Origin of the sequence: Succinivibrio faecicola (assembly GCF_019448115.1) — a bacterium.
In the GTDB taxonomy this organism is placed as follows: Bacteria; Pseudomonadota; Gammaproteobacteria; order Enterobacterales; family Succinivibrionaceae; genus Succinivibrio; species Succinivibrio faecicola.
In genome coordinates, this window is the sequence record NZ_JAGFNY010000010.1 from 1 (window position 1) to 57,671 (window position 57,671).

Annotated in this window: 51 protein-coding genes, 2 tRNA genes and 1 other RNA gene (1 of these 54 running past the window's edge); 38 read left to right on the forward strand and 16 right to left on the reverse strand. The window is 37.4% G+C overall.

All coding sequences use genetic code 11. From position 1 onward, the window contains the following. Nucleotides 1–116 precede the first annotated feature (116 nt). A tRNA-Thr gene (locus J5V48_RS04180) sits at nt 117–192 on the forward strand. Nucleotides 193–319: 127 nt separating this feature from the next. Here J5V48_RS04180 and J5V48_RS04185 read toward each other — a convergent pair. Then, a complete protein-coding gene (locus J5V48_RS04185) occupies nt 320–961 on the reverse strand; it encodes an HAD family hydrolase (protein WP_219937309.1) in 642 nt (213 codons plus the stop codon). 146 nt (nt 962–1,107) lie between these two features. Here J5V48_RS04185 and J5V48_RS04190 point away from each other — a divergent pair, with 146 nt between their 5' ends. Beyond that, nucleotides 1,108–2,103: an HNH endonuclease gene (locus J5V48_RS04190; protein ID WP_219937310.1), complete on the forward strand. Its 996-nt coding sequence runs from the start codon at nt 1,108–1,110 to the stop codon at nt 2,101–2,103. A 25-nt stretch (nt 2,104–2,128) separates the two neighbouring features. On the opposite strand, the gene J5V48_RS04195 is transcribed toward J5V48_RS04190, so the two are convergent. Together J5V48_RS04195 and J5V48_RS04200 are read right to left on the reverse strand one after the other, a co-directional pair. After that, on the reverse strand, nt 2,129–2,914 hold the full coding sequence (locus tag J5V48_RS04195) for a ZIP family metal transporter (RefSeq protein WP_219937311.1): 786 nt from the start codon (nt 2,912–2,914) through the stop codon (nt 2,129–2,131). Nucleotides 2,915–3,025: 111 nt separating this feature from the next. Then, on the reverse strand, nt 3,026–4,636 hold the full coding sequence (locus J5V48_RS04200; protein WP_219937312.1) for a methyl-accepting chemotaxis protein: 1,611 nt from the start codon (nt 4,634–4,636) through the stop codon (nt 3,026–3,028). A 449-nt stretch (nt 4,637–5,085) separates the two neighbouring features. Here J5V48_RS04200 and bioB point away from each other — a divergent pair, with 449 nt between their 5' ends. Further along, nucleotides 5,086–6,072, forward strand: a complete 987-nt coding sequence (gene bioB, locus J5V48_RS04205; RefSeq protein ID WP_219937313.1) for a biotin synthase BioB — start codon at nt 5,086–5,088, stop codon at nt 6,070–6,072. 3 nt (nt 6,073–6,075) lie between these two features. Here bioB and J5V48_RS04210 read toward each other — a convergent pair whose 3' ends face one another. From J5V48_RS04210 to J5V48_RS04230, 5 genes are all read right to left on the reverse strand, one after another. Further along, a complete protein-coding gene (locus J5V48_RS04210; RefSeq protein ID WP_219937314.1) occupies nt 6,076–7,167 on the reverse strand; it encodes a S1C family serine protease in 1,092 nt (363 codons plus the stop codon). A gap of 54 nt (nt 7,168–7,221) precedes the next feature. Further along, the gene (locus J5V48_RS04215; RefSeq protein WP_219937315.1) at nt 7,222–7,896 is read right to left on the reverse strand and encodes a single-stranded DNA-binding protein; all 675 of its coding nucleotides are present in this window, start codon (nt 7,894–7,896) and stop codon (nt 7,222–7,224) included. A gap of 207 nt (nt 7,897–8,103) precedes the next feature. After that, nucleotides 8,104–11,820, reverse strand: coding sequence for a DNA polymerase III subunit alpha (gene dnaE, locus J5V48_RS04220; protein ID WP_219937316.1), 3,717 nt, complete (start codon nt 11,818–11,820; stop codon nt 8,104–8,106). Between the two features lie 149 nt (nt 11,821–11,969). Then, nucleotides 11,970–13,346, reverse strand: coding sequence for a DegQ family serine endoprotease (locus J5V48_RS04225; protein WP_219937359.1), 1,377 nt, complete (start codon nt 13,344–13,346; stop codon nt 11,970–11,972). A gap of 33 nt (nt 13,347–13,379) precedes the next feature. Beyond that, the gene (locus tag J5V48_RS04230; RefSeq protein ID WP_219937317.1) at nt 13,380–13,892 is read right to left on the reverse strand and encodes a LapA family protein; all 513 of its coding nucleotides are present in this window, start codon (nt 13,890–13,892) and stop codon (nt 13,380–13,382) included. 225 nt (nt 13,893–14,117) lie between these two features. Between J5V48_RS04230 and nagA (J5V48_RS04235) the strand changes: the two genes are divergently transcribed. The 3 genes from nagA (J5V48_RS04235) to rpsI all read left to right on the forward strand — a co-directional run bounded on the left by nagA (J5V48_RS04235) (nt 14,118) and on the right by rpsI (nt 16,354). Beyond that, a complete protein-coding gene (nagA, locus tag J5V48_RS04235) occupies nt 14,118–15,236 on the forward strand; it encodes an N-acetylglucosamine-6-phosphate deacetylase (protein ID WP_219937318.1) in 1,119 nt (372 codons plus the stop codon). Nucleotides 15,237–15,519: 283 nt separating this feature from the next. After that, nucleotides 15,520–15,948: a 50S ribosomal protein L13 gene (gene rplM, locus J5V48_RS04240; protein WP_219937319.1), complete on the forward strand. Its 429-nt coding sequence runs from the start codon at nt 15,520–15,522 to the stop codon at nt 15,946–15,948. A 13-nt stretch (nt 15,949–15,961) separates the two neighbouring features. Continuing rightward, the gene (rpsI, locus tag J5V48_RS04245) at nt 15,962–16,354 is read left to right on the forward strand and encodes a 30S ribosomal protein S9 (RefSeq protein WP_219937320.1); all 393 of its coding nucleotides are present in this window, start codon (nt 15,962–15,964) and stop codon (nt 16,352–16,354) included. A 104-nt stretch (nt 16,355–16,458) separates the two neighbouring features. Here rpsI and J5V48_RS04250 read toward each other — a convergent pair whose 3' ends face one another. Further along, nucleotides 16,459–17,013 carry a helix-turn-helix domain-containing protein gene (locus J5V48_RS04250; protein ID WP_219937321.1) on the reverse strand — a complete coding sequence of 185 codons (555 nt, stop codon included), beginning with the start codon at nt 17,011–17,013 and terminating at the stop codon, nt 16,459–16,461. A gap of 101 nt (nt 17,014–17,114) precedes the next feature. On the opposite strand from J5V48_RS04250, the gene J5V48_RS04255 reads away from it, so the two are divergent. From J5V48_RS04255 to J5V48_RS04265, 3 genes are all read left to right on the forward strand, one after another. Further along, entirely contained in the window at nt 17,115–17,822 is a 708-nt protein-coding gene (locus J5V48_RS04255) for an AzlC family ABC transporter permease (protein ID WP_219937322.1), read from the forward strand. Next, entirely contained in the window at nt 17,815–18,153 is a 339-nt protein-coding gene (locus tag J5V48_RS04260; RefSeq protein WP_219937323.1) for a branched-chain amino acid transporter permease, read from the forward strand. Before J5V48_RS04255 ends, J5V48_RS04260 begins: the two co-directional genes overlap by 8 nt. A 74-nt stretch (nt 18,154–18,227) precedes the next feature. Continuing rightward, nucleotides 18,228–18,731 (forward strand): stringent starvation protein B, encoded by a 504-nt coding sequence (locus tag J5V48_RS04265; RefSeq protein WP_219937324.1) that lies wholly within the window; start codon nt 18,228–18,230, stop codon nt 18,729–18,731. Between the two features lie 67 nt (nt 18,732–18,798). Here the strand turns inward: J5V48_RS04265 and J5V48_RS04270 are convergent, their stop codons facing one another. Both J5V48_RS04270 and rnpB read right to left on the reverse strand, forming a co-directional pair. After that, nucleotides 18,799–20,562 (reverse strand): penicillin-binding protein activator, encoded by a 1,764-nt coding sequence (locus J5V48_RS04270; RefSeq protein ID WP_219937325.1) that lies wholly within the window; start codon nt 20,560–20,562, stop codon nt 18,799–18,801. 109 nt (nt 20,563–20,671) lie between these two features. Next, an RNA gene (rnpB, locus tag J5V48_RS04275) (RNase P RNA component class A) lies at nt 20,672–21,045 on the reverse strand. A gap of 150 nt (nt 21,046–21,195) precedes the next feature. Here rnpB and J5V48_RS04280 point away from each other — a divergent pair. Beyond that, nucleotides 21,196–21,666 carry a nucleoside deaminase gene (locus J5V48_RS04280; protein ID WP_219937326.1) on the forward strand — a complete coding sequence of 157 codons (471 nt, stop codon included), beginning with the start codon at nt 21,196–21,198 and terminating at the stop codon, nt 21,664–21,666. A 60-nt stretch (nt 21,667–21,726) separates the two neighbouring features. Here J5V48_RS04280 and rsmI read toward each other — a convergent pair whose 3' ends face one another. Beyond that, on the reverse strand, nt 21,727–22,563 hold the full coding sequence (gene rsmI / locus J5V48_RS04285) for a 16S rRNA (cytidine(1402)-2'-O)-methyltransferase (RefSeq protein ID WP_219937327.1): 837 nt from the start codon (nt 22,561–22,563) through the stop codon (nt 21,727–21,729). A gap of 405 nt (nt 22,564–22,968) precedes the next feature. Here rsmI and mraZ point away from each other — a divergent pair, with 405 nt between their 5' ends. The 21 genes from mraZ (at nt 22,969) to mdh (ending at nt 48,034) form a co-directional block, all read left to right on the forward strand. After that, entirely contained in the window at nt 22,969–23,451 is a 483-nt protein-coding gene (mraZ, locus tag J5V48_RS04290; protein ID WP_219937328.1) for a division/cell wall cluster transcriptional repressor MraZ, read from the forward strand. Nucleotides 23,452–23,453: 2 nt separating this feature from the next. Further along, nucleotides 23,454–24,404 carry a 16S rRNA (cytosine(1402)-N(4))-methyltransferase RsmH gene (rsmH, locus tag J5V48_RS04295; protein WP_219937329.1) on the forward strand — a complete coding sequence of 317 codons (951 nt, stop codon included), beginning with the start codon at nt 23,454–23,456 and terminating at the stop codon, nt 24,402–24,404. A gap of 2 nt (nt 24,405–24,406) precedes the next feature. Next, nucleotides 24,407–24,976, forward strand: coding sequence for a cell division protein FtsL (locus J5V48_RS04300; RefSeq protein WP_219937330.1), 570 nt, complete (start codon nt 24,407–24,409; stop codon nt 24,974–24,976). A 1-nt stretch (nt 24,977) separates the two neighbouring features. Continuing rightward, nucleotides 24,978–26,681: a peptidoglycan D,D-transpeptidase FtsI family protein gene (locus J5V48_RS04305; RefSeq protein ID WP_219937331.1), complete on the forward strand. Its 1,704-nt coding sequence runs from the start codon at nt 24,978–24,980 to the stop codon at nt 26,679–26,681. A gap of 6 nt (nt 26,682–26,687) precedes the next feature. Continuing rightward, nucleotides 26,688–28,196 (forward strand): UDP-N-acetylmuramoyl-L-alanyl-D-glutamate--2,6-diaminopimelate ligase, encoded by a 1,509-nt coding sequence (locus tag J5V48_RS04310; RefSeq protein ID WP_219937332.1) that lies wholly within the window; start codon nt 26,688–26,690, stop codon nt 28,194–28,196. Continuing rightward, nucleotides 28,189–29,568: a UDP-N-acetylmuramoyl-tripeptide--D-alanyl-D-alanine ligase gene (locus tag J5V48_RS04315; RefSeq protein ID WP_219937333.1), complete on the forward strand. Its 1,380-nt coding sequence runs from the start codon at nt 28,189–28,191 to the stop codon at nt 29,566–29,568. Before J5V48_RS04310 ends, J5V48_RS04315 begins: the two co-directional genes overlap by 8 nt. Beyond that, the gene (gene mraY / locus J5V48_RS04320; RefSeq protein ID WP_219937334.1) at nt 29,562–30,644 is read left to right on the forward strand and encodes a phospho-N-acetylmuramoyl-pentapeptide-transferase; all 1,083 of its coding nucleotides are present in this window, start codon (nt 29,562–29,564) and stop codon (nt 30,642–30,644) included. Before J5V48_RS04315 ends, mraY begins: the two co-directional genes overlap by 7 nt. A 15-nt stretch (nt 30,645–30,659) precedes the next feature. Next, nucleotides 30,660–31,991 carry a UDP-N-acetylmuramoyl-L-alanine--D-glutamate ligase gene (murD, locus tag J5V48_RS04325; RefSeq protein ID WP_219937335.1) on the forward strand — a complete coding sequence of 444 codons (1,332 nt, stop codon included), beginning with the start codon at nt 30,660–30,662 and terminating at the stop codon, nt 31,989–31,991. An 11-nt stretch (nt 31,992–32,002) separates the two neighbouring features. Further along, nucleotides 32,003–33,157 (forward strand): putative lipid II flippase FtsW, encoded by a 1,155-nt coding sequence (gene ftsW, locus J5V48_RS04330; protein WP_219937336.1) that lies wholly within the window; start codon nt 32,003–32,005, stop codon nt 33,155–33,157. Further along, nucleotides 33,147–34,211 carry an undecaprenyldiphospho-muramoylpentapeptide beta-N-acetylglucosaminyltransferase gene (gene murG, locus J5V48_RS04335; RefSeq protein ID WP_219937337.1) on the forward strand — a complete coding sequence of 355 codons (1,065 nt, stop codon included), beginning with the start codon at nt 33,147–33,149 and terminating at the stop codon, nt 34,209–34,211. Before ftsW ends, murG begins: the two co-directional genes overlap by 11 nt. A gap of 4 nt (nt 34,212–34,215) precedes the next feature. Next, entirely contained in the window at nt 34,216–35,643 is a 1,428-nt protein-coding gene (gene murC, locus J5V48_RS04340; RefSeq protein WP_255557712.1) for a UDP-N-acetylmuramate--L-alanine ligase, read from the forward strand. A 15-nt stretch (nt 35,644–35,658) separates the two neighbouring features. Continuing rightward, entirely contained in the window at nt 35,659–36,387 is a 729-nt protein-coding gene (locus J5V48_RS04345; RefSeq protein ID WP_219937339.1) for a cell division protein FtsQ/DivIB, read from the forward strand. Between the two features lie 20 nt (nt 36,388–36,407). After that, nucleotides 36,408–37,811, forward strand: coding sequence for a cell division protein FtsA (gene ftsA / locus J5V48_RS04350; protein WP_219937340.1), 1,404 nt, complete (start codon nt 36,408–36,410; stop codon nt 37,809–37,811). A 118-nt stretch (nt 37,812–37,929) separates the two neighbouring features. Further along, nucleotides 37,930–39,282 carry a cell division protein FtsZ gene (gene ftsZ, locus J5V48_RS04355; protein ID WP_219937341.1) on the forward strand — a complete coding sequence of 451 codons (1,353 nt, stop codon included), beginning with the start codon at nt 37,930–37,932 and terminating at the stop codon, nt 39,280–39,282. Nucleotides 39,283–39,449: 167 nt separating this feature from the next. Then, nucleotides 39,450–39,833, forward strand: coding sequence for a desulfoferrodoxin family protein (locus tag J5V48_RS04360; protein ID WP_219937342.1), 384 nt, complete (start codon nt 39,450–39,452; stop codon nt 39,831–39,833). A 1,006-nt stretch (nt 39,834–40,839) separates the two neighbouring features. After that, nucleotides 40,840–42,162, forward strand: coding sequence for a cell division protein FtsZ (ftsZ, locus tag J5V48_RS04365; RefSeq protein WP_219937343.1), 1,323 nt, complete (start codon nt 40,840–40,842; stop codon nt 42,160–42,162). Nucleotides 42,163–42,206: 44 nt separating this feature from the next. Then, a complete protein-coding gene (locus J5V48_RS04370; RefSeq protein WP_219937344.1) occupies nt 42,207–42,665 on the forward strand; it encodes a C-GCAxxG-C-C family protein in 459 nt (152 codons plus the stop codon). Nucleotides 42,666–42,838: 173 nt separating this feature from the next. Further along, nucleotides 42,839–43,774, forward strand: coding sequence for a UDP-3-O-acyl-N-acetylglucosamine deacetylase (gene lpxC, locus J5V48_RS04375; protein ID WP_219937345.1), 936 nt, complete (start codon nt 42,839–42,841; stop codon nt 43,772–43,774). A gap of 12 nt (nt 43,775–43,786) precedes the next feature. After that, nucleotides 43,787–44,326: a 1,6-anhydro-N-acetylmuramyl-L-alanine amidase AmpD gene (gene ampD / locus J5V48_RS04380; protein ID WP_219937346.1), complete on the forward strand. Its 540-nt coding sequence runs from the start codon at nt 43,787–43,789 to the stop codon at nt 44,324–44,326. 14 nt (nt 44,327–44,340) lie between these two features. Next, nucleotides 44,341–46,896, forward strand: a complete 2,556-nt coding sequence (gene acnB / locus J5V48_RS04385; protein WP_219937347.1) for a bifunctional aconitate hydratase 2/2-methylisocitrate dehydratase — start codon at nt 44,341–44,343, stop codon at nt 46,894–46,896. A gap of 181 nt (nt 46,897–47,077) precedes the next feature. Beyond that, a complete protein-coding gene (mdh, locus tag J5V48_RS04390; protein ID WP_219937348.1) occupies nt 47,078–48,034 on the forward strand; it encodes a malate dehydrogenase in 957 nt (318 codons plus the stop codon). A 355-nt stretch (nt 48,035–48,389) separates the two neighbouring features. On the opposite strand, the gene J5V48_RS04395 is transcribed toward mdh, so the two are convergent. From J5V48_RS04395 to J5V48_RS04405, 3 genes are all read right to left on the reverse strand, one after another. Continuing rightward, a tRNA-Met gene (locus J5V48_RS04395) sits at nt 48,390–48,466 on the reverse strand. 184 nt (nt 48,467–48,650) lie between these two features. Beyond that, nucleotides 48,651–48,974, reverse strand: a complete 324-nt coding sequence (locus J5V48_RS04400; protein WP_219937349.1) for an early set domain-containing protein — start codon at nt 48,972–48,974, stop codon at nt 48,651–48,653. Nucleotides 48,975–49,394: 420 nt separating this feature from the next. After that, on the reverse strand, nt 49,395–50,063 hold the full coding sequence (locus J5V48_RS04405; RefSeq protein WP_219937350.1) for a DNA mismatch repair protein MutH: 669 nt from the start codon (nt 50,061–50,063) through the stop codon (nt 49,395–49,397). 144 nt (nt 50,064–50,207) lie between these two features. Here J5V48_RS04405 and rppH point away from each other — a divergent pair, with 144 nt between their 5' ends. Genes rppH through J5V48_RS04440 form a run of 7 tightly spaced genes read left to right on the forward strand, consistent with a single transcriptional unit; the run spans nt 50,208 to nt 57,525 of the window. Next, a complete protein-coding gene (gene rppH, locus J5V48_RS04410) occupies nt 50,208–50,720 on the forward strand; it encodes an RNA pyrophosphohydrolase (RefSeq protein ID WP_219937351.1) in 513 nt (170 codons plus the stop codon). Nucleotides 50,721–50,723: 3 nt separating this feature from the next. Further along, nucleotides 50,724–52,994 carry a phosphoenolpyruvate--protein phosphotransferase gene (gene ptsP / locus J5V48_RS04415; protein WP_219937352.1) on the forward strand — a complete coding sequence of 757 codons (2,271 nt, stop codon included), beginning with the start codon at nt 50,724–50,726 and terminating at the stop codon, nt 52,992–52,994. A gap of 10 nt (nt 52,995–53,004) precedes the next feature. After that, nucleotides 53,005–53,799, forward strand: a complete 795-nt coding sequence (locus tag J5V48_RS04420; RefSeq protein ID WP_219937353.1) for a thymidylate synthase — start codon at nt 53,005–53,007, stop codon at nt 53,797–53,799. Nucleotides 53,800–53,801: 2 nt separating this feature from the next. Next, nucleotides 53,802–54,068 (forward strand): FAD assembly factor SdhE, encoded by a 267-nt coding sequence (locus J5V48_RS04425; protein WP_219937354.1) that lies wholly within the window; start codon nt 53,802–53,804, stop codon nt 54,066–54,068. Next, complete coding sequence (locus J5V48_RS04430) at nt 54,068–55,411, forward strand: DEAD/DEAH box helicase (RefSeq protein ID WP_219937355.1); 1,344 nt, start codon at nt 54,068–54,070, stop codon at nt 55,409–55,411. Before J5V48_RS04425 ends, J5V48_RS04430 begins: the two co-directional genes overlap by 1 nt. A gap of 18 nt (nt 55,412–55,429) precedes the next feature. Next, nucleotides 55,430–56,593, forward strand: coding sequence for an N-acetylglucosamine-6-phosphate deacetylase (gene nagA / locus J5V48_RS04435; RefSeq protein WP_219937356.1), 1,164 nt, complete (start codon nt 55,430–55,432; stop codon nt 56,591–56,593). After that, entirely contained in the window at nt 56,593–57,525 is a 933-nt protein-coding gene (locus J5V48_RS04440; RefSeq protein ID WP_219937357.1) for a MurR/RpiR family transcriptional regulator, read from the forward strand. Before nagA (J5V48_RS04435) ends, J5V48_RS04440 begins: the two co-directional genes overlap by 1 nt. Nucleotides 57,526–57,528: 3 nt before the next feature. Here the strand turns inward: J5V48_RS04440 and J5V48_RS04445 are convergent, their stop codons facing one another. Next, nucleotides 57,529–57,671 carry the final stretch of a DUF2786 domain-containing protein gene (locus tag J5V48_RS04445; protein ID WP_219937358.1) on the reverse strand. 781 nt of this gene lie beyond the right edge of the window, so only the last 143 of its 924 coding nucleotides appear in the window; its start codon lies beyond the right edge, outside the window; it ends in the stop codon at nt 57,529–57,531.

Here is a 57,671-nt window from a genome sequence, read left to right on the forward strand (position 1 = left end):
GAACACAGAAGTGAAATGCAGTTACGCCGATGGTAGTGCAACGTACGTTTGTGTGAGAGTAGGTCACTGCCAGGCATCCCTTTCTAGCGTTTATCGCAACAATCTATTTGCTCCGTGCTGATATGGCTCAGTTGGTAGAGCGCACCCTTGGTAAGGGTGAGGTCCCGAGTTCGATTCTCGGTATCAGCACCAGTCATAACCACCTTTTGGTGGTTTTTTTGTTTTTTTATTCTCTTTGTGAATATTATTCTGATATAAATAATAGAGCCACTACATTAAAACGGACAATCAGAATTTTCTCTCTCTTTGAATCCATGTTTTATAATATAGATGTGATTTGATCTGGTGTTGAAACTAATATGCTACATCCAGCCTTTTTTAGCTCATTTTCAGATCCGTATCCCCACAAACATCCTATACAGTTAATAGAATTTTCAATAGCACCTTTTACATCATGTTCTCTGTCGCCAATCATGATGCATTGATCCTTGTTATTTGTTGCATTTAGCATTTCAAGAGTTTTACGTATTACATCTTTTTTGGCTGATAACTTGCCATCTAAAGATGCTCCTGTAATTACTGAGAAGTATTTATCTATATCAAAGAATTTAAGGATTTTGATAACAAATACTTCAGGTTTTGATGATGCTACAGCAAGAATTAAGTCTCTTGCTTTAAGCTCAGAGAGCATATTCTTAATTCCATCGTACAGTCTGTTTTCGAATATACCTTTTTCTCTGTATCTTTCTCGGTAAAGTTCGATTGCTTTATTAGCCTGCTCCTCATTTAATCCGTATCTATTAGTAAATGAATCGAATAAAGGCGGGCCAATAAAAAGTCTTAATTTTTCGTCGTCAGTTTCATCTATGTTAAAGTTTTTTAGAGCATACTGAACGCTTCTTTTAATTCCAATTCCGGATTCAGTTAAGGTACCATCAAGATCAAAGAGAATATATTTCATATTTTTAACTGTAATAAAATGTACTGATTACTTGCTTTCATTTTACAGTAAAACATATATTATGTTTAAAGATTCTCTGTATGTTCAAGTTTTATTACCATTTGAGTGATAGAATGATTAGGTTGTTTTACTAAGAGACTGTAAATATGGCTGGCTGGGCACTTACGGAAGGTGAATATTCAAAGATATCTTTATCTGACAGTGATCTTTCCAGAATTTTTGCTTCGATATTTTCTCCATCTAGCAGAAATACTACCAGCTATAAATTCGGTTTTATAAAGTCATTACTTGATAATCTGTATAACGTAGATTCATCTCTTAGTCTTTCTTTTGATACTGTTTTTTCAACTTTTGCTGAGAGTTACTGGAATCTTATTCTTAAATACAACTTAAATCAGCAAAGTGGAAAAAATGCAAAGATTACTACAATTCTGAAAGGATTATTTGATTCATTTGGATACGGTGAAGTAATACCTTTTGAATCTCTGTCTAATGAACAGAAATTACAGATCATAAAAGCAGTAAAAGTTGAATGTTCAAAATATGTAGTAGGAGCACTATATGATGATTCTTCACGGAGCATGTACTCATTTTCTAAGAAGACAAAAGTTATTCAGTTTAATCCTACTGTATATAAATATCTGTGCACAAATAAAGTGATGCTTGAAAAGGTAAACTACTTTGAGTGGTCACGCTTTCTTGAAAAGGTAAATTCTGAAGAATATACAAAGTTAATTTCAACAAAACTTGATGTAAGTACTCAACGATCAGATCTTAGTATGTATCGTCAGATCCTTTATGAAGAGTTTGAATGTCATAACTGTTTTTACTGTGGAAAATCACTCAAAAGTAAGATTCACGTGGATCATTTTATTCCCTGGTCTTTTGTTAAAGAGGATCGGTTATATAACTTTGTTCTGGCTTGTCCACACTGTAATACTCAGAAGAACAATAAGCTTGCTCCACAGAAATTTATTCATGATATTGTTGAACGTAATAATGTTCTAATAAATGAGTCATTAAGAATAGAGGACATGTACAGGATAGATACAAACAGCTATACAGATTCCACCATTAATAATCTATATGAGTATGCATTGGTGAATGGATTTAGAAGATGGGACGTATCGGTTTTTATATAAGCCATTTTTATTTTTTTAATCAAAATTAGCCTAAAGCTACATCTAAAACCATCATAAGAATAAATCCTGAGAGCACAGAAATAGTTGCCTTATCAGAATGCTCAAATTCATGTGACTGAGGTATCAGCTCCTCGACAACAACATAGAGCATAGCTCCTGCTGCAAAAGAGAGGAAAAATGGCAGTAAATCAGCGACAAAAGATGAACAAAGAACAACGATGGCTGCTGCAATAGGTTCTACTATGCCTGATAAAGCTCCAAAAACAAAAGATCTAATTTTGCTTTTTCCTTCAATGTACAGTGGCATAGAAACAGCTGCACCTTCAGGAATATTCTGAAGCCCAAGACCGAAAGCAAGAACTACAATCATAGATATAGTTGACGGATCGATACTGAATGCAGCAATTGCAACACCAAGTGCCATACCTTCAGGAATATTATGAATCGTTAATGCTAGAAAAAGCAGAGTAGATTTATTGAAATTAGTCTTAGGTCCTTCTGGTGTGTCAGACAGTGCATGAAGATGTGGGAGAGACTTATCTATGATAATAAGAAGCGTTATACCAAGTATAAATCCAATGACAACAGGCAGCAGATTTGCTCCTCGTCCTTCAGATCCTTCTAGTGCAGGAAGAAGTAGTGAAAAGATTGATGCAGCAAGCATCACTCCTCCACTAAAACCAAGTGTAATCTGAGCAATTGATTCATTATTGTTTCTCTTTATGAGAAAAACAATGGCAGCGCCTGCCGTTGTGCACAAAGATATAAAAAGACCTGAAAAAAGAGTGTATGTCTGAATTTCTGTAAGCATAGTGGATCTTTCTTTTACTAATTCAATATTGTTAGTATAAACTAACAAATGTAAAAACTACAAAAAAACCTCTATACCGTAAAGTATAGAGGTAAGCATATGAATGCACAATTAAATAGTAAATTTACCTACAGTAGTATTCATTCTGCTAGAAATATCCTTGAAAGTAGATGCGATACTTTCTGAATGGTGAGCAGTATCTGCCATATCTCTAGTAATATCTTTGATAGACTGGAGATTTAATGACATTTCCTTAGATGTGCTTGACTGTTGTTCGGTTGCAGCAGCAATCTGAGTAATTTCCATATTAACTTCACCAATCTTATCTGTGATCTGCTTTAATGTTGACTGCAGACCTTCAGCGTTAGTAGCAATTTCACCCATTTTTTCTACAGTTTCAGTAATAGATTCGTTTGCATTCTTAACATCTGTAGAAACAGTTGTAATCATGGTCGAAATCTTCTTTGTTGCCTCTGCTGTACGAACTGCTAGTGCACGAACCTCATCTGCAACCACAGCGAAACCTTTTCCATGTTCACCTGCTCTTGCAGCCTCAATTGCAGCATTTAGAGCAAGCAGGTTTGTTTGAGATGCGATATCTTCAATGGTTGTGATAATGGTGTTGATTTCCTGAGTCTTGTGGTCAAGCTCAAGGATAAGCTGAGCGTCTTGGTGAGTCTTTTGAGAATGTATACGGATTTCGTTAACAGTATTGATAACAGAATCCATTCCCTCAAGAGCCATCTTCTGGGTAGCATCAGAAGAAGTCGCTGCAAGATTACAGTTTGAAGAAATCTCCTGAGATGTTGCAGCCATTTCTTCAGATGCAGAAGAAACTGTAATTAGTTTATCAAGTACGTTTGTTGCCTTTGAATCAATCTCATTTGCAACAGTAGTCAGATCCTGTGATGATGTGCTTAAAGTTGAAGCATCATTGTTCATATCTGAAACGATAGCATGCAGATTCTCTGTCAGGTTATTAAGGTTTTGTCTTAATGTACCAAGTTCATCATGACCTATGTGAGGAACTGCGTTTGTTAAATCACCAGAAGCGATGTTATCTGATGAGCTAGCTAAAACTCTTACTCTTGATGTAATAGACTTTGCAAGCTGTTTTAAGGCTAAGGCATTAACAATGATGACAATTACAAGTACAACGATTGTAATTGTTGGATTTACGTCAGCTTCAAGCTCATTTGATGATGCAACAGATTCTTGTTCTAACTCATTTGCAAGAAAATCTGTTTCTTTGTCAAATTCCTTTCCAAGGGGTACTAACTGTTCACTGATAACATTAGTTGCCTCAAAAACTCTTCCTTTGTCACACAATGGTGAAAGTATGTTTTTTACAACATGATCATATTTCTCTAGTGTTTTTAAAACAGGTTCTAATTTCTCTGAATTAAAAACCTTTTCAAGTTTTCTAAGAGCACCACGTATGTCATTGCTATCTTTTGTATATTTCTCAATTAACTCCTCTTTTGCTTTACCCTGTGCAGTAGGAAGCTTAATTGCGCTGATACGAACCTCTTTAAATGTAGCAGTAATTTTTCCGATTGCATCTATCGATGGAATAATGGTGGTTACTACATATTGTGATGAATTGTGTGCTTTTAATGCTTTATAAGTTGAGATAACACCAACAGCAAGAAGAAAGATGAAGCTAACACAAAGGAGTAAAGTGAATTTATGTCTGATAGACAAACGATCAAAAAATGCCATGTTCATATGCCCTCATAAAGGTAAACTGAAATATCCTTATAATTGTGTTCAGTTAACAATTATTTTTTTTCTATATGCATATTCTGTAAGAATTTGCATATCGTTTTAGTTTTATGATAGTAAAAATTCTTATTTAGACAATACGAAAAAAATTAAAATGTGAAGTGCTTAATAAATACAGGAAGTTACTATAAAGATAATTAATATAAAAACAATGGTAATTACTTGAAATAAAAGTATTTTTTTTTTTGACCCAAAAAAAATATTTTGTGATTAATATCAACAAAATAATGTCTTTAGAAGTAATCACTTTCTTTTTCTATGAAAACATTCAATGCAGTTCACAATAAATCAATTTTCATACTTTTGTGTATAATATTGCTGCCTGCAAGAGAAACTTCAGGTGTGTATAGAATATGTAAGAAATACATAAAAACTAGGAGATACAATTGATTGACTTTAATACGCTTGCTGACAGAATTATTGACGGTTATGAGTTAAGCCGGGAAGAGGCATTAGAATTATATAATGCACCTCTTGAGCAGTTAAAAGAAAGCGCAAGCAAGATTACATCCCATTTTTTTAAAGAAGCTATTGAACTGTGCTGTATTTCAAATGGAAAATGCGGTAAGTGTTCTGAAGACTGTAAGTTCTGTTCTCAGAGCAGATATTACAATACTGAAATTGAAAAATCAGTTCTAAAGTCAGTAGATCAGTTTTTTGAAGAAGCCAAATACAATGATAAAAGAGGCGTTCATCGTTTTTCAATTGTAACAGCTGGTGTTAGATTAGCTAAAAACGAATTAAAGGTAATTTCAGAGGCATACAAAAAGATCACCAGTGAACTGAAAATATCATGTTGTGGATCGTTAGGTCTTCTTGATTATGACGATTTTGTAATGCTTAAGCAAAGTGGTCTTAAGAGATATCATAATAATCTTGAGACAAGCCCTAATTTCTTTAAAGAAATCTGTACTACCCATACTATTAAGCAAAAAGAAGATGTTATTGCAATGGCCAAAAAAGCTGGTCTTGAAATCTGCTCGGGATGCATCATAGGTATGGGTGAGTCCGATCTTGATAGAGTAGATATTGCTCTTGAACTTAGAAAACTAAAAGTAGATTCTGCACCTATAAATGTATTGAATCCTATAAAGGGAACTCCTCTTCAGGATAGAGAAACTGTACATCCTGATGAAGTCAGAAGAACAATTGCAATGTTCAGACATATTCTTCCAAAGACTGTTCTTCGTCTTGCCGGAGGCAGACTTCTTATTCAGAAATACTTTACTGATTTATATAATTACGGAATCAATGCGGAAATCACTGGTGATATGCTTACAACTGCAGGATTAACTGTCGCAGATGATATATCAGCCGCTATCAGTTCATCAAAGGTTGTTTCAAAAATTGAACCGATAGCTTCTGAAAATTAAAAATTAGTTGATAACAGCGGTGTTATCTTCAGCTAAAGTTATTTTATAGACTTTAGTTGCGTTGTTTCTAATAATCTCAAATTTCATTGAATAGCCTGGTTTGCTCTTAGAGATAAGATAGATCAGGCTTTTTACATTATTAATTGGAATATCATCAACCTTTGTAATGACATCTCCTATTTTTAAAATTCCAAATGCAGGTCCTAATGGATCGACATATCCGATTGTTACACCATTATTCTGCCCCAGGTTCTTTGTTTCGTCATCTGCAATTCCCAGGTAGCCTCTTTCTACTTTTCCATGACGTATTATTTCGTCCATAACTTCAGATACAAGCTTTACAGGAACGGAAAATCCAATACCATAAGTATTAGCTCCAGAGAAAGATGCTGTATTGATACCGACAAGTTCACCTTTTGTATTGATAAGAGCTCCACCAGAGTTACCCTGATTGATTGGAGCATCTGTCTGTATAAGCTCCTGTATTCCATCACGAATATTCATCTGATCACGAGTTACAAGACCGGTTCCAGATCTTGCTGTTGCAGAGATAATACCATGTGTTACAGTCTGTCCAAGATTGTTTGGATTGCCAATTGCAAGAACAATATCTCCGATTCTAACTTCTTTTTTGCTGACTGAAATTGGCTGTAAAGTAACATTGTTTACTCTAAGAACAGCAATATCTGTTCTTCTGTCGCATCCTACAACAAAAGCCTGATAGACCTTGCCTTCTCTTGTCTGAACGAAAATAGCTTTATTTGGCTCATTTCCTGAAGGAACTACATGGTAGTTTGTAACTATAATGCCACTCTTGGCCATAATTACACCTGATGCAGATGATGTAATTGATGAATTATCTGGTAGAGTGTAGTTCTCATTCAGATTTGCAACGTAGATGTTTACAACACTTGGAGCTGCCTTTCCAACTGCGTAGGAATATCCATCATTTGTCATTGCAATTTCGTTCAGGAATGTGCCTATTTTTTTGCCAGTACCTGGTTTAAAGAAAAGAATTCCAATACCAATGATGATTCCTGCAGTACATAGTAGAAACAATGAGATGAATTTCTTTTGGGCTTGTTTTAATTTCATATAAAGACAGACTCATTGCAAAATGCCCACCATTAGGTGAGCATTAAATGTTGTTTAGAATGGTAATTCATTATCATCCTGAACAGAAATATCATTATCAGGATTTGGAGTAAATGAATTATTCTGTGATCCAGGATAAGGAGAGGAAACAGAAGTTGAAGCATAACCATTCTGTGGTCGGCTGGTCATACTCTGATTGAAGGAATTGTTTACTCCCTGATTCTGATTAAACATTGTTGTTTGTGGATTCTGATTAATCTGGAAACCATGTGAATTGTTCTGTCCAAATTGTCCATAATTTCCATTCTGATTTGATGCATATGTATTAGATTGCTGAGGTTGGAAAGATGGATTGCCTTGAGGCATGTCATAAGACTCCTCACGAGGAGCTTTGCTTCCAAGCATTAGAAGACCTGCAGGATCACATACAACTTCAGTGATATAACGCTTGTTGCCATCTTTGTCATCATAACTTCTTGTTCTTAGTTTACCTTCAATGTGAACTTGAGATCCTTTGTGTAGGTACTGTCCAATGATTTCTGCATTTTTACCAAAAGCAACTACGCGAACCCATTCTGTTGATTCAGTTTTATTTCCATTCTGATCCCTTCTGTATTCGTTGATTGCAAGAGTAATTGTTGCAACTGTAGTTCCTGATTGTGAAGGTCTTACCTGTGGTTCATCACCTAAGTTACCAATTAGTGTGACTCTGTTGAATCCGCCTGCCATTATATTTTCTCCTCAAAATAGGTATCGCATTAAATTTAGGTTTCGTGGCGAAGAAAATTACTAGTTCGTCTCACGATCTAGGCAAGTAATTTTATCATAAGATACATGGGGTATTTTTGAGAAAAAGTTCTAATTTTCAAAAACTTTTTATTATTTCTATTTTGCACGGAAAACGAACTATCAGTAATTATTTTCCGTGCATAAAATTTAGCTGTAGATGACTTTGATTCCGTTATTACCAACTATGTCTCTGATCCCTTCAATCAGATCATCTGTAGGTGCAAATCTGAAGCGGTCATCTCTAATTTTCATTAGTTTGTTATCAACAATAAGGTCGATGCTGCACCCTTTTGTAATTAGATCAGGCTCATCTGAACTTTGTATCATCTGATTAATCTCAGGTACATATAGACGGTTTCTGAGCATAATTTCGTCTATTTGTTCAATGTTTTCTTCTACATTAAGTGAGCTTAGATTTAATACAATTTTTCTTGCATTTTTTAATCTTAGGCTTTCAAGAGTCTCAAGCTTTTTGATTCTGAGTCGAGTCAATCCATCATTGGTCATGGATAAAAAGCCTTGAACTACAATTACAAGTGGGGATGGAATTTCTTCTGCTGCCTTAGAGCCTTTTTTCTTGCCTTTATCAAAAATAGATTTTTGAATTTCTTCAAATGCTTCTGCCTGTGATCCAAAGAGCATGAATTCAAAGGTTGAAGTACTATCATCAATAGCAATACGGTAGAATTTTCTATTGTCCTTTGATGAAAGTCCTTCTACTACGCTGATAACCACTCCTGCTACTGTAACAAAGTTAGGTTTATCCATCGTACCTGGTATCATGTTGTTTAAGGTAAGCTCGCCGCAGTATCTTAAAAGTTCTGCTTTATATGGATCGATAGGATGTCCTGACAGATATAAACCAAGAATATGCTTTTCGTGGAAAAGTCTTACCTTATCTGACCATTCCTTGCAGTTAACATAAGCTGGCTTAGTATTTGGATCATCAATCATCGAGAACAGATCTAGCTGACCTGTAGACAGATTTTCCGCTTTTTGCTGTGCATATTTTAATGCTGTAGGAATAGATGCATACATTTTTGCTCTGCTAGGTCCAATACTGTCTAAAGCCCCACTTTTTACTAAAGCTTCTAATGTTCCTTTTGATAGAAAATTTGTTCCAACTCTATATACAAAGTCAAAGAAATCAGTATATTTTCCGTTCTTCTCTCTCTCTTCTACAATGTGATCAACGAGCCTTTCTCCAACACCTTTGATAGCGGAGAAACCATAGATAACATTGCCTTTTATATCACAACCAAAACGGAATTTACCGATGTTTACATCAGGTGGGCATACATCAACATTAAGTCTATGGCACTCACCGATATAGGCAATCAGTTTTTCAGTTTTCATGCAGTCAGCAGTCATCATGGCTGCAAGAAACTGAGCTGGGTAGTGAACTTTTAGATAGAGAGTCCACCAAGCAACTAGTGCATATGCTGCAGAGTGTGATTTGTTAAAACCGTATGCAGCAAACTGTTCAACCTGATCGAAAATCTTAGTCATGATTTCCAGATCTTTACCTTTTTTGAGTGCACCTGCGTTAAATACTTCACGCTGTGCTGCCATTTCTGCAGGGATCTTTTTACCCATTGCACGACGAAGAATATCCGCTCCACCAAGAGAGTAGCCTGCAAGGATCTGTGCAAGAAGCATTACCTGCTCTTGGTATACGATAACACCATAGGTTGAATCAAGGATCTCCTTTAAATCAAGATCCTGAGCTTCAGGTAAAGGATAACTTACCACTTCACGACCATGTTTTCTGTCAACGAAATGGTCCACCATACCACAACCTAAAGGTCCTGGTCTGTACAGAGCCACCAGCGCAACAAGATCTTCGAATCTGTCAGGCTTCATGCTTCCTATAAGCTTTCTCATACCAGTTGATTCTAACTGGAAAACAGCAGTGGTTTCTGTTTCCTGAATCATTTTGTATGATGCTTCATCTTCGTATGGAATAGCAGCAATATTGATTACAGGATTTCCTTTTTCATTGAGTTCATAAGGGCCTGATTTAAGATCAATCTTATCTTTATTTCGTGCAAGCATCTCATCAATCATCTCTTTTGCATCGTCGATGATTGTAAGAGTAGTCAGTCCTAAAAAGTCGAACTTAACCAATCCTGCATGCTCAACATCTTTTTTATCGTATTGGGTAATTGGGTTACCGTCAGAATCAAGCATCAATGGTGCAAATTCAGCAATTCTTGTAGGAGAGATAACAACACCTGCTGCATGTTTACCGATACTTCTTATAACACCTTCGAGTCGTCTTGAAACATCAATAAGCTCGATAGTTTCTTTATCATCGGTTGCTTTTGCCGTGTTATACATGTTTAAAAAATCAGGGGCTTCAGATTCTTTTGGCTCGCCTTTTTTTCCTATTCCAAGACAATCATTGAAAGATGTACCTGGTTTTTCCGGGATCAGTCCTGCAACATGACGGACACGTCCAAGAGGAACGCCGATAGCTCTACCTACGCCCTGAATAGCTGCTTTTGCTGCAAGAGTACCGAATGCAGCAATCTGAGATACAGCAGTTCTACCGTAGTGATCAACAACATGCTGAAGGGTAAGAGCTCTTTTTCTCTGACAGAAATCAACGTCAAAGTCAGGCATTGAAACACGTTCTGGGTTTAAGAATCTTTCAAATAGTAGATCAAATCTTAATGGATCAAAGTCTGTAATGGTTAGCGCATAAGCAACCAGAGATCCTCCACCAGAGCCTCGACCAGGACCTACAGGTACACCATGCTCTTTAGACCACTGAATGAATTCCATCACGATAAGGAAGTAACCTGGGAAATCCATGGTTATGATAACGTTCAGCTCTGTTTCAAGTCTGGCTTCATAAATAGGGCGTTTTTCTTCTCTTACCTTTTCATCTGGGAACAGGAATTTTAGTCTTTTCTCTAGTCCTTCATGTGCCTTCATTCTAAGACAGTCTGCAGTGGATAGATCTCCTGTGTCATATCTTGGAAGTCTTGGATGGTCTAGTTCAATTCTGACTGTACAAAGTTCTGCAATCTTTCTTGTGTTTTCAAGAGCCTCTGGGATATCCGCAAACAGTTGAGCCATTTCCTCTGGCGATCTTAAATACTGCTCTTTAGAATATCTTCTTGCGTTATCCTTATTTCCTTTTTGGCAACCTTGCTGAATAGATACTCTTATATCATGAACATAGTAGTCTGAAAGACCATCTTCAGGAACTTCATTTGGTCCTAGCAAGAATCTTGTGTCGTTTGATGCAACGGGCGCAATAGAATGTTTGATACATAGATTTAAGGCAGCACTTTCAAAAGCCATTTCACCTTCACGGTTTGTTCTTGTAATTTCAAAACAGAATCTGCTGCCAAAGTATTGTTTGTATAGTTCTATTCTCTGTTCTGCTTTCTGCATATTATCTTCTGCAATAAAAGCTGCAATATCACCTCTAAAACCGTTAAGCATGATAATGCCTTCAGAGTATTTGAGCAGATCATCTATAGTTGCTCTTACCTGAGCAATATCAGGACTTGCAGTATTAACCCATGCATCAGAGAGAATGTCATACAGGTTTTGTTTACCTTTAGAGTTCATTGCAAGGAGTGTAACGGTGAATATTTTTTCAGGTTCACCTGGTCTTGAGTATTCTTTTACCTGCAGATCAGCACCCATGATTGGTTTTATTCCTGAATTCATACAGGCAGAGTAGAAACGAACGAAACCTGCCATATTGTTAAAATCGGTAACAGCAATTGCAGGAATTTTTAGTTTTGCTGCCCTTTTAACAATATCACCAACATTCTGCAGACCGTCATTGATTGAATAACAGGATCTTACATGAAGTGGTACATATGGAAGGTTATTTCCGCTCATAAGACATTTCTCCTTGTGAGCTGTAATTTTATCATTTTCAGTTCTATGAATGGGATTTTTAAATTCAAAACAGAATTAATATTTGATTTTTTTTCGACAAAAAATAAAACAAAGCCAGGGCAGGCCCTGGCTTGAATGATCTATTTAGATTACTTCAATGTAATGTAAAGAGTTCCACCATTTCTGTTGATTCTGATAGCAGAGATTCTGCCTTTAACCTTTTCAAGGCTCTTTTTCAGATCATTTATTGTTTTTACATCAGAACGGTTTACACCGGTAATAATATCTCCCTTTCTAAGACCGAATCTTGCAGCCATAGAACCCTGAGCGACATCAGTAACCTCAACACCGCCATTTTTAGCATTTGTCAAAGTTGCTCCATCAAATGCAGGAGAGATCTGCTTAGTCTCTTCTTTTGATGCTGTTGTACCAAAAGAACTGTCTGAAAGCACAACATCGATATCAAGACTCTTTCCGTCTCTGAAAACAGTCAGCTTTACTTTTGTGCCAGCACGCTGTGTTGCAACCTCAGCACGAAGCTGTCCGAAAGTGGTAATCTTCTTACCATTGATTGCTGTAATGATATCACCTGATTTAATGCCAGCCTTATCAGCACCAGATCCCTTGATAACTTCATTAACAAAGGCGCCTGAGTTTTCCTCATAACCAAAGCTTTCTGCTAGATCAGCATTTAACTGAGTGCCCTGAACACCGAGCATTCCTCTTTTAACTTCACCATACTTTAAAAGCTGTTCAGTTACAGTCTTAACCATATTAGATGGGATGGCAAAACCAATGCCGATGTTTCCGCCAGATGGGGCCATAATTGCGGTATTGATACCTATAAGCTCACCTTTAAGATTTACAAGAGCACCACCAGAGTTACCTGAATTGATTGCAGCATCTGTCTGGATAAAGTTTTCAATATTTTCGATATTCAGTCCACTTCTGCCAAGTGCAGAAATTATGCCTGATGTTACTGTCTGGCCTAGTCCATATGGATTACCTATGGCAACAGCAAAATCTCCAACTTCAAGTTTATCTGAGTCTGACAGAGTAATCTGGGTCAGTTTTTTGAAATTCTTTAGTTTTAACAATGCAAGATCAGTATGTGGATCTGAACCTACGAGTTTTGCCTCGTATTCTCTTGTGTCAGATAACTGAACCTTAATTTCGGTTGCATCTGCAACAACATGATGGTTTGTTACTACAAGACCATCTTTAGCATTTATGATTACACCAGAGCCTAATGCTTGGAAATCTCTTTTTTGTGGAGCTGAACCAAAAGCATCTCCCATTCCTGGAAACATGAAACGGAACTCATCTGGAATAGCAAATCCCTGTACGTCCTTTTTGCCTTTAACGGATATATTAACAACGCCTGGCAGTACTGTTTTGAGCATAGGGGATAAAGATGGAATTTTACCATCTGCTGCAAGACCTTCTACTACTGTAGTAGCTGAAGCCTGTCCTGTAACACAAAGCGCTGCTACACCTAATGCATAAACCGCAAAAGCCTTTTTCATTGTTTTTATCATTAAATCTAACTCCAAGGTTTATTATAGTTTTATCATTGGTTCCTGATTTTCATCTTCATCAGGTTCCTTATTTTCTTGTTTTAAAATCTGAGAAATTTCGTTTGGTACTGGAATTTCTGGAGACTTCAATACATTTGGAGTCGGAATTTCGTCTAAAGTTTCATTTTTTTCAGAATTTTTTTCTGATATATCTTCTGAAATATCAGGGAATGCCTTAAATAAGCCATTTCCTTGAACTGATTTATTTATATTTGGGAAATTATCTAGCTCTTTAGGCGAAATATGTTCAATACTGTCTTTTAAGAAAGTTGCATACTGACGATGTACTTCATCTAACTCTGAGAACAGATCTAAGGAGGTCTTAACAAATCTGTCCAATGTTCGTTGAGCTTTGACTGCTTTTCTTTTGGTTTTCAGCAGTTCATCTTTAACTCTTCTGTGTTTATAGATACGTGCAAGAATCAGGTAACAAGCTAATGATCCAGCAGCGAAACCTAAGAGAAACATGAGTAGTATTAAGAAGTACTCGTTCATATAGAAAACCTTTTTTACAGTTTATAGTCTTTTTGTAAGACAAACAGATTATTAAATGAAATATAGTATTACATTTAAAGAAAAAATCGTCACACTCTTATATATTATCGTAAAATATGTAACTTTTTGATTTTTAGATATTAAAAACATGAGCTCAGTTATATCATTAATCGAGCTTTTGGCTTTAAAATCAGGAAAAAAATCATTTTATTATTTAGGTTTTTTATGAAGATAACTAATGCCAAGGTATTTGATGTACAAAACAAGTGTTTTGATACTAGAACCGTATATACAGATAGAACAGTGTTTTCTGAAAAATCGGCAGATGATATTTCAGTTGATTTAAAGGGAAAAATAATTGTTCCTGGTTTTATTGATATGCATCTTCATGGAGCCTGTGGAGCTGATTTTTTAGATGCAAGTTATGACACTCTGTCAAAGATAGCTTCCTTTCTTGCCAAAAACGGGGTTACATCCTTTTCTCCTGCATCTATGACAGTATCAAAAGATGAGTTAATCAGAGCTTTTTCAAATGCAAAGAAGTTCAAATGTTCAGAAGGTGAGTCGTCCCTTGAGGGCATATATGTAGAAGGTCCATTTATCAGCGAAAAGAAATCCGGTGCACAGAAAATAGAGTGTATTTTAAAACCGGATAGAAAGTTTATAGACGATCTTGATTCAGCAAGTGGAGGTCTTGTCAGAACTGTTGTAATTGCACCTGAATCAGACGGAGCCATGGATTTTATTAAAGAGTACAAAAACAAGTACAATTTAAGTCTTGGTCATTCTTCTTGTGATTATAAGACAGCACTATTATCAATGAATGCAGGTATAACACAGCTTACCCATTCTTTTAATGCAATGTCTCCAATAAATCACAGAGCTCCAGGTCCTGTTCTTGCAGCCTTTGACAGTGCTAATGTCTTTGCAGAACTCATCTGCGATGGAACTCACATACATGATGCAGTTATAAGAATGATGTTTAATCTGTTCACTGATAGACTCATAATGATTTCAGATTCAATGATGGCTACTGGCCTTGATGATGGAGAGTATTCTTTAGGTGGACAGGCAGTCTTTGTAAAGGATCATGTAGCAAGACTGCATGATGGAACAATTGCAGGATCTGTATCTACCTTATATGATTGTTTTATTCATACAGTAAAAAAAGCAAATATAAAAATTGAGGATGCTCTTATTGCCTGTACTAAAAATCCTGCATTAAAGCTTGGAATATTTGATAAGGTAGGATCGATTGATATTTCAAAGAGAGCTGATTTTATTGTTCTTAACGATGATTTATCCATAAATTCTGTTTGTCTTAGAGGAAAATTCATATCTTAATTGCTCAAAACAACCAAACTAGTTGATTCAAAAGAAGATCATCTTGAATACAAAATTCAGACTTTTTAAGAAGCTGAAATAAATACTCAATTTAGGTTTAAAAAAAGTTTGAAACAAATTTTATTTTTGTTTAAAATATCGCATTGCCCCTCTAAACGAGGAACAGGTTTCCCACCCTAGTTTCTTGTTGCAGACTGAATCAGTCTGTTTGGAAAGAGAGCAGATCATTTTTGATCTGTATGTTTTATAAGGATTTATTCCTTACTAAATTAAGGGTTTTTTAATGAAAACTTTCGTTGCAACACCATCTACTATTAAGAGAGATTGGTTACTAATTGACGCTACTGACCTAACTTTAGGTCGTTTAGCTACTGAGATTGCTACACGTCTACGTGGTAAGCACAAGCCAGAGTATACTCCATTCATGGATACTGGTGATTATGTTATCGTTATCAATGCTTCAAAGGTAAAGGTAACAGGTAACAAGGCTTCTGATAAGAAGTATTACCACCACACTGGTTACCCAGGTGGCATCAAGGAAGAGTCATTCGAGAAGCTTCTTGCTCGCAAGCCAGAAGACGTAATCGAGAAGGCTGTTCGTGGCATGCTTCCAAAGGGACCTCTAGGTCGTGCTATGTTCCGTAAGCTAAAGGTATATGCTGGTGAGACTCATAATCATGCAGCTCAGCAGCCTCAGGTTATCAAGTTTTAAGGAGCAATAGCAAATGGCAGCAAATCAGTATTATGGTACCGGCCGTCGTAAAGACGCAACTGCTCGTGTTTTCTTAAAGCAGGGTACAGGTAAGTTAGAGATCAACGGTAAGACCTTAGAGCAGTACTTTGGCCGTCCTACATCACGTATGGTTGTAGCTCAGCCTTTAGAGCTTTTAGAGGTTGGTGATAAGTTTGACTTATACATCACTGTTTCTGGTGGTGGTATTTCTGGTCAGGCTGGCGCTATCCGTCACGGTATTACCAGAGCTTTAATTGAGTATGATGAGTCATTCCGTCCTGCATTACGTAAGGCAGGCTTCGTAACTCGTGATGCTCGTGCTGTAGAGCGTAAGAAGGTTGGTCTTCACAAAGCTCGTAAGCGTCCACAGTACTCAAAGCGTTAATTTATACAATTTATATTGTATTCAAAACCTCTGCCCAAAAGGCGGAGGTTTTCTTTACCCAAAATAAATCAGATTTTCTTCTGCTTCATTTCAATCAATCATTGTCAGTTATTACCGTAATAATTCATACAGTATACTTTTGCTACTCTTTGATATGGATTTTTATAAACGTGTCGAACCATTCCATCAAAGCACATAGAATCGCCAGTTTTTAGTTTAAAGCTGGTATCTTCAACTACGATTTCTATACATCCTTCCTGAACAAAAAGATATTCTTCTGAAATTTTTTTATGACCATCTGTTACATGTTCACTGTCAGGATCAAGGATCAGCATAAACATTTCAAAATTTCTGTTTATATTAGATGGAAATATACAACCGATTCTGTAATGACCATCATCATCTTTCTGAAAAGCTACCTGATCGAGAGTAACCTTCTGTGCTGTAACTCTTTTTGATTCAAGCAAGGCTGAATATGTAACACCAAATGCTTCTGCAATCTTCCAGATAGTATTAATAGTTGGATTTGAATTACCTTTTTCTATCTGAGAAAGAACAGCTTTGGAAAGTCCTGTTTTTTCAGACAGTTTTCCAAGGGTCATATTTGTCTGAAGTCTTAATTGCTGAAGGTTTCTGGAAATGACCTGATTTATATCCATAAATAAATTGAGAGTTTATTAAAATTAACACTTGATCAATTATATTTAACGTTATATTCTGTTAAATATATTGTTTGTTTTGTTTATTATAAATTACTACTATGAAGTTTCAAGCATTTAAATTTGTTTTTCCAAGAACTTTGCCAATTCTTACAGGATTCTGGTTTGTTGGTATTGCATACGGAACATATATGAATGTCGCAGGATTTTCATTTGTATATCCAATGCTTATGAGTCTTATTATTTTTGGTGGCTCACTGGAATTTATCTGTGTCAGTATGCTTTTAAGTACTTTCGCTCCATTAAGTGCTCTTGTGGTGGCGCTGGTAGTACAGGCAAGGCATCTGTTTTATGGAATTTCTATGCTTGATAAATATAGAGGACTTGGAATAAAGCGTTACTATCTTATTTATGGAATGTGCGATGAAACTTTTTCCATAAATTATACAAGTAAGGTCCCAGAGCATCTTGATAAAGGTTGGTGTTTCTTTTTTGTAACATTGTTAAACCATTTTTACTGGGTATCAGGCTCAGTTCTTGGAGGAATTTTAGGAGATTTTATTACATTTGACACAACAGGTCTTTGGTTTGTAATGGAAGCTCTTTTTGTAGTTATTTTTCTGGAGCAGTGGAAAAATGATGAGAAACATCAAAACGGTATTATTGGAATAGGTGTTACAGCACTTTGTCTTGTAACTCTTGGTAAGGATTCATTTTTACTTGCATCAATGATAATTATTTTTTCAATTCTGTCTTTACAGTACTTATATACAAGAAAAATGAAAGGAAGATTACTGCCAAATGGATAATTTAACTCTTACAGAGCAGTGCATAATTATAGGAATGTGTGCTGCAGGAACAATGATATGCAGATTTCTTCCATTTATAATTTTTTCGAGAAATTCAAAGCTTCCGAATTTTATAGTATATCTAGGATCAGTTCTTCCTTTATCCGTGTTCGGAATGCTGCTTGTTTACTGCCTTAAAGATGTAGATCCTAGTGCTCCAGGTCACGGTGCTGCAGAAGTTATTGCAATAACTGTTACGGTTCTGGTACATATGTACAAAAGAAATATGATGCTATCTATAGCACTTGGAACAATAATTTATATGATTGAGGTTCAGTTTATATTCAGATAATTTTTTCTGCATGAGATCTATCAGGATAAGTTGGTTGATTATAATGTATAATTGAAAAAAAACTGGAGATACAAATGGCAGTTCGATTAAAAAGTTTGAAACCATATCTGTTTAATGCTTATTACAACTGGATTATTGAAAATGAAATGACACCTCATATTCTGGTTAATGCAACCTATAAAGGAGTTATAGTTCCTGAAAGCTATATTACAGATGGTTCTATTATTCTAAGTTTGCTGCCATCATCTATAGATTCATTCCATGCATCTTCAAATGCGATATCTTTCAAGGCAAGATTTGCAGGAAAATCTGAGGATATATATGTTCCTTACTCAGCAATTGAACAGCTTATTGCAGTTGAAGCTCAGGCTGCTTTGCCAATTGGCAGAGCCTTAGAACAGCTAGACCTTGCACCTGAAGATGAAATATATCCAGATGAAGGTATAGTAAAAGATACTCCTGAATTTGAGATTGAAACAAAAGATTCAGAATCTGCCAGTGCAGAAAGTTTGCAGAAGAATAATGAAAAAGATCCTGAAGCTGACAAGAGCAAAGAGCCTGGTTTTGAGTTTGTTTAAAAATAATCATATAAAAAAACAAAAGAGCTGATAAATCAGCTCTTTTTTCAATATGCGAGTATTAGGACTAGCGAAGCTTACCTAATTCAACCCACATTGGTGAAGTTTCAATTAAGCCATCCTGACCTAATGTAATATCACCTGTCAGACCATGAAGAACATCTTCACTGTTGTTTGCTAGCTGCTCAATGCTGTATGCAAAAGCAACACTGTCATATGCTGCAGCAAAGATCTTCTGAACCTGAGGATTTGCCTTAGGTAAAGATTTCATGAAGCTTTCCTTTAACTGACTGTCAGTTAAGAGCCATGGCATATCGCCTAAAAGGGCACCTTTTAAAGCAAATTCAGATGAAGAATTGTTAAGTCCCATATAGCTCTTGTCAGTTAGATAAATCTGAGCAGTTGCAGGAATAATTGGTTTTATTGAAACAGCATCATTAGTTGATGCATTCAGATATACAGCTTGAACCTCTGAAAGAGGGCAGTTAGACAGTTCCTTCTTTGCATTTGATGCACTATTGTATAAACAGAAATTGCTTGTGAGTTTTGTTTTTGCAAATGTATGCTTGAATGCAGTTGCTGATCGTTTTGCATTCTGATCATTATTCTTGCTTATAACAACAGCAGACTGTTTCTGATCTGCAAAGATTTTTGATGCTGCAATAGAGCCTTCGTAGTTCGGGCCTAAATCAAAATACCACTGATTTACAGGACGAACTGTCTCTGACTCGTTAAATACGATTGAAGGAATTTTGATACCGGTATTATTTAAAGCGGTAACTTCAGGTTTTAGGATTGGTCCTAAAATCAGTTTTGTTCCGTTAGCTTTGAGGGTAGCAACTATCTGAGAAATGCTTTCTTTGTTGGTATCATAGAAAACAACATTTGCCTTGATATTTCTATCCTTTAAAGCTGTAAGAATGCCAAGCTTTGCAGGTTCACCAACAGATGGTGCAAAACGGCCACTTAGAGGTAGGAGAACTGCTATTTTTGCATTCTCAGGAAGAGTAAAGATTGCTTTTGAATCTACATTTGCAATAGAGTTGCTTTCTTTTACATTATCCTGCTCATCAACAGGTTCAATATGAACAACTTCTGTTACAGGATGATCTGAATATCGTTTTGCAAAATCATTTAAAAGATTCTGTTTTAATTCATCATTTGATGTTCTGCTGATAATTGAGTATTCATAGAAACCCTTATCGATCTCATTGTTTGATCTTGATAGAGCAGAAGCCAATGACTTTTCATCAATTGCACTTAAAATAGAAACTGACTTTTCAATGACTTTCTTTCTGTCATTTTTAGAATCAACAAGCTTTAATAGAGTTGCCTGATTCTTGAATGCATAAATACCGTTTTCTGGATTCTTTGTTTTCTGGAACTGTAAATTATTGATGTTTGAGTTCAGAATGAGGAAATAAGAAAGCGCCTGTCTTGGCAGAGCTTTGTAGTTAACATCCTTTAAGGTTGCAATGGCATCGTCAGTATAACCTTGCTTTGACTGCATCATTGCAAGAACAATTGATGCCTGATCTTTTTGCACATCGTTCTTTGCTTTTGAAAACATTTCGTTGATGCTTTCATTTGCATGAGCGTAGTCACCTGCAACTATCTGAGATCTTGCAAGCAGAGTCAGTGCTTTAAACTGATCTTTTTCTTCAGAATTAGAATATAGTTTCTGATATTCCTGTACAGAAAGGTTTAGATTTCCAAATGCGTTGCTTGAAGCTAAAGTCCTTGTGGCAGTATCTGATGAACAGCCAGTAATTGAACTGATACAAACTGCAGTGGCAAGGGCCATGCTTAAAATGGATTTTTTTGCTTTCACAATATTTTCCTAAAAAACAATATAACTGCTTTATTTTATCATAAAGTGAGTAAGCCGAGCTGATTTGTCAGCAAGATTGTAAAATTCAGAAAAAGTGAAGAGATATTGATAGTTGAGCCGACCTGTAAGCCGAGTTCTGTCCTGCAAAGCAGTGGCAATCATTCCTCTAGACTGACGATCGCTCGCCAGTTCAAGCAATCAACCCGCCTTCAGTCCGGACGAGACTATAGAAGGCCTATTTGATCTTGCTCCAGGTGGAGTTTACATTGCCTCATACATTACTGTACAAGCGGTGAGCTCTTACCTCGCCATTTCACCCTTACCATTTCTGGCGGTATCCTTTCTGTTGCACTGGTCATAAGCTTGCGCTCTCCAGGCGTTACCTGGCACCTTGTCCTATGGAGCTCGGACTTTCCTCCCCCTTGCGCGTATGCTTACATATCGTAAACACGTATGCAAGGCAGCGATTGCCCGGTCGACTCAACGTAGTATTCTACCATAATGGTCTGAATTTTTTTTAATTCTTGAATATATTATTGCAATAAAAGCTAATGCATTTATTAGATGAGTCAACACTGAAAAATAATCTATACTACCTAATAGAACGTGAATAGTAAAAAAGCGGTATAGAAAATGATAGATTCAAAAATAATAGATAATGCTGTAAATCAGGCAAGAAAAACCATGAATAATGGAGAAGGCGGTCCTTTTGGTGCAGCCATAATCACAAAAGACGGACAGATCTTTTATGCTTCAAATCAGGTTCTAAAAGAGCATGATCCTACAGCACATGCAGAGATTTGCTGTATTAGAAAAGCATGTAAGGCACTTAATACTCACGATCTGAGTGGTTGTATTCTATACACGACCTGTCAGCCTTGTCCTATGTGTCTGTCAGCAATCATATGGTCAAATATAAAAGAGATATGGTATGGCTGTAATGCAGATGATGCTGATAAGGCTGGATTTAGAGATGCTTTCATCTATGAGTATATTGAAAAGAAGTGCAAAGACAGTTGTGTTCTTAAAATAACACAGATAGACAGAGACAGAGCGAATGTACTTTTTGAAGAATACAAGAAAATGAGTGGAGAAATATACTAATACTGGAGTAAACCTATACAGATACAAAGAAGATCCAAACGGATCTTCTTTTGTCCTATGTTATTCATTTTTTAGGCTTAATGCGTAGTTGTACAGATCGTTTTTCTTCAGCCCTGTCAGTTTTGCAATTACCGCAGTAACCTGTTTTACAGGAGCAGTTCTGATAAGTTCACTGACTGCATCCTTAACATTTTCAGGGATATCAGTAATATCGTTTTTCAAAGATCCGATTGCTACAACAAATTCACCTTTTGTTCTATCAGGATCTTCTTTTAAAAATGCTGCGGCATCCTTTGCTTTGAGTCTGTAAAAAGACTCAAATGTTTTTGTCATTTCTCTACACAATGTAACATCATGCTCTGGAAGAATGCGGCCTACAACTTCCATTGTAGCGATGATTCTTCTTGGAGCTTCATAGAAAACACATGTATAGTCAGCATCTTTAAGAGAGCATACAGTTTCTTCAAGTTCCTTTTCCTTAACTGGGAAAAAGCCTCTGAACATGAATTTATCTGTTGGAAGAGCACTGGCCTCTAAAGCTGTAATCAGTGCACAAGGTCCTGGAAGTGGCACAACTTTAACATCAGCCTTTGCACAATGAGTAACGACCTTATATCCAGGATCGTTAATTAGCGGAGAGCCTGCATCTGAGATAAGCGCAACAATACCACCGTTTTTCACCTCACTGATGATAATCTGTGCTTTCTCTTCCTCATTATGATCATGACAGCTGATCATTTTCTTTGAACTTATGCCAAGCTTGTCTAAGAGAATCTTTGAATGTCTTGTGTCTTCTGCTGCAATTAAGGTTGCATTCTTTAGAACATCGATTGCTCTTAAGGTTATATCATCAAGATTTCCAATAGGAGTTGGAACAATATAAAGTGCACTTTCCATAACTGATACCGTAATTGATCTTACTGATACGATCATACTTTTTTATGAGGATTTTGCAAATGTAGTTTTTTTTGCAAAGACAGTTTGTTTTAAACAGGTACAAAAAAAATGGAAACAAAAATTATGAATTTTTGGTCAAGTCACGTTTTTGTAAATATCTTCCTAATTCTTAGCTAATTATATTTGTGTAAGGAAAATTTCTTTTAATTTTAAGAAATTAGCTTAAAAAATTGTATAAAAATGGGATCTTTATCTAGTATATTCTTAGCAATAACTTATTGAAATATAATATATTTTCTTTTTAAATCCGTCTTTTAAAACTTGAATTTTAGCTGTCTTATCTGTAAACTTATGGGAAAAAGTGGTAAAAGGTGGCATATAGTGTACCTTTAGGTTTGGCTTCATATGGATGACGGTGTATTTTTTTGCGGAACAACAGAAATATCTTTAGATTCTAAAGGTAGACTTGCTGTGCCTGCAAGATACAGAAAATGCATTCAGGAAAATAATGAAGGTCAGCTGGTTGTCACCAGATCCCTTTTTGACAGATGTCTTTGGCTCTACAGAAAAGAACAGTTTGATGAGGTTACAGAATCCTTAGGCTCCTTACCAGTTCTAAGTGATCCAATATGCAGAACAATACAGCGAGTAATATTAGGATCAGCAGTGTATCTGCAACTTGATTCTCAAGGCAGAATTCTGCTACCTCAAGAATTGAGAGCACTTTGTGGCATTGAAAAGAAAGTATTTTTAATTGGTTTGAACAATAAGTTCGAAATCAGGTCTGAAGAGAACTTTAAAGCATGTATTGCTGAGGATGAGAACAAGCTTAAAGCTGAACTTTCATCTCTTGAGACTCACAGCGTATTATCCGATCTCAGGTTGTAACGATGGCATTTTCACATATTCCGGTTTTATTAAATGAAGTCCTTGAAAACATGAGAATCAAGGCTGATGGAATATATGTGGATGCAACATTCGGTAGAGGTGGACATTCAAAAGAAATACTAAAAAGATTAAATGAAAATGGAAGACTGTATGCCCTTGATCGTGATTTGACAGCAATAGAGGCTGCAGGAAACATAAAGGATGAACGTTTTTGTATCACCCACAGTCCGTTTTCTAGAATTAAAGAGGTATGTGAAGATCTTGGTATAGCAGGAAAAGTTGACGGTATTCTTATGGATATCGGAGTGTCATCTCCACAAATTGATGATCCTTCAAGAGGATTCTCATTTGAAAAGGATGGTCCGCTTGATATGCGTATGGACACGACCGCAAAACTTGATGCTAAAACCATTGTAAACACCTATTCAAAGCAGGATCTCTCCTATATTTTTAAGGTATACGGAGAGGAAAATTTTGCATCTAAGGTAGCCTCTGCAATTGTCCGCGAACGAGACAGAAAACCGTTTGAAACAACTCTTGAGTTATCAGAGTTTATAAAAAAGGTGATTGGTGGAAAGCCAACACCAAAACATAAAGCAACCCGTTGCTTCCAGGCTCTTCGCATAGCAGTAAATGCAGAGCTTGATGAATTAAAAACTGCATTAGAAAACAGCATTGATGTTCTAAATGATGAAGGTAGGTTATGTGTGATTTCCTTCCATTCATTAGAGGACAGAATTGTAAAAACATTTATAAAAGATAAGTCTCAGGGGCAGAAGGTTCCAAACGGATTACCTCTGACTTTTGAAGAAACAGAAAAAATGAGACTAGCTACAGCAAAAGTGGAGCCAGTAGGAGGAGCCATTAAGGCAACTTCAGAGGAAATATCTGCCAATGTCCGATCACGCAGTGCAACCTTGCGTGTCTGTCAGAGGCTTAAGAGGCTTCAATAAATATGCAAAATTCAACTGCACTTAGAATAAACAGTACTCAACCAGTTGCAGGTAAAGACAAGGATGGTCAGTCTCAAAGACCACAGTTTGGTCGTAGGGCGAATCCTGATATTAAACCTGTTGTTCCTCAGGTAAACAGCCCTGAGGTTGAAACTCGTGTAGATGTTGAACAGATTATTCATGTAAGTGCGCCTTCATTGTCTTTCAATACAGATAATGAAGTATCTTTGATTAGCTACGCATCTTTTCATCCTGAAAAGCAGATTAAATCTCCTAAGATTTTAAAGGAAGTATTTAAGGAATTTTCTAGAAATTTTGTAGCTTACGCTTTAATTATTGCTGTATCAGCTGTTTCAGTAATAAAAGTACATCAGGTTCAAAGAACTCGTGATCTTACAATTCAATATAATGAGGTCAAGCGTTATAATGATACCCTGATGAGAGAGCAGCTGAATCTTCTTGCAACAAGAGAAAACTATACAGAGTATTCGATCATCAGAAACAGAGCAATAAACAAGCTTGGTATGGTTGCAGTTAAGACAGAAGACGAAACAGTAATAGATTTAAGATAGCATGTCACTTATAGAGACCAAATCTGGAAAACTACAGTTAGGTACATTCAGAAAAGCAATAATATGGGGCGTTATAGCGTCCCTATTTGCGTATTTAATAGGCCATCTTTTCTACATGCAGGTTTATGCGCCTGATCGTCTTATCCAGGAAGGCAATAACAGAGTTGTACGTCATTACTCCTATGAACCACCTCGCGGATATATCGTTGATAGAAACGGAAAAATTCTTGCACTTTCAATTCCTGTAAAGGAAGTGAATGCCGATCCGAAAAAACTTCATGAATCTGGTGTTTATCAGGATAAGGCTGCTATGAATCAGCTTGCATCCTTACTCGATATTGATATTAAAGTTCTTTACAAGAAAACCAAAAATCCAAAAAAGAGGTTTGTAAATTTAAAGCATTATCTTGATTTTGATAAAGCTTCATCTGTCAAAGCCATATGCCCAGAAGGTCTCATACTAGTTGATACCTATAAAAGATATTATCCAACCGGTAAAGTGAATGCTCCACTTGTTGGAATTTTAAACGGTGAGGGGGCTGGTATTTATGGCGTGGAGCAGAGCTTTAATTCCTATCTGTCATCTCATGCTCAGTTGGATAAGGCAAATAAGGATAGATACAATCATATCGTAGAGAATCTTGGTACCGTTCAGAAAGGTAATCAGGGTGGCAATCTCATTTTAAGTGTGGATCAAAGACTTCAGGATCTTGCATATCAGAAACTTGAAGAAGCTGTTACAAGCAATGAGGCTGACAGTGGATGTGCTGTTTTGGTTGATGTAAAAACAGGTGAAGTTCTGGCTATGGTTACATCACCTTCTTTTGATCCTAATGATAGAACTCATTTTGATAGCAATAATGCAAAAAACAGAACCATTACAGATACATTTGAGCCAGGTTCAACTCTAAAACCAATAGTTGCACTTGCAGCTCTTGAATCAAAGGCTACAAGCTGGAATGAGGTTTTTGATACAAGACCATTTATCGTAGATGGTAAGACTGTACGTGACTCTCATGCAATGCAGAGCGGAACTTTAAAGGATATCATTCAGTATTCATCAAATACCGGTATGGCAAGACTTTCTATGAGAATAGGACCTCATAAAGTACTTAAGATGGTGGAAAATTTTGGTTTTGGCCATAAGTCAGGAACATATCTTGCAGGCGAAAGCTCTGGAAAACTTAATGCAAACAGATCGTTTTGGTCAAAAATTGATGAAGCTACATTGGGTTTTGGTTATGGTATTTCTGTTACAACAGCACAGTTAGCCTCGGCATATGCAACATTAGCATCAGGCGGTTACAGAAGACCTATCTCTGTATTAAAAACGATAAAACCTCAAGAAGGGGCTCAGATAGTAAATCACCGTCAGATAAAATATATGATGAATGCCCTGGAGACTGTAGTTTCAGAAGGCACAGGTGGAAAGGCTGCTATTGAAAGATATAGAGTAGCAGGTAAAACAGGCACAGCAAAGATTGCAAAATCTGGAGGATACTCTAACGAGTATGTTTCAACATTCGCAGGTTTTGCACCAATCTCCGATCCAAGATTTGCGCTTGTTGTAGTTATTTCTGCACCAAAGGCAGGTCAGTTCTACGGTGGTGTGGTTTCAGGCCCGGTATTCAGAGATGTGATGTCACATGCTCTTCAGATTTATAATATAAAACCTGACAGACAGATAGAAAATTCTCAGCAGTAGGAAAATATGAAAAAATTAGCTGATTTATATAAGTTTTTTGGCAAGACTCCAGAAAATGAGGATGTCTCTGTTGAATTGAATAATCTTGAGATGGATTCAAGACAGATAAAAAAGAATGATGTCTTTGTAGCAGTAAAGGGAACTAAGGTTAATGCCCTTTCTTTTGCAAAAAAAGCTCAGGATTTAGGTGCGGCTGCTATAGTTATTGAGTATACAACAAGGATCCCGACATCATATTTAAAAGATGTAACCATTCCTCTGTTCATTATTCCAAAAAAGAGTTCTCTTGGTGATTTTGCTTCCTGGTTTTATGACGATCCTTCAGACAAGCTTGGCCTTATCGGTATAACAGGAACAAACGGAAAATCCACCATTACCACACTGATTTCGCAGTGGATTGAACTTGCAAACTATGGAAAGTGCGCTGTATTTGGAACATTAGGTTATGGTTTTTTACCTAATCTTAAAAAGAGCGCGAACACAACCATTGATTCTGTAAGACTTCAAAGAGCATTAAGGGATGTTGTAAATGAGCATGCAAGATTTGCAGCTCTTGAGGTATCTTCAATCGGTGTATGCGAAGGTCGTGTTGATTCAGTTCATTTCGTAGCCGGAGCATTTACAAATCTTACAAGAGATCATCTTGATTATCATAAGACCATGGAAAACTATGCAAAGGCAAAAGAAGATTTTCTGAAAATGGTTCCAAAACAGAATGTGATAATCAATATTGATAATGAACAGGGTAGAGCATATTCTCAGAATTTTCCTGGGTTTATAGCTTATTCTTGCAGTTCAGATTTCAATACATATTCAGAGCTTCTAGAATGCTCACGATATGTGTGGATAAGAAACATCAGTTACAAACCACATTCAATTCATCTGGAAATAGAGTCATCATTTGGTACAGGAGAATGTGAAATAGGTCTTCTGGGGCATTTTAATGTTGAAAATTTTGCCTGTGCCTTAGCAACTCTTTTATCTTTGGGATTTGATTTTGACAGACTGTTGCAGTCAGCATCAGATTTAAAACCAATTAAGGGCAGAATGGAGTGCTTTAGTGCACCTGGCAAGCCTCATGTAATTGTTGATTATGCACATACACCAGATGGTGTCGAGCAGGTATTAAGGGGTGTTAGGCAGCATTTCTCAAATGGCCTTGTCTATGTGGTTTTAGGTTGTGGTGGCGACAGAGACAAGGGAAAGCGTCCTATCATGGCTATCAAGGCATCTATCTATGCTGACAGAGCAGTATTTACATCAGATAACCCAAGAACGGAAGATCCAAAGGCAATATTGGATGATATGGCATTAGGTGTTGCTCAGGCTGATAATGTTGTAATGATTGAAGACAGAGAAAAGGCAATTGAATACGCCTTTAGCAAGGCAACAGAGAATGACTGTATTGTGATTGCCGGAAAAGGTCATGAGGATTATCAGATTTTTAAGGATAAAACCATTCACTTTTCTGATAGGGAAATAGCCTGCAGATTATTAGGAGTCAAGTGTGATTAGTTTTTCATTATCAGAACTGTGTATTTTTGCTAACTACAAACTTAGTGGCGAAGACAAGCAAATCAATAAAGTAAGTACAGATTCTCGTGACTGTAAGGATGCACTTTTTGTTGCTCTTGCAGGCGAGCGTTTTGATGGACATGATTTTATTGCAAAGGCTATAGAAAATGGAGCTGTTGCAGTTTTATGTTCAAAGGTTGCAAATAACTTACCAAATGGTATCAGTGCTGTTCTTTGTGATGACACACAAAAGGCACTAGGTTACTGTTCATATCTTGTAAGACGTAAATTCAAAGGTACCATTGCATCACTTACAGGTTCATGCGGTAAAACCACAGTAAAGGAATTTACCAATTCAATTCTGTCAGAAAATGGCAACAGCATGTGCACTTTTGGTAACTTCAACAATGATATTGGTGTGCCATTAACTCTTTTAAGACTTGATAACACCTATGATTTTGCAGTTGTAGAGCAGGGAGCATCTCATCTTTATGATATTGCTCATACATGTGAGTTTTTAAAAGCTGATACAGCCCTTATCAACAATGTAGGTTCAGCTCACATTGAAGGATTTGGCTCTCAAGATGGTGTATATCATGGCAAGTCAGAAATTCTTGATGATGTTTTATCAAGAGGTAAAAAAGCAGTAGTACCATCGGATTCACCTTATGCTGACAGATGGCGTTCAGACTTTGCAGCGGCTTTCAGATCAGGAAATCTTCTGACATTTGGAACAAATGACAATGATTTTGTGAAGGTAAGTTCCATCAAGCAGAATGAGGATTCTCTGTGTTTTGATATTACAACACAAGAGAGCTCCTTTAGCACAACAATGAATGTTATAGGTCTGCACAATGCCTATAATGCAGCTGCAGCCTGTGCTCTTTCACTTATTTCAGGTGCTAAGGATAGAACTTTAAAAACAGGTCTTGAAAAAGCATCTTCTCTTAAAGGCAGACTTACTGTTACAAATCATGCAAATATGACAGTAATAGATGATGCCTATAATGCAAGCTACAACGCAGTAATTGCCGGTATTGATACTTTAAGTGCCTATAAGGGGCATAGAGTACTTGTTTTTGGTGATATGGGTGAGCTAGGTGACAGTGCTGTAAGTTTGCATGAAAAGGTAGGCGAGCATGCTTTGACAAAGGTGGATGAAATTCTGTGTGTAGGAGAACTTTCAAAAAGCACTTGTTCTATAGCAAAACAGATATCAAAACATTTTAAAACCCGAGAAGATCTCGTAAAATATGCACTCACTCTAATAGGCAGATATGAGCATGTGACTTTCCTTGTAAAAGGCTCTCATAGTATGCATATGGATGAAATCGTAGAGAGAATAAATAAATCAGGAGAGAGAACATGCTAGTTCTTTTATCACAGTATCTTGATGAGTATGTCCCATCATTCAGAGTTTTTGACTATTTAACATTCAGAGCTGTAATGTCACTGTTTACAGCTTTAGTAATTTCATTATGCTTTGGACCATATCTGATTAAAAAGCTACAGCTTCTGCATTTTGGTCAGGTAGTAAGAGATGACGGCCCTCAGTCTCATCTTTCAAAAAACGGAACTCCAACAATGGGCGGTGTTCTTATCGTAGGTTCAATAGCAGTTTCAATGCTCCTGTGGTGCCATCTTGATAATACATATGTATGGTATATTCTTGCCACACTTATAGGCTATGCGGCAATTGGTTTTTCAGATGATTATCTGAAAGTTGTTCGCCACGATCCTCATGGACTTAGAGCAAAGTACAAGTACTTCTGGCAGTCAGCTATTGCAATTATTCTTGCATGCTGTATTTACGGCGGTGCAAAGAGTTCTGCTGAAACCACTTTCGTAATACCTTTCTTTAAGGATTTTATGCCTGATTTAGGCTTTATCCTTATTCCTCTTGCCTATTTTGTGCTTACAGGTTCATCAAATGCGGTTAACCTGACAGACGGTCTTGACGGTCTTGCAATTATTACAACAATTACCGTTGCAACAGGACTTGGTATTGTTGCATGGGCAACTTCCAATGCAAACTTTGCAAATTATCTGTATATTCCTTATGTACCAAATGCAACTGAAGTGACAATCGCATGTACAGCAATTGTTGGTGCAGGTTTAGGCTTCCTTTGGTACAACTCATATCCAGCACAGGTATTCATGGGCGATGTAGGTTCATTATCATTAGGTGCTGTTTTAGGTATGATTGCAGTTCTCATCCGTCAGGAAATTCTGCTTTTCATTATGGGCGGTATCTTTGTTTTAGAAACTATTTCTGTAATGCTTCAGGTTGGTTCATACAAGATGAGAGGCAAGCGTATTTTCAGAATGGCTCCTATTCATCATCACTTTGAAAAGGGTGGCTGGCCAGAGCCAAGAGTTATGGCAAGATTCTGGATCATCACAATCGTACTTGTTTTATTAGGCCTTGTAACTCTCAAACTCAGATAAAAAATGAAGGCTATTATGGACACATCATTAAATCAGAAAAAAGTTGCTGTTGTTGGACTTGGAATGTCCAACATTTCTGTTATCAGATATCTGATAAAGCATGATCTCAAAAAGTTTACAGCTTTTGACACAAGACAGAATCCTCCACATATTTCAGATCTGCCTGTAGGTATCGATCTGCATTTAGGTCCTCTGGATAAAGAGGTTCTTGCTACTTATGACATGGTTGTAATAGGACCTGGTATAAGTATCTATCAAGAAGAGATAGCTTATGCAAAGAGCTGTGGTGTTGAAATTGTAGGTGATATTGAACTGTTTGCTAGAGTAGCTAAGGCTCCAATTGTTGGTATCACAGGTTCAAACGGTAAATCAACGGTTACATCTCTTGTTGCTTACATGGCAAATGTAGCAAACATCAAGGTTGGTCTTGGTGGAAATATTGGTATTCCTGTTTTTGACATTCTCTCTGATGATATCGAACTTTATGTTCTTGAACTATCAAGTTTCGAGCTTGAAACATGCGTATCTTTAAAGCTAAAGGCTGCAACCATCCTTAACGTATCAGAGGATCATCTTGATCGTTATCATGGTTCCATTGAAGAGTATGCAATGGCAAAGCAGGTTGCATACCACAACGCACAGAATATCATCATCAACAGACAGGATGAAAGAACAAAGCCAATTTTAAAAGGCGATTACAAGATCAAATCATTTGGCTCTGACTACAAGGAGTATGGTCTTGAAAAAACTATTTTTGCAACATATCTGACTGTTGATTCAAAACGAATCTTAAATGTTAATGAACTTAAGATTTATGGCGAGCACAATTACCTGAATGCACTTGCTTGTATGGCTTTAGCTGACAGTGTTGGAATTGACAGAAAAGCTCAGGTAGAAGCTTTAAGAACATTCACAGGTCTTCCTCACAGATGCCAGCTTGTAAAAGTTTTAAATGACGTAAGCTACTACAATGATTCAAAAGCTACAAATGTTGCATCAACAGAGGCTGCTATTGCAGGTCTTCGTGACCTACACAAGAATGGAATTATTCTGTTAGCTGGTGGTCTTGGTAAAGGGCAGGATTTTACTCCTCTAAAGAAATATCTTGGTAAAGAGATAAGCAAGGTATTCTGTTTTGGAAAAGACAAACAGCAGATCCTTGATTTAAGTTCAGAGTACTGCATCAATGTTGAAACAATGCAGGAGGCTCTAAACAGAAGCAAGGAGATTGCAAGATCTGGTCAGGCTGTGCTCCTATCACCTGCATGTGCATCTTTTGATCAGTTCAAAGGATTTGAACACAGAGGGCAGGTTTTTGTTGAGCTGGTTTCATCACTAGAGTCTTAAGAGGATCTTTTATGGCAATAAAGAGCAGATCAAGTTTTGACAGAGTTATCCTGGTTGATGCTCTTATTCTGATCTGTGTTGGCATTATTGCAATAAGTTCTGCATCTATCATGGAATCAATGATGAAATACGGCGATTCCATGTTTCAGATGAAAAAGCATCTTATATCTGTTGTAATGTCAGTTGTTCTAGCTCTCATTGCACTTACTGTGCAGACAGATTTTTACAAAAAGGCCGCTCCGTACCTTTTTATTCTTGCAATAGTTATGATGATCATGACCTGCATATTCGGTCGAGAAATCAATGGTGCTAAACGATGGTTGTCTTTAGGTTTCATGAATGCTCAACCGTCTGAATTTTTAAAACTGTTTTGGATCCTTTATTTCTCAAGTTTTATTGCAAAAAGAGTAAAAAAGCTATCCGACCCTTTTAAAAAGTTTCTGTCAGATTTTAGTGTTATTCCTGCACTTTTTATAGGAACAATGCTGGGTCTTTGTTATTTGCAGTCTGATCTTGGCTCTGCAACAGTAATTTTGGTTATTACAACAGCAGTATTGTTTGCTGCAGGCCTTGGTCTTAACAAGATGTTTGTTTTCGGTGGCATCGGTGCTGCTGTTTTTGCTCTATTCGTTTTGCCATCTGACTACAGAATGAAAAGAATCACAGCCTTTTTGGATCCATGGAAGGATTCTCAAGGATCTGGATATCAGCTTACTCAGTCACTTATGGCATACGGAAGAGGCGGACTTTTCGGTGAAGGCCTTGGTAACTCTTATCAGAAACTTGGATATATCCCAGAGGCTCATACTGATTTTATTACTGCTGTAATCGGTGAAGAGCTTGGCTTCATCGGTGTGGTAATTCTTATTGCACTTGAGCTGATACTGGTATACAAGGCAATCAGCATTGCATTTAAAATCCTTGGGAACAATGTATGTTTTGAAGGATATGTCGCTTTAGGTATTGGTATATGGTTTTCTCTTCAGACCTTTATCAATGTTGGTGCAGCAACTGCAGCTATCCCAACTAAAGGTCTGACTTTGCCGCTTGTAAGTTATGGTGGCTCATCCTTGATGGTCTGCTCCATAGCTGTAGCTATTTTGCTGCGCATAGACTATCAGTGGAAGTTAGGATTAATTGGAGATGAGAAAATAAATGGAGCTTAAAAGAGTTTTAATAATGGCAGGTGGAACAGGTGGACATGTGTTTCCTGCTCTTGCTATTGCCAAAAAACTTATGGATGAAGGTTGTCAGATCCTATGGCTTGGAACAAGAGGCAGAATGGAAGAACAGCTTGTTCCTAAATACGGCATTGATATTGAATATATCGATGTAAAGGGAATTAGAAAAAATGGAGTAAGAACAAAGTTATCTGCTCCTTTTATGGTTTTAAAGGCTGTACTTCAGGCAAAGAGGGTAATCAAAAAATTCAGACCTCAAGTTGTGCTTGGCATGGGTGGCTATGCCTCAGGTCCTGGTGGTGTTGCAGCCTATTTACAAGGCATTCCTGTAGTATTGCATGAGCAGAATGCAAAGGCTGGACTTACAAACCGTCTTTTATTCAAGATTGCAAAGCGGGCTTTATTAGGTTTCCCCGGTGCTTTTACTGGAAGTAAGGTTACTGTTGTTGGAAATCCTGTAAGAGAGAGTATTGTAAAACTCAATGAGCTTGTAAGAGATTTCACTTTAAATCCTCTTAAGATTTCCATTATCGGAGGTTCTCTTGGTGCAAGAGCACTCAACGAGATTGTGCCTGAGGCTTTAATGAATTTCAAATCAGATTCAATTAAGGTTGTTCATCAGTGCGGAAAAGGAAATTCTGAAAATGTGAAAAAAGCTTATCAGAAAGCAGCATTTGACGTAAGTGTAAGTGATTTTGTTGATGATATGGATGACCTTTATAAGAATACAGATCTTATTATCTGTCGAGCAGGTGCACTTACAGTTGCTGAGGTTACATGCGCAGGTGTTCCTGCCATATTTGTGCCACTTCCAACAGCAGTTGATGATCATCAGTACAAGAATGCAAGCTTCGTTCAGAAAGAAGGTGGTGCTGTAATTTTCAGACAGCACGAACTGACATCAGAGATTCTGTTCAATACAATAAATGATTTGAATAATAACAGAGCAAAACTCGAGCAAATGTCTCAAAACGCAAAACACTGTGCAAAACTCAATGCAACAGAAAAAGCAGTAGAAATTATAAAAGAGTTAGTTTGATAACATGAATACACATACAGAATTATATAACGTGCCATTGATGCACAAAGTAAAGAGAATTCATTTTGTAGGTATCGGCGGTGCCGGTATGTGCGGTATTGCTGAGGTTCTTCGAAACGAAGGTTATGCTGTATCTGGTTCTGATATTGCAGACAGCAAAGTTACACAGCGTCTTAAATCTCTTGGTATTGAGGTATTTATCGGTCATAAGAAATCAAATGTCGATGGTGCTTCTGTAGTTGTAGTTTCATCTGCAATTCACAAAGGAAATCCTGAGGTTGATGCTGCAATTGAACAGCATATTCCTGTAGTAAGAAGAGCTGAAATGCTAGGTGAACTTATGCGCTACCGCTACGGTATTGCTGTTTCAGGAACACATGGCAAGACAACCACAACAAGTCTTATTGCATCTATTTATGCACAGGCAAAACTTGATCCAACCTTTGTTATCGGTGGTCTTTTAAATTCAGCTGGCACCAATGCACGTCTTGGTACTGGAAGATATCTTATTGCAGAGGCTGATGAATCTGATGCATCATTCTTGCATCTTCAGCCAATGATGACTGTTGTAACCAACATAGAAGCTGATCATCTTTCAACCTATGGAGGTGATTTTAACAACCTTGTTAAGACATTTGTTGAATTCCTGCACAACCTTCCATTCTATGGTGTTGCAGTAGTATGCATTGATGATCCAAATGTAAGAAAGATCATTCCTGATATTGGAAGAACAGTTGTTACCTATGGTGAGTCAGAGGATGCAGATTTTAGAGTGACAAACTTTAAAGAAAGCGGTCCACAGTCTACATTCACCATTGTAAGAAAGAACGGACCTTCACTTGATATTACACTTCCTGTTCCTGGTATTCATATGGCAAAGAACGCTGCTGCAGCTGTTGCAGTTGCAATAGAAGAAGGTATCAGCGAGCAAGTGATTATTGATGCTCTCAAGGGCTTCAAGGGGGTTGGCAGAAGATTTCAGAATTATGGTGATTTCATCAATAAATCAGGAAATCACCTTACTCTTGTTGATGATTACGGTCATCATCCAACAGAGGTTCTTGCAACAATCAAGGCTGCAAGACTTGCATATCCTGAAAAAGAGCTTGTTATGGTATTCCAGCCTCATCGTTATACAAGAACAAGAGATCTATATGAAGACTTTGTAAAGATCCTTCAGGAAGTGGATAAACTGATTTTAGTTGAAGTATATCCTGCAGGTGAAGAGCCAATCAATGGTGCTGATGGCAGACATCTTTGCATGTCAATAAGACTTCAGGGTAAAATCGAGCCTCATTTTGTTGAGACTGTAGATGAGGTTCCTGAACTTTTAGAGCGCATTGTTTCTGACGGATCACTTGTGATTACCCAGGGTGCAGGTAATGTGGTTCAGGTTGCAAGAAATCTGAGCAATATCTGGCAGAAAGCATAGTTGTAAGGATTAAAAATGCAGCCAAAGAGGAAAAAAGCACTGTATGTGATATTAGGAATCGTATTCTTGATATTCATAAGCTTTTTACTCTTTAAAGGTGATCAGCTCATAGGCTCATTTTTGTACAATTCAAATGCACTTCCTGTAAGGGCGGTGCATATTGATGGTGTGCTCACTCAGGTTACAAAAAAACAGATTGCAGATATTACAGGCAAAGTCTGTGGTGAAAGAAATATCGCAACCTGTCCTGTAAACGAGCTTAAAAACGAGATCATGAAAGAGCCTTGGATTGCACAGGTGGCAGTAGCAAAACAGATGCCTGATACTATCAAAGTGGCTATTGTTGAGCACGTCCCTTTTGCAATCTGGAATGACAACGGACTTTATGATGCAAAAACAAAGAGCATTTTTTATCCTGACATGTCATCTCTTCACAGAAATTTTGTGAAACTAGGCGCTTATTCTGATGATCTGTGTACAGAAGTCTATGAAACTGCTATAGCATTTGTAAGAAAATTAGATAATTCTCCATATCAGCTTGTTGAGCTAAGACTTGATAATGTCAGAAGTTATACAATTACTCTTGAAAATGGAGTAAGACTGATTATTGGTCGCGATAAAGATCAGGGAATAAAGCGCCTTGACCGATTTATTAGGGCATTTCCAAAAGCTGATGTTGATATAAATGATGTTGATTATATCGATTTAAGGTACGATGTGGGCTTTGCCATTGGCAGAAAATAATTATCAGGAAAGAGATAAAGATGTCGTTATTTAGCAAGAAACAGAATCAGTATCCGGTTGTTGCCTCAAACTCCGGCAATCAAATTTTTGCTCTTGATATCGGATCAAGAAAAATAAGACTTGTTTCAGGTATTGTCGACAATAATAACCTTACAATAACCGTAACCGGTTATCAGGAAATACAAAGTCGCGGTGTAAAAAATGGTACTGTAGCTGATCCTCAGTTGCTTGCAAACACAATTGCAGATCTGATTTCTACTTTCCAGCAGAAGTTCAATGTTGAGATTAAATCCATTGTGACTAATGTATGTGGCTGTTACATAAAATCAGGATCAGGTGAGGGGCAAACCACTGTTCAGAATAATCAGATAACTGCATTTGACAGAAATGCTGCAATCAAGGATGCACAGGATTCTGTAAGTAACATCAATCTCAATGAATACAGCATTGTTCATATCATTCCACAAGAATATGAATCTGGAAGTAACAAGAATCTGATTAATCCTATTGGCCTGTATGCAAGAAAACTGGTAGCAAAGGTTCATTTTATTGCCTGCAACAAGATCTATCTTAAGAATGTCGATATGATTATCAGAAATGTGTCAAATACAATTGAGTCCACCTCAATTGTGTTTGATGGTAATGCTGCTGCATCATTAGTGTTAAGCGATTCTGATAAGGAATTAGGCTGCCTATTGGTAGATATAGGTGCAAGTACAACAACCATCACTTTATTTGCAGAAAGAAACCAGAAACTATCTTTTGGAATCAGCGAGGGCGGTGACTTTATAACCAAGTATATTGCTTCATCACTTAGAATCGATATGCGTGAAGCTGAATATATCAAGATTAAATATGGACAGGCAAATCCAAAACGTCTTGAAAACAGCGATCAGGCATCAGATGATGTAATGTATGAATTAAGACAGACCAATCCATCTTTGCCGGTTATCAGCAGAACAGATCTTTCAAGGCTTATATCTCAGGCTGTATATGAAATGTTCACTTCAATACTGCGTGAGCTTGAGAATAAGATTGATAACAGGGAAAAGAACAAGATTAAGTATAAGTTAGATGCCGGCGTTGTACTAGTAGGCGGTGGTTCACATCTTAAAGATATAGCAAATCTTGTAGAATGGGTGATTTTCAAGAATAATGAAAGCAACAAGTACAGCCAAGTAAAGATTTCACCAAAGGCAAAACTAGGTTTACCAATCGGTGTAAAAGCCTATAACTCAGCCTTAGAGCGTCCAGAGGAATTAAATTATCCAGACAAGGCTGTAGCACTTGGAATAATCAGATCTCATATAGCCGATAATCCAAATCAGTTCTCTAAAACTGATGGAATTGGATACAGTTCAGGTCCAGGTATCGGTTCTAAGATAAATGCAATGAAAAACTGGATAAAAAGAGAAGTATTCTAATAGAATTTTTGAAATTTAGAATATTACGTGAGCTAACACCAAAATTTATCTACATTTACGGACAGTTATGGTAAATATTGGTATTATCAAAAAGATATTAAGTTAAAGTAGGGATAAAATGAGCGATTTTCGTATAGAACAGGTTGGAAATACTGACGAAACCAACACAATAAAGCAGAATCAGGATTGCGTGATCAGAGTATTGGGCATCGGCGGTGGTGGCTGTAATTCACTGCAGCACATGATTAATCAGACAATCAAAGGCGTTGAATTTATTGCCATTAATACTGATTCTCAGGCATTATCAAAGTCAACTTCACCATTAAAGGTTCAGATTGGTGTGAAGTTAACTAATGGTTTAGGTGCAGGCTGTGATCCAAACAAGGGTCGTAAGGCTGCAGAAGAAAGCCGTGAAGATATCAAGAAGTTAATTCAGGGTTCAGACATGGTTTTCATTACTGCAGGTATGGGTGGCGGTACCGGTACAGGTGCTACTCCTATCATTGCAGAAATTGCTAAGGAAACTGGTGCATTAACTGTTGCTGTTGTTACAAAACCATTCAAGTTTGAAGGTAAGCGCAAGATGGTTAATGCTGAATCTGGCATTACTGAGCTTTCAAAGCACGTTGATTCGCTGATTGTTATTGAAAACAACAATCTTTTAAAGAATTTAGGTGCAAATATTTCAATTATCAATGCATTCCAGGCTGCAAATGATATTCTTTTAAATGCTGTTCGTGGAATTACAGATTCTATTACAGATACTGGCTATATCAATCTTGATTTTGCTGATGTTGTAACTGTAATGCGTGGTCGTGGACATGCAGTAATCGGCAATGGTGTAGGTCAGGGTGCAAACTTCGTTCAGGATGCTGTTGATAGAGCAATTCATTCACCTCTTATCGAGCATGTTGATATCAAGTCAGCTGCAGGCTTACTTGCAAATATCAAGGTAAATCCAAACTTCCCAATTATGAAGTTTGAGGAGCTGTGTAATGCTGTTCAGGCATATGCAGATGAAGAAGCTGATTGCAAGATTGGTCTGTACTTTGATGATACTCTAACAGAGGATCAGGCCTCTATTACAATTCTGATTACAGGTATTAGTGCAACCGATCCTAATGTTGCAGCTAAGAAGAAATTCGGTATTCCTCCAACTGAAAGACAGTCTGTAAATCAGGTGGTACCACCTCAGAATACAACTGATTTCTTTGGTTCAATCGGAGCTCAGAATCAGAATATGACCCGTACTGATTCTTCAGTGATTTCAAGTACAGTAAATGATAGTCCATTCAGACAGCAGACCTCATATGCTCAGTCATTTACTTCATCTGACAGCAATACAGCTTTTAGAAGCACTGCAACTCAGACAAATGAGGTTGCTATTGATTCTTTCGGCCGTCAAAGTGCAAAAGAGCAGAATGATGACTTATGGGATCTGCCTCCAATTTTAAGATCAAAGTCTGAATAACAGATCCTTTTTACCGATTTAGATTTGGCCTGAAGCATTTGCTGTCAGGCCTTATTTTTGCAGATGATAAAAAATATCTTACGATAAATGATTATGTTTATACCACATAATAAAAAGTAAAAAGGATATATTATTAAAGTACCCTAAGCAAATATAAGGATTTTATTATGAGTGTTAAGTTTTATAAGTGTAATCACTGTGGCAATATCGTAGCCATGGTAAAGGATTCTGGAGTTAACGTTGTATGCTGCGGCGAAAAAATGCAGGAACTGATCCCTGGAGCAGTTGATGCTGCATTTGAAAAACACGTTCCAGTTGTTGAAGTTAATGCAGATACCATAACTGTAAAGGTTGGTTCTGCACCTCATCCTATGACACCTGAGCATTATATCGAGTTCATTGCAATTGAAACTATGCAGGGTGTTCAGATAAAGTATCTTGATTCTGATTTTGAGGCAGCAGAATACAAGTTTGGTCTAGCAGATGGCGATCACGCGGTTTGTTCATATGCTTACTGCAATCTTCATGGTTTATGGTCTGCAAAGATCTAGAAAAAAATTAGTTTTTGTTTGAAAGTGAAAATATAAAAGGAAGGTCTATCAAGGCTCGGGAGTGAGTCTTGTCAAAAATTAGATCAGCTGCAGTTTTAAAAAAGACTGTAGCTGTGTAAACCTCATAGGATGTCATCAGATCCCACCTACCTTGCAAGCTAAACAATTAGCCTATGTAGCAGAGATCCTTTTGCTTTTGCAAGAGGAGAAGGCAATAGATAACCATGATTATTTATCTTAAAATGCAGGTTTTGAAAAAACATGCTGCTTTAGCAGTGCCAATTGATGAAGGCAGTGTCATCATAGTGCAGATCAGCTAAAACACTAAAGAAGGACTTTTAGTTGCAAGTGCTTTGAATAACAAAGCACACTCTTTAGGCTTTCATGAAAGATGTATAGAACTTGCAAAAATATACTCAACAGGTCGCACTGTTTAATATGATATGAAAAAATCCTTTTCATATTATCAAAAAGTTTGTATTTTAGAGATCGGGTTTTGCTATAACCTGATGTTATTCATGCTCAAGGATGAGTATGAAGCCTATAAAAAGTGCAAGAAGAATTGAAGGCACAGAGCAAAAATTGATATAGTTCAAAACACAATGATAAAGATATAGCCGCTAAAATGACAGAAAAAGGTCATAAGCTGCTAAAAAAGGCTGTAATACTGAAGATGCTCAAAGCTGTAAGACACTTGGTATTATTCATGAAAGAGACATGGAAGAAATATTAACGCCATGATTGTTCAGGAGTATTATGAAAAAAATGTTCTTTAGGTGAATACAGCACCTTCAGAAGCCTGAGGTTGTAACTCAAAACAAATAGGAGCCTGTCAAAATTTGCAAAAAAGGTTCTTAAATGATGATGTAAATTCAAATTTCTTTGCAAAATCAATGACAACCTTAACAAAAAAAGCAAAACGATAGGGCAAATTTTTTTTCTAAAATGTACAATAATAAGTAATTATTGTAATATGCAAAAAAGTCAAAACTTCACGGAGCATTTTATGAGTGACTTACGTATAGATAGCGAATCAATGACTGGTGTTGGTAGCATTACACCATCATCAACCTGTGTTATTCGCGTATTAGGCATCGGTGGTGGCGGTGGCAATACCATTCAGCACATGATCAACAATGATATGAAAGGTGTTGAGTTTATAGCTGTGAACACTGATACACAGGCTTTAGGTAAGTCAACATCTCCACTTAAGGTTCAGATTGGCGTTAAGTTAACAAACGGTCTTGGTGCAGGTTGTGATCCTAACAAGGGTCGTAAGGCTGCAGAAGAGAGCAGAGACGATATCAAGAAGCTTATTCAGGGCTCAGACATGGTATTCATCACAGCTGGTATGGGTGGTGGTACCGGTACTGGTGCAGCACCAATAATTGCTGAGATTGCAAAAGAAACTGGTGCACTTACAGTTGCAGTTGTTACAAAGCCTTTCAATTTTGAAGGCAAGCGTCACATGGTTAATGCTGAATCTGGCATTACCGAACTTTCAAAGCATGTAGACTCATTAATTGTCATCGATAATGATAAGTTACTTAAGAATTTAGGTGCCAACATATCAATCATGACTGCATTCAAGGCTGCAAATGATGTTTTATTAAATGCAGTTAAGGGAATTACCGATGCAATTACAAATCCTGGTTTCATCAACCTCGACTTTGCTGATGTTGTAACCATCATGCGCGGTCGCGGTCATGCTATGATCGGTAACGGTGTAGGTCAGGGTCCTAACTTCGTTGAGGATGCTGTTGATAGAGCAATTCATTCTCCTCTTATCGAGCAGGTTGATATCAAATCAGCTGCAGGTCTGCTTGCTAATGTTAGAGTTAATCCTAACTTCCCAATCAGCAAGTGGGAGGATGTATGTAATGCAATTCAGTCCTATGCTGATGAAGAGGCAGATTGCAAGTTAGGTATGAGCTTTGATGAGACTATTGCCGAAGATCAGGTCTGTGTTACAATTCTTATCACAGGCATCAGTGCAACTGATACAAATCTTGTAGCAAACAAGGCAAGAGATAATCTGCAAAGACAGACTCCAATGGCACAGAGCAGTTTTTACAGAGGTTCTGATTTCTTAGACAAGGTTCGTGAGAGCAGTGCTCCAAGAACCAGTGCACCAATGGAAAATCAGACAAGTCCATTCAGTGCTACATACAATCAGCCTAATACTACAGTTCCATCATTTAGTGCAACTGACAATACTCCAACAGAGGTATCAGTAAATTCGTTTGGAAAGAGTAAGGTTGAAGATAGCGGAAATGATTTATGGGGCGATGATGATATGCCTCCAATTCTCCGCTCTAAGTCAGAATAATCAACAACGCCTGGTTTTATGCCAGGCTTTTTTATAGGTAGAAAATGACAAGAAGAGAAAAAGCTGAAGAAAATTTTATGCAAGGTTACAACTGCAGTCAGTCTCTGGTACTGGCTTTTGCAGATTTAACTGATATGAAAGAAGATGCCTTATTAAAACTTTCCTCTGGTTTTGGTGGAGGAATGGGGCGCTTAAGAGAGGTATGTGGTGCTGTAAGCGGAATGTTTATTATTGCATCTATACTTTTTGGCTATTCTGATCCTAAAGATAAGCAGAAAAAAGACGATTTATATATAAAGATACAGAAGTTAGGCTTAGAACTTGAAAAGACTCGTGGATCAATTGTATGTAGAGAACTCTTGAATCTTGATGTGAAGCATGAACCTCCAGTATCATCAGAGAGAACTGCTAATTTTTATGATGTACGTCCATGTATGAAAATAATTGGTGATGCTGCTGAAATTTTAGAGAACTTTTTAAAAAATAACGGTCTAATAAAATAGAAACGTCTAAGTCTGCAATATATGAATTTTATTAAACTTAGATATAAAAACCGATAAATAAGCCATTTGCATTAAATTAGCAATGTAAAATATTTATATTATTTTTGTTAAAAATGCTTACTGGATCTCAAAAATGATGTACAATTGCACTAATTGAGTTCAGAGGATTAATCATGATCAGACAGCGTACCATTGCAAAACCGGTTTCAATGACAGGTATTGGCCTTCATTCTGGTGCCAAGGTGGAAGTTGAATTTCGTCCAGCACCTGCAAATACAGGCCTTATCTATACAAGAACTGATCTTGAACCGAATGTAACAATGAAGTGTTCTGCAGACTGCGTAAGAGATACTCAGCTTTGTACCGCACTTGTAAACGAAAATGGTGTACGTATCTCTACAGTAGAGCATCTGACTGCTGCTCTAAGTGCACTTGGCATTGATAATCTTTTCATTAATGTTAATGCCCCAGAAATGCCGGTTCTTGATGGTTCAGCTCATCCTTTCATTTATCTGTTCACAACAACAGGTGTAACAGAGCTCCCTGCTCCAAAATCATTTATCAGAGTAAAGCGTAAGGTTAGAGTTGAAAACGAAGGAAAGTGGGCAGAGCTTAATCCATCAAATTCAGGTTTCGATGTTGATCTTCAGATTGATTTTGATCATCCAGCAATGGATAAGGATAAGCAGCATTTTGCAATGCCATTTACTGGTGAGAATTTTGTCCGTCAGGTATCAAGAGCAAGAACATTCTGCTTCATGAGAGATGTTGAGTTTATGCATGCTCACAATCTTGCATTAGGTGGCTCTCTTGAAAATGCAGTAGTTTTAGATGACCGTGGAGTACTTAATCCTGAAGGTCTTCGCTACGAAGATGAGTTTGTTAAGCACAAGCTTTTAGATGCGATTGGCGATCTGTATATGGCTGGCAGAAGCATACTTGGTAGTTTCAAGGCTTATAAGACCGGTCATGATCTGAATAACCGTCTGCTAAGAGCCTTGTTATCAGATCCAGAAAACTACGAGTTAATCGAGTTCTCTGAGGAGTATTCAGAGCAAAAAGGCTCAATTGAGTTTGTTGATTCAAAAAAGTCTATTGCAGCTTTCTAATAGGTTTTACCAGTGTTAACTATCAAATCAGGCTGGATAGAAGGTGTAAGACAGGTTCCTGTCAGTCGTTTTAATAAAAGACCATCACCTCTTGAGATTAGCCTGATTGTAGTACACTGCATTTCTCTTCCGCCAAAGCAGTTTGGCGGTCCTTATGTTGATGATATCTTCACAGGTACCTTAGATCCGAATGCACATCCTTATTTTAAGGACGTAGCACCTCTAGAGGTAAGCACTCATCTGTTTATAAATCGTGCAGGAATAATAACTCAATATGTTTCTTTCCTTGATAGAGCATGGCATGCAGGTCGATCATCTTACAATGGTCACAAAGAGTGCAATGATTACTCAATTGGTATAGAACTTGAGGGATGTGACGATTCAACATACACTAATGATCAATACGAATGTCTTAATGAAGTGATTTCACTTCTAAAGAATACATATCCGGAAATTGGAAACAATATTACCGGCCACAGCGATATTGCACCTGGCAGAAAGACCGATCCTGGTCCTTTCTTTGACTGGGCGCGAGTAAACAATAATAACTGAGGTGTACCTAGCTTATGGCTAACTATTTAAGTAAGTATTATGACATGGTGTCTGAGCGTCAGCGTTTAGGCGTTGAACCATTGGCTCTAAATGCAGAATTCACAAAAGAGTTATGCGAGCTTCTGCTCAACCCACCAGTAGGTTCTGAACAGGAACTGTTAAATCTTATTTCAAACCGAGTAAATCCTGGTGTAGATGAGTCAAGTAAGGTTAAGGCTCAGTTCCTTTATGAAATTGCAAGTGGCAAGAAAGTTAGCATTGTAATTTCAAAGCAGAAGGCTGTTGAGCTTCTTGGCAACATGAAAGGCGGTTTCAACGTTTCTTATCTGATTTCTCTTCTAGAGGATGCTTCTCTTGCAGAGGACGCAAAGAAGGCTTTAGAGAATACACTTCTTATCTATAATGCTTTTGATGATGTAGCTGCACTTGCTAATAAGGGCAACACTACTGCAAAAGAACTTATTAAGTCATGGGCAGAGGCTACCTGGTTTACCTCAAAGAGTGAGTATCCAAAGACTGTAACCTTAACTGTATTCAAGGTTGCAGGCGAAACTAATACTGACGATTTCTCACCTGCTCCTGATGCATGGTCACGTCCTGATATTCCTTTACATGCACTTGCAATGTATAAGATCAGCCGTGATGATTTAAAGGCAGATGTTGAAGGCGTTAAAGGCCCTGTATCAACCATCGAGAATTTAAAGAGCAAGGGCTATCCTTTAATGTTCGTAGGTGACGTTGTTGGTACTGGTTCATCAAGAAAGAGTGCTGCAAATTCTCTAATCTGGCATATCGGTCATGATATTGATGGTGTACCAAACAAGAGAGCTGGCGGTGTTGTAGTAGGTGGCAAGATTGCTCCTATTTTCTATACCACTTTAGAAGATTCTGGCGCTCTACCTATTGAAGCAGATGTAAGCAAATTAAATTCAGGTGATGTTGTTGATCTGAACGTATATAACGGCACTATCGTAAAGCATGGTACTAATGAAGTTCTGTCAACATTTGCTTTAAAGACCAATACCCTTTTAGATGAGGTTAGAGCAGGTGGCCGTATTCCTCTGATTATCGGTAAGGACTTAACTGATAAGGCTCGTAAGTACTTAGGTTTAGGTTCAAGCGAAGTATTTGCTAAGGCAGCTGAAGTTAAGGCTGAAGGTGGATTTACAAGAGCTCAGAAGATTGTTGGTAAGGCTTGCGGCTTAAAAGGCGTTCGTCCAGGTCAGTACTGCCAGCCTGTTATTGCTACAGTAGGTTCACAGGATACAACAGGTCCTATGACTCGTGATGAGCTTATTGATTTGGCATGTCTCAAATTCTCAGCTCCTATGGTAATGCAGTCTTTCTGTCATACAGCGGCATATCCAAAGCCAGTTGATGTGAAGACTCATAATACTTTACCTGAGTTCATGCACAACAGAGGTGGTGTTGCTTTAAGACCAGGTGATGGTGTTATTCATTCATGGTTAAACAGAATGTGTCTGCCAGATACAGTAGGTACCGGTGGTGATTCTCACACCCGTATGCCTCTTGGTATTTCATTTGCTGCAGGTTCAGGTCTAGTAGCTTTCGCTGCTGCAACAGGTATTATGCCTCTTGATATGCCAGAGTCTGTACTAGTTCGTTTCACTGGCAAGAGAAAGCCTGGCATCACATTACGTGATTTAGTACATGCAATCCCATATTTTGCAATTCAGAAAGGCTTGTTAACTGTTGAAAAGAAAGGCAAGAAGAATATCTTCTCAGGTAAGATCATTGAGATTGAAGGTCTTGAGGATTTATCTGTTGAGCATGCATTCGAGCTTGCTGATGCTTCTGCTGAGCGTTCTGCTGCAGCATGCGCAATCAAGTTGTCTCAGACATCTGTTGAGAACTATTTAAAGTCAAATATTGCTTTACTTAAGAAGATGGCTAATGAAGAAGGCTATCAGACTAAAGAAGCTCTATTAAACAGAGCTGCAGCAATGCAATCATGGCTTGATAACCCAGAACTTATCGAAGCTGATCCAGACTGTTCATATGCGGCAGTTCTTGAGATCAACTGCGAGGACATCAAAGAGCCTATTTTATGTGCTCCAAATGATCCTGATGATGCTCGTTTACTTTCAGAAGTTGCAAATACAAAGATTGATGAAGTGTTCATCGGTTCTTGCATGACCAATATTGGTCACTACAGAGCAGCTTCAGAAATCCTAAAGGATATGAAGAGCGAAGCAAAGGTTCGTCTATGGATGACTCCTCCTACAAGAATGGACAGACAGGAATTATCAGATGAAGGTCTGTTAAGCATTCTTGGTAAGGCTGGTACAAGAGTTGAAATTCCAGGATGTTCACTGTGTATGGGTAACCAGGCACGAGTAGCTGATAATGCGACTGTTGTTTCAACCTCTACAAGAAACTTCCCTAACCGTTTAGGTAATGGTGCAAACGTGTTCCTATCTAGTGCAGAGCTTGCTGCTGTTACAGCAAAATTAGGTCATCTGCCAACAGTTGAAGAATACTTTGAAAATACTTCATGCCTTGATGGAAAAGAGGATAAAATCTACTCTTTACTGGATTTTTCAAAGTAATTAGATAACATTAAGTGTCTTTGTAAAGCAGAGTAATGATAATTTTACTCTGCTTTTTTATATTAAGTCACATAATGAAGCTGTATACTAGAGAAATACGGCAGATAGTAAAAACGTTTGCTATAATAGCAATATAATTTGAGAACAAAATTTTATAATTACTTATTTTTAGGAGTAACCCATGAAAGTTGCAGTTCTTGGTGCAGCAGGCGGTATTGGCCAGCCATTATCAATGATTTTAAAGAACAATTTACCAGCTGGCTCAAAGCTTAGCTTATATGATGTAGCACCATTTACACCTGGTGTAGCAACTGACCTTAGCCATATCCCTACAGACGTTGCTGTTGATGGCTATACAGGTGATGATTTAACCAAGGCACTTGAAGGCGCAAATGTAGTTGTAATTCCTGCTGGTGTTGCACGTAAGCCTGGTATGACTCGTGATGATCTGTTCAATATCAATGCTAGCATTATTGCAAACCTGGTTCGCAACTGTGCAAAGACCTGCCCTAAGGCATGCATCTGCATCATTACAAACCCAGTTAACTCAACTGTACCTCTAGCTGCTGAAGTATTAAAGGCTGAGGGGGTATATGACAAGCACCGCTTATTCGGTGTTTCTGCTCTTGACGTATTACGTTCAGAGACTTTCTTAGCTCAGGAATTAGGTATATCTGAGAAGCGTATTCTCGTTCCTGTAATCGGCGGTCACTCAGGTACCACAATCATTCCTTTATTATCAAAGGTTATCGGTTCAGAGAAGATCAGCTCAAAGCGTATCTCTGAGTTAACAACCCGTATTCAGAACGCTGGTACTGAAGTTGTTGAGGCTAAGGCTGGTGCAGGCTCTGCAACCTTATCAATGGCAACTGCTGGTGCACGTTTTGCTCTTAAGGTTGTTGCAGGTTTAATGGGTGAGCCTGGTGTTAACGAGTACTGCTATGTTGAAGGTGGTTCAAAGCATGCTCAGTACTTTGCTCAGAACGTAATCTTCGGCAAGACCGGTTGGAAGAAAGTATGTGACTACGGTAAGGTTTCATCATTCGAGAAGAAGTTAATCGAAGAAGCTATTCCTGAGTTACAGAAGAACATCGATAAGGGTGTTTCTTTCGCTAAGGATTGGTTATCAAAGAACTAATCTACACTGTTTTATTAAAATGGGCCAGGCTGTTTTTGCCTGGCTTATTTTTCGAAAACTATAAATTAGAAGTCTTTTCAAAACTCTTCATTCAAGTTCATAAGCACCATCATTTCGTGCATTTGTCAGTAATCTAAACGAATTTATCAATCTTTCATCGCTATTATTGTTATAAGATCATTTATCTTTTGACAGCAGCTGATTTGTTTTTGTATTGCTGTTATAGCAATGGTTTAACTTTCTTCTATAAGGCATACAGAAAAGAGTATAGATTAAATACAGATAAAAGATAAAAGAAAGAATTTAGGTTTGATTTTGTGTGGATATAAAAAAAGAAGCTTAAGCTTCTTAATGATGGTTGCGGGGGAAGGATTTGAACCAACGACCTTCGGGTTATGAGCCCGACGAGCTACCAGACTGCTCCACCCCGCGTCAAATTGTGGTTGTATGATATACGTAACTGTGCGATCTGTCAAGAAAAATAATATAATTTTTTACATTTTGTAAAAAAATACTTTTATATCAGTAAGTTAAAAACAATAAATTTGCTTATCTTTTTTACAAAAAAGTAAGGCATGCTAAGAGCATGCCCTGGTTTTTTATGAGAAACTGTTTATTACTCGCGTACAGCAGAGAACATTGAATTTTCACCACCGAATGGGTTTGCAACGTAACGCTCAGCATCCCAATCGTTGTCATACTTTGTTGAACCATCAGCAAAAGTATATTTGAATTTGTACTGATATGATGGCTTTTCACCTTCAGCTACAGAAATAGAACCTTTGAAGGTACCGTTCTTCTGTGGCTTTAGTGCTACTGCCTGCCAGCCGTTGTGCTCGCATAACAGATCAATCTTTTCAGCACCCTGTGCAGCTTCTTTCTTTACTGTAAAGGTAACAGTAACCTTATTAGTTTTGGTAAATCTCTTTGAAACGCTCATGTCTACTCCTGTCTTTGTTAAGCACCGATTCAAATATTGGTTTTAACTTTGCAAAACACTGACACGGTACTCTTTTTTACCTCAAGTATATTTTATGATAAAACAAACCGATTTTTTTACTAAATCATTGAAATACTTATATTTCGTTTGTTAAATGTTAATTTGTTCAAGAATTGCACTGGTAATGTGCTAAAAAATTTAAAATTATTTTCATTTAACTAGCTAATAATTAAATAAAAAATTGCGATTTCTATTTATCATAACCAATGAAGAATATTATAACTGACATTTCAGAAAATAAACTCTTTTTTGAACTCTTTTAAATTTGTAAACGTTTTAATAATCTAATTTGTATATTAGTAAAATAAATATAGTAATAAAGCGTGATTGCATCATACAGAATTGTGAATATTAATTATTTTACTGCATATTTCTTCGGATAAGTTCTTGAGTAAAACTGCGACGTATATAAAAACCTCTTGGACGAGTCATAATAATCTGACCTTCCTTTCCCACTGCCTGAGTAAGTGCTGTTCCATCTGCTCCTTTTGGTCTTAACTGAACAATATGACCAATGCGGGCTGTAATGCTTTCAACATTGCCAGTTTTTATAAGCTCATAGAGCTCATCAAAGTCTTTTTTTAATGTTATGAGATCTTCTTTTGTTGGGGTATAGAAAAAATAACCTCTAATATATTTTTCACCATATTCAAGACCTTTTGTACCGTCTGTAAGAATAAAAAGAACTCTTTTAATCTTTGAGTACAGTGGTGAGTTTTCAAAATGCAGATCTCGTACATTAATCAGTGGAGCATGGCAGACAAAAGTTGACTCTAGTGGTTTGAAATTCTGATCTACAGGAAGAGTTTTGAGTTCAAGTCCAAGTTCTGGAAAATCAGGTATTGACTGGTTTTTTGCACTTGCCCCTAATGCCATCTCCAAAAGCTCGCCTACAAATCCCTTTCCCCTTGTGGTACTAACAGGCAGTTTTACGTTTAAATCAGCAGCAATTTCGCTTATGCAAAGACCTGTAATTTTGTTAAGTCTTTCAATTAGTACTTCAAAGCTTTCAGGTGGAGTCTGTGCCATGTTTAACCAATCCTGTTTATATAAAAAAATTCCTAGAAAATGAGATGTTTAGCTTATGTGTATATTATGTCTGTCTGCTATAATAGAACATAGTATTGCCTTTAGGCAAAGTGTATTTTTTTTAACATAAGACTGGGCTGATTTGTGATTGATAGTGATGGATTTAGAGCTAATGTAGGTATTGTAATCTGTAACCGAAAAGGACAGGTACTATGGGCTCGCAGAATCAGACAGAATTCATGGCAGTTTCCTCAAGGTGGTCTTGATGAAGGAGAAAGTCCAGAAGATGCAATGTACCGAGAACTGTATGAAGAACTAGGTCTTTGTAAAAATGATGTAACTGTTCTTGCCAGTACGAAGTTCTGGCTCAAATACAGATTGCCAAAAAGATTGATTCGTTATAACGAGACTCCTGTCTGTGTAGGACAAAAACAGAAATGGTTTTTGCTGACCTTAAATCAGAACCGCTCTGAGCAGATAGAATTCAACAGAAAAGGTCATCCTGAATTTGATGACTGGAGATGGGTAAGCTACTGGTACCCTGTAAGACAGGTCGTTGCTTTTAAACGTGATGTCTACAGAAAGGTTCTAACTGTATTTTCACAGTCTGCTTTGTTTGATGATTCATCAAAGAAAGCAAATCGTAACAGGAAATAAGCAATGGAAGATAAGCAGAATACTTTTCTTGTTTCACTAAGAAGTATTGTACAGGATGTGCAAAGTGCAAGTTCTTTTGACAAGGCTATCAGTATCCTTGTGGAGCGTCTGCGAGATGCTACCAAGGTAGACTGCTGTTCAATTTATCTAATTAACAACAGAAAAACATATTTGAGACTTGAAGCTACTGTAGGTCTTCAAAGGGATTCTGTTGGTAAGGCAACTTTGGCTGTAGGAGAAGGTTTAGTAGGTCTTGTTGCCCAGAAACAAGAGATTGTAAATCTTGCTGATGCACCATCACATCCAAATTTTAAATATCTTCCTGATGTAGGAGAGGATGAATTTTTATCATTCCTTGGTGTTCCTGTAATAAATCAGGGTGAACTGTTAGGTGTTCTTGTAATTCAGTGTAAAGAAAAAAGACTTTTTGGTGAAAGAGAAGAAGCTTTCTTAATCACTCTTTCAGCTCAGATTGCAAGTACGATATCGCTAAACAGATCAACTAAGGAAATAGATGATTTCAACTGCAAGCGATACAAGGGAAAAACAGGTTCAGGCTCTATAGCGATTGCTCAGGCTGTTGTTTGGAAACCACCTGTAACCTTCGATACAATCCATATAATGTATTCTGATGACAAGGAAATACAGTCTGAACTCTTCCACCAGACCATATTCCAGCTTCAGACAGAGATGGATAGAGCAGCTCTTCACCTTCAGGAAAGTTCTCATGAGGCAGCAGCTTCAGGTTATATGTCAAGTTATGGAAGCATGCTTGATGATCTGTCTTTTGAAGATGATGTTGATGAGGAAATTTTTTCTAACGGATATGTAGCAGCCTCTGCTATCAAGGTTGTTGCAACAAGAAGAATAGAAGAGGCTGACAAGAGAGGCGATACTGATAAATCACATGATATAAGAGATTTTGCATCTATTCTTATATCAAGACTTGTTCATCTGTCTCCTACTGAATCAGACATAACATCACCGATCGTTCTTGTGGTAAAAAGCATGCCGGTAGCAATTGTTGCAGAAATCCCAAGAGATAAGGTTGTAGGCTTTGTCTGTGTTGATAATGCTACAAGTTCTCATACCACTATTCTTGCCCGTGACCTTGGAATTCCTGCAGTTATAGATGTAAATCTTGATCTTAACGAAGTTGATGGCAGAACAATTATTGTTGATGGTCAGAATGCTGAAGTTTTAGTTGATCCTATATCAAGTGTTGTTGATGAGTATATGCAGCTAATTTCTCAGACAAGACATCAGCATGAACTGTTTGAGGCTGAAAAATACGAAAAGGGCATTACTCTTGATGGTGAAAGAATCAATATTCAGTTAAATGCAGGTCTTAACAATCAGGATGATGATGATTTGTCTGAACAGACTGATGGTATTGGCCTTTACAGAACAGAAATTGCTTTCATGCTTTGTCAGAATCTACCATCAGAGGAAACACAGCTTGGCTGGTATAAAACTCTTTTAGAGCGCTTTAAAGATAAGCCCGTCTGCATGAGAACACTTGATATTGGCGGTGACAAGGGACTTACATATCTTCCTATTGATGATCAGAATCCTGCTCTTGGATTTAGAGGTATAAGAGTCTGTATTGACCAGCCAAACATTATCAAGACTCAGTTAAAGGCAATGCTTCTTGCAAACAAGGATCTTGGTAATCTTGAGATTATGCTTCCTATGGTATCAAGACTTGAGGAAGTTATAATCGTAAAGCGTATTCTCAACGAATCAATTCATGAGATTGAAGTTGATTTGGGCTGTGCAATCAAGAAACCTCGTTTTGGCGTCATGATTGAGGTTCCATGCATTGCATTTATTATGGAAGAGCTGGCTAAATTATGTGATTTCTTCTCAATTGGTTCTAACGATCTGATACAGTATCTGTTTGCTGCCGATAGATCAAATCCAAAGGTTTCTAAGATATTTGATCCTTTCAATCCAGCTGCAGTACGCTGTTTTAAGTATCTTGCAGATAAAAGTGCACAGGTTGAAAGACCTCTTGCTGTATGCGGTGAAATTGCAGGTTCACCTATGGGAGCACTTATGCTTCTGTCATTAGGTTACAAGACTCTCTCTATGAATTATTCTCAGATTGCTAGAGTCAAGTATATTGTTCGTCATGTAAATCTTGAAGAACTAAAAGAAATCGGAAAAATTGCATTAACTCTTGATTCTCCTGATCAGATAAGAGCTCTATACAGAGAGTATGCAAAGAAAGTAGATCTTGAAAAGATTATTGATCTAAAGAAGTTTAATTAAGGAGCTAACCGTGCAGGTATATTTGGATTTACTAAAAAACATAATGGAAAACGGTGTGGATAGAGAAGACAGAACCGGTACTGGTACTCGTTCTATTTTCGGCACACAGATGCGCTTCAACCTGAACGAAGGCTTTCCTTTGCTTACAACTAAAAAAGTTCATTTAAAATCAATTATTCATGAGCTTTTATGGTTTATTTCAGGCTCAACAAATATCAAGTATCTACAGGAAAATGGTGTAAGAATTTGGAATGAATGGGCTGATGAAAACGGTGATTTAGGTCCGGTATACGGAAAGCAGTGGCGCGATTTTGAAACTCCTGATGGAAGACATATTGATCAGCTTTCAAATGCTATTGATATGATCAAGAATCATCCTGATTCAAGACGAATCATTGTTTGTGCTTGGAACCCATCTGATGTTGACAAGATGGCTCTTCCACCATGCCATACTCTTTATCAGTTCTATGTTGCAAATGGCAAATTATCATGCCAGCTGTATCAGAGAAGTGCTGATATGTTCCTTGGTGTACCATTCAATATTGCAAGCTATTCACTACTTACAATGATGGTAGCTAAAGAATGCAATCTTCAGTTAGGCGATTTTGTGTGGTCTGGTGGCGATACACATATCTACAAGAATCATTTTGAGCAGGTTGAGCTTCAGCTGTCAAGAACCCCAAGAGCATTACCAACAATGGATATTACAAGAAAAGCACCTGATATTTTCTCTTATAAATTTGAGGATTTTGTTTTATCAGGTTACGATCCATATCCTGCAATTAAGGGAGTTGTTTCAGTTTAAATATGGTTACTGTTTCAGGAAAAATTAAATGGCAGTCAAGAAGAGGCATGAGAGAACTTGATTTAATGCTTCTTCCTTTTGTTGAACATGATCTTCAAGAATGTTCTGAGAGTTTCCTTAATGACTATGTTGATCTTCTTGAGGCAACCGATCTGCAACTTGTAAGATGGTTCAACGGTACAGAGCTTGCTGATAGTGAAAGTCGCAGGAAAGTTATTGAGTATATAAAACAGTGCCATGCAAAACGCATTGGCCATGAGGATGTTTAATGGATTTTGCAAGTCTTTGTATTCCAGATTCAGTTCTTCTGAACATTGAAAAAGTAGGTTGGCAGACACCTACACCTATTCAATCTTTGGTTATTCCACGTGCTCTTGAGGGCGCCGATATTCTAGGTGGAGCTCCTACAGGTACAGGAAAGAGTGCAGCATTTCTGATCCCTATTGTTTCAAGATTGTCTTTAGATGATAAAACAGGCATCAGAGCTGTGATTTTAGAGCCAACAAGAGAGCTTGCAATTCAGGTTGCATCTGTATGTGATGAACTTGTTGAGGGAATGAATCTAACTGCAGGAGTTCTTACAGGTGGCTCAAGTAGAGAAATGCAAAGAGAAAATCCTGATTCAATCATAGTTGCAACACCAGGAAGACTCATTGAATATCTTGAAAAAGGCTGGCTCAATACGGAAACTGTTGAAATGTACGTCATTGATGAAGCTGACAGAATGCTTGATATGGGGTTTAGAGATGATGTTGCAAAGATAACAAGAGAGCTTTATAACCGTTTTCAGACCATGCTGTTTTCAGCAACACTTGAAGGATCTGGAATCAATGAATTTGCTTCAATGGTTTTAAATAATCCGATTGAAATCAGAATCGGAACCGGAGGTGAAGCAGATGAGATGTTGCCATCCAACCTTCAGTCTAGAGCCTATTATGCGGCAGGCGATACACAAAAGGTAAAAATTCTTCATCATTTACTGACAACTGTTAAAGGTCGCTCAATTGTGTTCGTTAAAACTAAAGAGAGACTTTCAAAACTGGATGGTACATTAAGACGCGCCGGCTTTAAGGTTGCAACACTGCAAGGTGATATGTCCATGGCCGAAAGAAGAGCTGCTATGAAGCGTTTTTCTGAGGGCAGTGCAGATATTCTTATAGCAACTGATGTTGCAGCAAGAGGTCTTGATATAACTGGAGTTTCTCATGTGTACAACTTTGATATGCCAGCAAATGCTGCAATCTATGTTCACAGAGCAGGACGAACAGCAAGAGCTGGTGCTAGGGGTGTTGTAATCACTTTTGTTCTTGCAGATGAAATAGGATTTCTTGAAAGAATTGAACGCTATACTGAAGTTGATATTGAAAGACGTGCAATCAAGAATATCTGCGCATCTTTCCCTCCAAAAGATGGAGGTCAGAAACATCAGTCTGAAAAGAAACGTTCAAGAGCAAGTACTCAGGGAAAGGGCGGTTTTGACAAGAAAGTCAAAACTGAAGAGAAAAAGCCTCACAAAAAAGATCGTCTAAGAGACAAGAAGAATAAAGGTAAACCGGATTTTGCACTCAAGAGAGCTAAAAAGGCTCAGAAACTTGCACAAAAACAGCAGTAGAGCAAACAAGGAGTTAATATGGCAGTTACAGTTATCAGAAATGCAACATTGCATGTAACTTCTGAAGAATTCGTAGATGTCAGCGCATTTGCAATTTCAGACAGAAAGATTGTTCCGTTTTCACCTTCTCTGCTTGAAGACGGTACTGCTGAAGAAATTGATTTTCAGGGGCTTCATGTTGCTCCAGGTTTAATCGATCTGCTTATTAATGGCTGCAACGGTGTTTCTTTTGCTCAGACTCCTACAGTTGAAACATTAGAGCATATGCGACGTTACCTGACATTGAAAGGTGTGACAACCTTCGTTCCAACTATCATTTCAGGTCCACGTGAAAATCTGTCTAACGCTATTTCTGCCGTCAGTGATTTTATGAACAAACATCCGACTGTCTGTCCTGGCGTACATCTTGAAGGTCCGTTTATTTCTACTAATTTCAAGGGATTTCATCCAAGTGGTTATATAAGACCTTTCTCTGAAGCTGATATGGAGTTTATCAAGGATGCAAGAGAGTGCATTGCCTATATGACAATTGCGCCTGAAGTTGTAAAACCAAAGAATATTGTTGAACTGATATCAAGTAAGGTAAAACTGTCCATTGGTCATACTGCCTGTTCTTATTTTGAAGCTGTACAGTCCTTTAAGGCAGGTATTACTAACGTTACTCATCTGTTTAATGGTATGGCCCCTGCAATTGGCCGTGAGCCTGGCGTGGTTGGAGCTACATTCCATTCAGACAGAGTATTTGCAAGTGTTATTGCAGATGGTCGACATGTACATCCTGCTTTAGTAAAACTTGCAAAGAAGATCCTTGGTAACAGAATGTATATTGTATCAGACAGTCAGTCTGTAACTGGTATGTCAAAAACTCCTCAAACCTTTGTTGCAGGCGGTACTGAAATCTTTGTTGATCAGAAACGTGGCCTTATTGATTCGAAGGGATCTTATGCAGGTACATCAATCAATATGCTGGATGGCATCAAGTTCCTGATAAATCAGTGCGATTTCTCTTTAGATGAGGCTTTAATAGCAGCAAGCTATGCTCCTGCAAAAGCTTTAGGTCTTGATGACTTTGGCTGTATTGAAACAGGTAATATTGCCGATCTGATTGTATTTGATGATGATCTCAAGATTCAGTATGTTGTTCAGAACGGATTTGTAAAGAGTATTGCAGAGTTGATGTAATGGCGAATATTTTAGATAGAATTGCAAGCGAAACAGAATTAACAAAATCAGAAAGAAAACTTGCATCAATCATTCTGAAGAACCCTGCAGCAGTTGTTAATGAGAATATTGCTGATCTTGCAAAAAGAGCTTGTGTGTCAGAACCTTCTGTATGCCGATTCTGTAAGAGATTTGGTGCCGATGGTTTTCCTGCATTCAAGCTTCTTTTAAGTTCACTTGTAAGTTCATCTGATATAAAGAAGGTAGACGGAATAAAATCTGGAGACAGTGTTTCTGATGTGATTTCAAAGTCTATTGGAAAGGCTCGTTCACAGCTGCTCAACCTTGAAAGAAACATTGATGAGTCGTTAATATCAAGAGTTATTGATGTAATAAGCCAGTCAAGAAGACTGATTATTTTAGCTTTAGGTCTTTCTGAGTTCATTGCAAAAGACATTCATTCAAGAATGCTTCAGTTTGGCTTTGTAACTGAAGTATATACAGATAGAATGTCACAGGAATTAGCTGTTGCAACACTTCACTCTTCAGATGTTGCCCTTGTTATTTGCTCAAGTGGCGAACATCCTGATCTGATTAACATTGTAAAATCGGTAAAACAAAATGGTGCTGTAAGTGTAGTACTTACCTCAGATGAGACAAAATTCAAAGATGATGCTTCATTAGTTGTCAGTGTAACAGACAAGATTTCTCCTGATGATGAATCATATTTTGATAATAGAGTATCACTTCTACTGTTAAGTCAGATAATTGTTTCAGGCGTTAGTTTAAGAAGAGCTCTTGCGGTAAATGCAAATAAAGACAAGCTATTATCTGCAAGAAAGAAAATCTACAATACATCTGAAAAAACAGATGCTGTAGAAGAAAAGGTTGAAACAAACTCAAAGAGTGAGACTCAGTCACCAATCACTTCAATTGACTGGTCTCCATATTAGCATTTAGGATTCATTAGTTAGCAGTAATCTTTCTTTAGCTCTGTTTTTTATTGCAGTACAGATAGAAACAGAGCTTCCGCTTTTAATACCTTTTTGGTACGCATTGTATTCAGCATCAGAACTTATTGAATATCCTCTTGATTTTG

Coding starts and splice junctions, on each gene's coding strand:
- J5V48_RS04195 (WP_219937311.1), bottom strand. CDS start 2,914: ATGCTTACAGAAATTCAGACATACACTCTTTTTTCAGGTCTTTTTATA.
- dnaE (WP_219937316.1), bottom strand. CDS start 11,820: ATGAGCGGAAATAACCTTCCATATGTACCACTTCATGTAAGATCCTGT.
- ftsZ (WP_219937343.1), top strand. CDS start 40,840: ATGAGTGACTTACGTATAGATAGCGAATCAATGACTGGTGTTGGTAGC.
- J5V48_RS04255 (WP_219937322.1), top strand. CDS start 17,115: ATGAAGTTTCAAGCATTTAAATTTGTTTTTCCAAGAACTTTGCCAATT.
- J5V48_RS04440 (WP_219937357.1), top strand. CDS start 56,593: ATGGCGAATATTTTAGATAGAATTGCAAGCGAAACAGAATTAACAAAA.
- J5V48_RS04200 (WP_219937312.1), bottom strand. CDS start 4,636: ATGGCATTTTTTGATCGTTTGTCTATCAGACATAAATTCACTTTACTC.
- mdh (WP_219937348.1), top strand. CDS start 47,078: ATGAAAGTTGCAGTTCTTGGTGCAGCAGGCGGTATTGGCCAGCCATTA.
- J5V48_RS04230 (WP_219937317.1), bottom strand. CDS start 13,892: ATGAACGAGTACTTCTTAATACTACTCATGTTTCTCTTAGGTTTCGCT.
- acnB (WP_219937347.1), top strand. CDS start 44,341: ATGGCTAACTATTTAAGTAAGTATTATGACATGGTGTCTGAGCGTCAG.
- murG (WP_219937337.1), top strand. CDS start 33,147: ATGGAGCTTAAAAGAGTTTTAATAATGGCAGGTGGAACAGGTGGACAT.
- J5V48_RS04185 (WP_219937309.1), bottom strand. CDS start 961: ATGAAATATATTCTCTTTGATCTTGATGGTACCTTAACTGAATCCGGA.
- ftsZ (WP_219937341.1), top strand. CDS start 37,930: ATGAGCGATTTTCGTATAGAACAGGTTGGAAATACTGACGAAACCAAC.
- rsmI (WP_219937327.1), bottom strand. CDS start 22,563: ATGGAAAGTGCACTTTATATTGTTCCAACTCCTATTGGAAATCTTGAT.
- mraZ (WP_219937328.1), top strand. CDS start 22,969: ATGGATGACGGTGTATTTTTTTGCGGAACAACAGAAATATCTTTAGAT.
- J5V48_RS04280 (WP_219937326.1), top strand. CDS start 21,196: ATGATAGATTCAAAAATAATAGATAATGCTGTAAATCAGGCAAGAAAA.
- J5V48_RS04310 (WP_219937332.1), top strand. CDS start 26,688: ATGAAAAAATTAGCTGATTTATATAAGTTTTTTGGCAAGACTCCAGAA.
- J5V48_RS04305 (WP_219937331.1), top strand. CDS start 24,978: ATGTCACTTATAGAGACCAAATCTGGAAAACTACAGTTAGGTACATTC.
- rplM (WP_219937319.1), top strand. CDS start 15,520: ATGAAAACTTTCGTTGCAACACCATCTACTATTAAGAGAGATTGGTTA.
- J5V48_RS04400 (WP_219937349.1), bottom strand. CDS start 48,974: ATGAGCGTTTCAAAGAGATTTACCAAAACTAATAAGGTTACTGTTACC.
- J5V48_RS04430 (WP_219937355.1), top strand. CDS start 54,068: ATGGATTTTGCAAGTCTTTGTATTCCAGATTCAGTTCTTCTGAACATT.
- mraY (WP_219937334.1), top strand. CDS start 29,562: ATGCTAGTTCTTTTATCACAGTATCTTGATGAGTATGTCCCATCATTC.
- nagA (WP_219937318.1), top strand. CDS start 14,118: ATGAAGATAACTAATGCCAAGGTATTTGATGTACAAAACAAGTGTTTT.
- J5V48_RS04300 (WP_219937330.1), top strand. CDS start 24,407: ATGCAAAATTCAACTGCACTTAGAATAAACAGTACTCAACCAGTTGCA.
- J5V48_RS04190 (WP_219937310.1), top strand. CDS start 1,108: ATGGCTGGCTGGGCACTTACGGAAGGTGAATATTCAAAGATATCTTTA.
- lpxC (WP_219937345.1), top strand. CDS start 42,839: ATGATCAGACAGCGTACCATTGCAAAACCGGTTTCAATGACAGGTATT.
- ftsW (WP_219937336.1), top strand. CDS start 32,003: ATGGCAATAAAGAGCAGATCAAGTTTTGACAGAGTTATCCTGGTTGAT.
- rsmH (WP_219937329.1), top strand. CDS start 23,454: ATGGCATTTTCACATATTCCGGTTTTATTAAATGAAGTCCTTGAAAAC.
- ftsA (WP_219937340.1), top strand. CDS start 36,408: ATGTCGTTATTTAGCAAGAAACAGAATCAGTATCCGGTTGTTGCCTCA.
- J5V48_RS04360 (WP_219937342.1), top strand. CDS start 39,450: ATGAGTGTTAAGTTTTATAAGTGTAATCACTGTGGCAATATCGTAGCC.
- J5V48_RS04215 (WP_219937315.1), bottom strand. CDS start 7,896: ATGGCAGGCGGATTCAACAGAGTCACACTAATTGGTAACTTAGGTGAT.
- J5V48_RS04210 (WP_219937314.1), bottom strand. CDS start 7,167: ATGAAATTAAAACAAGCCCAAAAGAAATTCATCTCATTGTTTCTACTA.
- rpsI (WP_219937320.1), top strand. CDS start 15,962: ATGGCAGCAAATCAGTATTATGGTACCGGCCGTCGTAAAGACGCAACT.
- murC (WP_255557712.1), top strand. CDS start 34,216: ATGAATACACATACAGAATTATATAACGTGCCATTGATGCACAAAGTA.
- J5V48_RS04265 (WP_219937324.1), top strand. CDS start 18,228: ATGGCAGTTCGATTAAAAAGTTTGAAACCATATCTGTTTAATGCTTAT.
- J5V48_RS04250 (WP_219937321.1), bottom strand. CDS start 17,013: ATGGATATAAATCAGGTCATTTCCAGAAACCTTCAGCAATTAAGACTT.
- J5V48_RS04225 (WP_219937359.1), bottom strand. CDS start 13,346: ATGAAAAAGGCTTTTGCGGTTTATGCATTAGGTGTAGCAGCGCTTTGT.
- J5V48_RS04345 (WP_219937339.1), top strand. CDS start 35,659: ATGCAGCCAAAGAGGAAAAAAGCACTGTATGTGATATTAGGAATCGTA.
- J5V48_RS04260 (WP_219937323.1), top strand. CDS start 17,815: ATGGATAATTTAACTCTTACAGAGCAGTGCATAATTATAGGAATGTGT.
- murD (WP_219937335.1), top strand. CDS start 30,660: ATGGACACATCATTAAATCAGAAAAAAGTTGCTGTTGTTGGACTTGGA.
- J5V48_RS04370 (WP_219937344.1), top strand. CDS start 42,207: ATGACAAGAAGAGAAAAAGCTGAAGAAAATTTTATGCAAGGTTACAAC.
- J5V48_RS04405 (WP_219937350.1), bottom strand. CDS start 50,063: ATGGCACAGACTCCACCTGAAAGCTTTGAAGTACTAATTGAAAGACTT.
- J5V48_RS04425 (WP_219937354.1), top strand. CDS start 53,802: ATGGTTACTGTTTCAGGAAAAATTAAATGGCAGTCAAGAAGAGGCATG.
- nagA (WP_219937356.1), top strand. CDS start 55,430: ATGGCAGTTACAGTTATCAGAAATGCAACATTGCATGTAACTTCTGAA.
- ptsP (WP_219937352.1), top strand. CDS start 50,724: ATGGAAGATAAGCAGAATACTTTTCTTGTTTCACTAAGAAGTATTGTA.